Annotated in this window: 49 protein-coding genes (2 of these 49 cut by a window edge); 18 read left to right on the top strand and 31 right to left on the bottom strand. The window is 69.8% G+C overall.

Annotated features, from left to right (window positions below; all coding sequences use genetic code 11):
* The 8 genes from DY023_RS13575 to DY023_RS13610 form a co-directional block, all read right to left on the bottom strand.
* Positions 1–324, bottom strand: the 5' portion of a protein-coding gene (locus DY023_RS13575) for a hemolysin family protein (protein WP_116242876.1). 948 nt of this gene lie to the left of the window's left edge; only the first 324 of its 1,272 coding nucleotides appear in the window; it begins with the start codon at positions 322–324; the stop codon falls past the left edge of the window.
* Positions 321–779, bottom strand: a complete 459-nt coding sequence (gene ybeY / locus DY023_RS13580; protein ID WP_116242877.1) for an rRNA maturation RNase YbeY — start codon at positions 777–779, stop codon at positions 321–323. Before ybeY ends, DY023_RS13575 begins: the two co-directional genes overlap by 4 nt.
* Positions 780–795: 16 nt before the next feature.
* Entirely contained in the window at positions 796–1,821 is a 1,026-nt protein-coding gene (locus DY023_RS13585; RefSeq protein ID WP_116243098.1) for a PhoH family protein, read from the bottom strand.
* Positions 1,822–1,867: 46 nt separating this feature from the next.
* On the bottom strand, positions 1,868–2,215 hold the full coding sequence (locus DY023_RS13590; protein ID WP_116242878.1) for an HIT domain-containing protein: 348 nt from the start codon (positions 2,213–2,215) through the stop codon (positions 1,868–1,870).
* 24 nt (positions 2,216–2,239) lie between these two features.
* Positions 2,240–2,968, bottom strand: a complete 729-nt coding sequence (locus tag DY023_RS13595) for a 16S rRNA (uracil(1498)-N(3))-methyltransferase (protein WP_116242879.1) — start codon at positions 2,966–2,968, stop codon at positions 2,240–2,242.
* 2 nt (positions 2,969–2,970) lie between these two features.
* A complete protein-coding gene (gene dnaJ, locus DY023_RS13600; RefSeq protein WP_116242880.1) occupies positions 2,971–4,080 on the bottom strand; it encodes a molecular chaperone DnaJ in 1,110 nt (369 codons plus the stop codon).
* A 42-nt stretch (positions 4,081–4,122) separates the two neighbouring features.
* Entirely contained in the window at positions 4,123–5,154 is a 1,032-nt protein-coding gene (gene hrcA / locus DY023_RS13605) for a heat-inducible transcriptional repressor HrcA (protein WP_116242881.1), read from the bottom strand.
* Positions 5,155–5,225: 71 nt separating this feature from the next.
* On the bottom strand, positions 5,226–6,410 hold the full coding sequence (locus DY023_RS13610; protein WP_116242882.1) for a PucR family transcriptional regulator: 1,185 nt from the start codon (positions 6,408–6,410) through the stop codon (positions 5,226–5,228).
* Positions 6,411–6,514: 104 nt separating this feature from the next.
* Between DY023_RS13610 and DY023_RS13615 the strand changes: the two genes are divergently transcribed.
* The 3 genes from DY023_RS13615 to DY023_RS13625 are packed head-to-tail and all read left to right on the top strand — an operon-like array spanning position 6,515 to position 11,702.
* The gene (locus DY023_RS13615) at positions 6,515–7,867 is read left to right on the top strand and encodes an MFS transporter (protein WP_181905853.1); all 1,353 of its coding nucleotides are present in this window, start codon (positions 6,515–6,517) and stop codon (positions 7,865–7,867) included.
* Positions 7,864–10,281, top strand: a complete 2,418-nt coding sequence (locus DY023_RS13620) for an alpha-L-rhamnosidase-related protein (protein WP_116242884.1) — start codon at positions 7,864–7,866, stop codon at positions 10,279–10,281. Before DY023_RS13615 ends, DY023_RS13620 begins: the two co-directional genes overlap by 4 nt.
* A gap of 5 nt (positions 10,282–10,286) precedes the next feature.
* Positions 10,287–11,702: a carboxylesterase/lipase family protein gene (locus tag DY023_RS13625; protein ID WP_245958708.1), complete on the top strand. Its 1,416-nt coding sequence runs from the start codon at positions 10,287–10,289 to the stop codon at positions 11,700–11,702.
* A 10-nt stretch (positions 11,703–11,712) separates the two neighbouring features.
* On the opposite strand, the gene hemW is transcribed toward DY023_RS13625, so the two are convergent.
* From hemW to DY023_RS13655, 6 genes are all read right to left on the bottom strand, one after another.
* A complete protein-coding gene (hemW, locus tag DY023_RS13630; RefSeq protein ID WP_116242886.1) occupies positions 11,713–12,933 on the bottom strand; it encodes a radical SAM family heme chaperone HemW in 1,221 nt (406 codons plus the stop codon).
* On the bottom strand, positions 12,933–13,589 hold the full coding sequence (locus tag DY023_RS13635; RefSeq protein WP_116242887.1) for a DUF1990 domain-containing protein: 657 nt from the start codon (positions 13,587–13,589) through the stop codon (positions 12,933–12,935). Before DY023_RS13635 ends, hemW begins: the two co-directional genes overlap by 1 nt.
* Before the next feature lie 105 nt (positions 13,590–13,694).
* Positions 13,695–15,410: an ABC transporter family substrate-binding protein gene (locus tag DY023_RS13640; RefSeq protein WP_116242888.1), complete on the bottom strand. Its 1,716-nt coding sequence runs from the start codon at positions 15,408–15,410 to the stop codon at positions 13,695–13,697.
* Between the two features lie 160 nt (positions 15,411–15,570).
* The gene (locus DY023_RS13645; RefSeq protein WP_116242889.1) at positions 15,571–17,514 is read right to left on the bottom strand and encodes an ABC transporter ATP-binding protein; all 1,944 of its coding nucleotides are present in this window, start codon (positions 17,512–17,514) and stop codon (positions 15,571–15,573) included.
* Positions 17,511–18,443 (bottom strand): ABC transporter permease, encoded by a 933-nt coding sequence (locus DY023_RS13650; RefSeq protein ID WP_245958709.1) that lies wholly within the window; start codon positions 18,441–18,443, stop codon positions 17,511–17,513. Before DY023_RS13650 ends, DY023_RS13645 begins: the two co-directional genes overlap by 4 nt.
* Complete coding sequence (locus DY023_RS13655) at positions 18,443–19,426, bottom strand: ABC transporter permease (RefSeq protein WP_116242890.1); 984 nt, start codon at positions 19,424–19,426, stop codon at positions 18,443–18,445. The genes DY023_RS13650 and DY023_RS13655 overlap by 1 nt, the downstream gene beginning before the upstream one ends.
* A 239-nt stretch (positions 19,427–19,665) precedes the next feature.
* Between DY023_RS13655 and lepA the strand changes: the two genes are divergently transcribed.
* Positions 19,666–21,537 (top strand): translation elongation factor 4, encoded by a 1,872-nt coding sequence (gene lepA / locus DY023_RS13660; protein ID WP_116242891.1) that lies wholly within the window; start codon positions 19,666–19,668, stop codon positions 21,535–21,537.
* Between the two features lie 20 nt (positions 21,538–21,557).
* A complete protein-coding gene (locus DY023_RS13665) occupies positions 21,558–22,292 on the top strand; it encodes an alpha/beta fold hydrolase (RefSeq protein ID WP_116242892.1) in 735 nt (244 codons plus the stop codon).
* Here DY023_RS13665 and DY023_RS13670 read toward each other — a convergent pair.
* Positions 22,231–23,478 carry an MFS transporter gene (locus DY023_RS13670; RefSeq protein ID WP_116242893.1) on the bottom strand — a complete coding sequence of 416 codons (1,248 nt, stop codon included), beginning with the start codon at positions 23,476–23,478 and terminating at the stop codon, positions 22,231–22,233. The two genes, DY023_RS13665 and DY023_RS13670, sit on opposite strands and share 62 nt — an antisense overlap.
* The gene (locus DY023_RS13675; protein ID WP_116242894.1) at positions 23,475–24,827 is read right to left on the bottom strand and encodes a GH1 family beta-glucosidase; all 1,353 of its coding nucleotides are present in this window, start codon (positions 24,825–24,827) and stop codon (positions 23,475–23,477) included. Before DY023_RS13675 ends, DY023_RS13670 begins: the two co-directional genes overlap by 4 nt.
* A 248-nt stretch (positions 24,828–25,075) precedes the next feature.
* Between DY023_RS13675 and rpsT the strand changes: the two genes are divergently transcribed.
* On the top strand, positions 25,076–25,336 hold the full coding sequence (gene rpsT, locus DY023_RS13680; RefSeq protein ID WP_116242895.1) for a 30S ribosomal protein S20: 261 nt from the start codon (positions 25,076–25,078) through the stop codon (positions 25,334–25,336).
* 96 nt (positions 25,337–25,432) lie between these two features.
* Here rpsT and holA read toward each other — a convergent pair whose 3' ends face one another.
* Complete coding sequence (gene holA, locus DY023_RS13685) at positions 25,433–26,476, bottom strand: DNA polymerase III subunit delta (RefSeq protein ID WP_116242896.1); 1,044 nt, start codon at positions 26,474–26,476, stop codon at positions 25,433–25,435.
* A gap of 321 nt (positions 26,477–26,797) precedes the next feature.
* Here holA and DY023_RS13690 point away from each other — a divergent pair, with 321 nt between their 5' ends.
* From DY023_RS13690 to DY023_RS13705, 4 genes are all read left to right on the top strand, one after another.
* Positions 26,798–27,397, top strand: a complete 600-nt coding sequence (locus DY023_RS13690) for a ComEA family DNA-binding protein (RefSeq protein WP_116242897.1) — start codon at positions 26,798–26,800, stop codon at positions 27,395–27,397.
* A gap of 3 nt (positions 27,398–27,400) precedes the next feature.
* The gene (locus DY023_RS13695) at positions 27,401–29,692 is read left to right on the top strand and encodes a ComEC/Rec2 family competence protein (RefSeq protein ID WP_116242898.1); all 2,292 of its coding nucleotides are present in this window, start codon (positions 27,401–27,403) and stop codon (positions 29,690–29,692) included.
* 223 nt (positions 29,693–29,915) lie between these two features.
* On the top strand, positions 29,916–30,509 hold the full coding sequence (sigK, locus tag DY023_RS13700) for an ECF RNA polymerase sigma factor SigK (protein WP_181905854.1): 594 nt from the start codon (positions 29,916–29,918) through the stop codon (positions 30,507–30,509).
* 4 nt (positions 30,510–30,513) lie between these two features.
* Entirely contained in the window at positions 30,514–31,269 is a 756-nt protein-coding gene (locus DY023_RS13705) for an anti-sigma factor (RefSeq protein ID WP_116242899.1), read from the top strand.
* 18 nt (positions 31,270–31,287) lie between these two features.
* On the opposite strand, the gene DY023_RS13710 is transcribed toward DY023_RS13705, so the two are convergent.
* From DY023_RS13710 to DY023_RS13725, 4 genes are all read right to left on the bottom strand, one after another.
* Positions 31,288–31,782, bottom strand: coding sequence for a hypothetical protein (locus DY023_RS13710; protein ID WP_116242900.1), 495 nt, complete (start codon positions 31,780–31,782; stop codon positions 31,288–31,290).
* Positions 31,783–31,785: 3 nt separating this feature from the next.
* Positions 31,786–32,196 carry a DUF4383 domain-containing protein gene (locus DY023_RS13715; RefSeq protein ID WP_116242901.1) on the bottom strand — a complete coding sequence of 137 codons (411 nt, stop codon included), beginning with the start codon at positions 32,194–32,196 and terminating at the stop codon, positions 31,786–31,788.
* A 102-nt stretch (positions 32,197–32,298) separates the two neighbouring features.
* Positions 32,299–34,833, bottom strand: coding sequence for a leucine--tRNA ligase (gene leuS / locus DY023_RS13720; protein WP_116242902.1), 2,535 nt, complete (start codon positions 34,831–34,833; stop codon positions 32,299–32,301).
* A gap of 80 nt (positions 34,834–34,913) precedes the next feature.
* The gene (locus DY023_RS13725; RefSeq protein WP_245958710.1) at positions 34,914–36,224 is read right to left on the bottom strand and encodes an anthranilate synthase component I family protein; all 1,311 of its coding nucleotides are present in this window, start codon (positions 36,222–36,224) and stop codon (positions 34,914–34,916) included.
* A gap of 69 nt (positions 36,225–36,293) precedes the next feature.
* Here DY023_RS13725 and DY023_RS13730 point away from each other — a divergent pair, with 69 nt between their 5' ends.
* Together DY023_RS13730 and DY023_RS13735 are read left to right on the top strand one after the other, a co-directional pair.
* The gene (locus DY023_RS13730) at positions 36,294–36,950 is read left to right on the top strand and encodes a DedA family protein (RefSeq protein ID WP_116242903.1); all 657 of its coding nucleotides are present in this window, start codon (positions 36,294–36,296) and stop codon (positions 36,948–36,950) included.
* Between the two features lie 33 nt (positions 36,951–36,983).
* The gene (locus DY023_RS13735; protein WP_116242904.1) at positions 36,984–38,015 is read left to right on the top strand and encodes an App1 family protein phosphatidate phosphatase; all 1,032 of its coding nucleotides are present in this window, start codon (positions 36,984–36,986) and stop codon (positions 38,013–38,015) included.
* A 15-nt stretch (positions 38,016–38,030) separates the two neighbouring features.
* Here DY023_RS13735 and DY023_RS13740 read toward each other — a convergent pair whose 3' ends face one another.
* Positions 38,031–40,166, bottom strand: a complete 2,136-nt coding sequence (locus DY023_RS13740; protein WP_245958711.1) for a bifunctional polysaccharide deacetylase/glycosyltransferase family 2 protein — start codon at positions 40,164–40,166, stop codon at positions 38,031–38,033.
* Complete coding sequence (locus DY023_RS13745) at positions 40,163–40,633, bottom strand: hypothetical protein (RefSeq protein WP_116242906.1); 471 nt, start codon at positions 40,631–40,633, stop codon at positions 40,163–40,165. The genes DY023_RS13740 and DY023_RS13745 overlap by 4 nt, the downstream gene beginning before the upstream one ends.
* Before the next feature lie 98 nt (positions 40,634–40,731).
* Between DY023_RS13745 and DY023_RS13750 the strand changes: the two genes are divergently transcribed.
* Positions 40,732–41,592 (top strand): 3-methyladenine DNA glycosylase, encoded by an 861-nt coding sequence (locus DY023_RS13750; protein ID WP_116242907.1) that lies wholly within the window; start codon positions 40,732–40,734, stop codon positions 41,590–41,592.
* Here DY023_RS13750 and DY023_RS13755 read toward each other — a convergent pair whose 3' ends face one another.
* Both DY023_RS13755 and DY023_RS13760 read right to left on the bottom strand, forming a co-directional pair.
* Positions 41,593–42,738 carry a glycoside hydrolase family 3 N-terminal domain-containing protein gene (locus tag DY023_RS13755; RefSeq protein WP_245958712.1) on the bottom strand — a complete coding sequence of 382 codons (1,146 nt, stop codon included), beginning with the start codon at positions 42,736–42,738 and terminating at the stop codon, positions 41,593–41,595.
* A 76-nt stretch (positions 42,739–42,814) separates the two neighbouring features.
* The gene (locus tag DY023_RS13760) at positions 42,815–43,912 is read right to left on the bottom strand and encodes an NAD(P)-binding domain-containing protein (protein WP_245958713.1); all 1,098 of its coding nucleotides are present in this window, start codon (positions 43,910–43,912) and stop codon (positions 42,815–42,817) included.
* 115 nt (positions 43,913–44,027) lie between these two features.
* On the opposite strand from DY023_RS13760, the gene DY023_RS13765 reads away from it, so the two are divergent.
* On the top strand, positions 44,028–45,152 hold the full coding sequence (locus tag DY023_RS13765) for a calcium:cation antiporter (protein ID WP_245958714.1): 1,125 nt from the start codon (positions 44,028–44,030) through the stop codon (positions 45,150–45,152).
* A gap of 13 nt (positions 45,153–45,165) precedes the next feature.
* On the opposite strand, the gene cydB is transcribed toward DY023_RS13765, so the two are convergent.
* Positions 45,166–46,212, bottom strand: a complete 1,047-nt coding sequence (gene cydB / locus DY023_RS13770; RefSeq protein WP_116242909.1) for a cytochrome d ubiquinol oxidase subunit II — start codon at positions 46,210–46,212, stop codon at positions 45,166–45,168.
* Between the two features lie 18 nt (positions 46,213–46,230).
* Entirely contained in the window at positions 46,231–47,814 is a 1,584-nt protein-coding gene (locus tag DY023_RS13775; RefSeq protein WP_116242910.1) for a cytochrome ubiquinol oxidase subunit I, read from the bottom strand.
* Positions 47,815–47,951: 137 nt separating this feature from the next.
* Between DY023_RS13775 and DY023_RS13780 the strand changes: the two genes are divergently transcribed.
* Positions 47,952–48,308, top strand: a complete 357-nt coding sequence (locus DY023_RS13780; protein ID WP_116242911.1) for a BlaI/MecI/CopY family transcriptional regulator — start codon at positions 47,952–47,954, stop codon at positions 48,306–48,308.
* An 8-nt stretch (positions 48,309–48,316) separates the two neighbouring features.
* Complete coding sequence (locus DY023_RS13785) at positions 48,317–49,123, top strand: M56 family metallopeptidase (protein WP_116242912.1); 807 nt, start codon at positions 48,317–48,319, stop codon at positions 49,121–49,123.
* Here the strand turns inward: DY023_RS13785 and cydC are convergent.
* A complete protein-coding gene (cydC, locus tag DY023_RS13790; RefSeq protein ID WP_147303307.1) occupies positions 49,076–52,441 on the bottom strand; it encodes a thiol reductant ABC exporter subunit CydC in 3,366 nt (1,121 codons plus the stop codon). The genes DY023_RS13785 and cydC overlap by 48 nt on opposite strands.
* A 79-nt stretch (positions 52,442–52,520) precedes the next feature.
* On the opposite strand from cydC, the gene DY023_RS13795 reads away from it, so the two are divergent.
* The gene (locus DY023_RS13795) at positions 52,521–53,105 is read left to right on the top strand and encodes a GNAT family N-acetyltransferase (protein ID WP_116242914.1); all 585 of its coding nucleotides are present in this window, start codon (positions 52,521–52,523) and stop codon (positions 53,103–53,105) included.
* A 6-nt stretch (positions 53,106–53,111) separates the two neighbouring features.
* Here the strand turns inward: DY023_RS13795 and DY023_RS13800 are convergent, their stop codons facing one another.
* Positions 53,112–54,101, bottom strand: a complete 990-nt coding sequence (locus DY023_RS13800; protein WP_220347321.1) for a GlxA family transcriptional regulator — start codon at positions 54,099–54,101, stop codon at positions 53,112–53,114.
* 115 nt (positions 54,102–54,216) lie between these two features.
* Here DY023_RS13800 and DY023_RS13805 point away from each other — a divergent pair, with 115 nt between their 5' ends.
* Complete coding sequence (locus DY023_RS13805; protein ID WP_116242916.1) at positions 54,217–54,804, top strand: cysteine hydrolase family protein; 588 nt, start codon at positions 54,217–54,219, stop codon at positions 54,802–54,804.
* Positions 54,805–54,819: 15 nt separating this feature from the next.
* Here DY023_RS13805 and DY023_RS13810 read toward each other — a convergent pair whose 3' ends face one another.
* Together DY023_RS13810 and DY023_RS13815 are read right to left on the bottom strand one after the other, a co-directional pair.
* Positions 54,820–56,343 carry a SulP family inorganic anion transporter gene (locus DY023_RS13810; protein WP_116242917.1) on the bottom strand — a complete coding sequence of 508 codons (1,524 nt, stop codon included), beginning with the start codon at positions 56,341–56,343 and terminating at the stop codon, positions 54,820–54,822.
* Positions 56,318–57,671, bottom strand: the 3' end of a protein-coding gene (locus tag DY023_RS13815; protein ID WP_116242918.1) for an ATP-binding protein. The gene runs 2,027 nt beyond the window's last position; 1,354 of the gene's 3,381 nt are visible here — the last part of the coding sequence; its start codon lies beyond the right edge, outside the window; the stop codon is at positions 56,318–56,320. Before DY023_RS13815 ends, DY023_RS13810 begins: the two co-directional genes overlap by 26 nt.

A 57,671-nucleotide genomic window follows, 5' to 3' on the forward strand; every position in this document is an offset into this window, starting at 1 on the left:
CCCGACCAGCACGAACGTGATGCCCGTCATCAGCACCGCGGCGGCGAGCATCGCCCACCAGTCGTTCGGCAGCGTCTGCACGAGGGCGACCGTCACGAGCACGGCGGCCGTGGTCTCGGACAGCACACGCATGAACGCGACGGAGTTCACGTGCGCATCGGGGTCTTCAGCGATCTTCGCCAAGGCCGGTGCGTTGCGCCCCGCCTCGGCCATCTCCTCGAGGTCACTGCGCGAACTCACCGAAAACGCCGCGTCGACCGCCGCCATCAGGCCGCCGAAGGCGACCAGGAGCACGGCCGCGGCGATCAGGATCACTGCGATCATCGTCGTCGTTCGGATGCCGCGAACCCGCGGATCAGCTCCTTCTGCAGCCCGAACATCTCACGCTCCTCGTCGGGCTCGGCGTGATCGAACCCGAGCAGGTGCAGCAGACCGTGCGTGGTGAGCAGGATCAGCTCATCCATCAGCGTGTGGCCCGCTGTCGCCGCCTGCGATTCCGCCACCTGCGGGCAGAGCACGATGTCTCCGAGCAGTCCGGGCGGCGTCGGGTGGTCCTCGCTGCCGGGGCGCAGCTCGTCCATCGGGAAGCTCAGCACATCGGTGGGGCCCGGCTCGTCCATCCACTGCACGTGCAGCGACTCCATCGCGCCCTCGTCCACGAGGACGATGGCGACCTCGGCATCCGGGCTGACGTGCAGCTGCGCGAGGTTGAACTCGGTGAGCCGCTGCAGCACCGTCTCGTCGATGGAGACGGCGGACTCGTTGTTGATCTCGATCATGAAAGGCCCTGTCTCCTCACGAAACGCCGCGCTTCGGCATCCGGTCTCTCGGCCCCGGCCGCATCCCCGAGCGCCGGTCGGCGCGGTTCGCGAACTCGTGCGCCTGCTCGCGCTCCGCCCTGGCGGCGGTGCGCTGCTCGTCGTACTCGCTGTACGCATCGACGATCCGCCCCACCAGCGTGTGCCGCACGACGTCGTCGCTGGTCAGCCGGGAGAAGTGGATGTCGTCGATGTCCTTCAGCACCCGCGTCACCAGACGGAGGCCCGACGCGCCCTGCGGCAGGTCGACCTGAGTGATGTCGCCGGTGACCACCATCTTCGTGCCGAAGCCGAGACGGGTCAGGAACATCTTCATCTGCTCGGGCGTGGTGTTCTGCGCCTCGTCGAGCACGACGAAGGAGTCGTTCAACGTCCTTCCGCGCATATACGCCAGCGGGGCGACCTCGATCGTGCCGCTGGCCATCAGCCGGGGCACGATCTCGGGGTCCATCATCTCGTTCAGGGCGTCGTACAGCGGACGCAGGTACGGATCGATCTTGTCGGTCAACGTGCCCGGCAGGAAGCCCAGCCGCTCCCCCGCCTCGACGGCCGGACGCGTCAGGATGATGCGCTCGACCTCCTTGCGCTGCAGCGCCTGCACGGCCTTCGCCATCGCGAGGTAGGTCTTACCGGTACCCGCGGGCCCGATGCCGAAGACGATCGTGTTCTCCTCGATCGCGTCGACATACTCCTTCTGTCCGAGGGTCTTCGGCCGGATGACGCGGCCACGGGTGGACAGGATCGCCTCGCCGAGCACCTCGCTGGGGCGCGGCCCGTCGTCCTGGCGCAGGATGCGTGCGGAGCTCTCGACATCGCTCGGGGCGAGGTCGTGACCGGCGCGCGTCATCGTGATCAGCTCGTCGGTGAGGGCCTTCGCCGCGCCGACGTCGGCAGCGGAGCCGCTGAGAGTGATCTCGTTGCCGCGCACGAGCACCTGGACCGCCGGATGCTGCTTCTCGAGCATGCGCAGCAGTCGGTCCTGCGGACCGAGCAGCTGCACCATGGCGATGCCGTCCACCGAGATCACCTCGGTGCGTTCGGGGGTGGGGTCAGAAGCCAACGAGCCTGTCCTCCGGGAGATTGCCGAGCACGTGCGCGTGCACGTGGAACACGGACTGCGCGGCGCTCGCGCCGTTGTTGAAGATCAGCCGGTACTCGCCGTTGGCATGCTCGACGGCGAGCTCCTTCGCGACCTGCACGAGTTCCGCCAGCAGACCGGGGTCGCCGGCGGCGAGCTCGGTGACGTCGCGGTACTGCTCGGTCTTGGGGATCACGAGGGCGTGCAGCGGCGCCTGCGGGTTGATGTCGCGGATCGCGAAGACCCGGTCGGTCTCGGCGAGGATCTCGCCGGGGATCTCTCCGCCGAGGATGCGGGTGAAGATCGAGGGTTCCGTCATGGAGTCCAGTCTAGTGAGAGGGTTTCACCAGCGGCCGAGGATGCCCGAGAGCAGCGCGATTGCGGCAGGACCGGCGGTCGAGGTGCGCAGCACGGTGTCGCCGAGGCGCACGCGCTCGGCGCCGGCCTCGGTAAGCCGGTCCAGTTCCTCGGCGGAGATCCCGCCCTCGGGGCCGACGACGAGAAGGAGGTCGCGTTCGTCGGCGCGGATGCTGCTGAGCGCGGTCTGCGCGGTGGGGTCGAGCACCAGCATCCTGGCATCCGCAGCTCGCTTGGCGAGCTGACCGGTGGACTCGACGGAGGACACCTCGGGAACCCATGGCCGGTGCGCCTGCTTGGCGGCCTCGCGGACGATCGTCGCCCATCGCTCCCTGCCCTTCGCGGCCTTCGGCCCCTCCCAGCGGGAGATGCTGCGCGACGCCTGCCAGGGCACGATCTCGTCGACTCCCAGTTCGCAGGCGGCCTGCACGGCGAGCTCGTCCCTGTCGCCCTTCGCGAGGGCCTGCGCGAGCACGATCCGCACCTCGGGCAGCGGGTGCTCCCGACGTGCGGTGATCCGCACGGCGACCTCTGTCGCCGAGACATCCTCGACGACGCCCTCGAGCCACACGCCTGCGCCGTCGCCGATCGTGACGGACTCGCCGACGCGCACCCTGCGCACGACAGCCGCATGCTTGGCCTCGGCGCCGGTGAGCAGCACGCGCTCACCCTCATGGGCGGTGGTGCCCGCCTGCGTGACGAAGTGAAGGGCCATGGTCAGTGCGAGCGGAACCGGTCGCGGAGCTTCGAGAACAGCCCCTGCTGGAACTGCGCGAGCTTCGGCGCGGGCGCCTTGTTCTTCTTCGCGAAGTCCTGGATCAGCTTGCGCTGCGCGGAATCGAGCTTCGTCGGGGTCACGACCTGCACGCCGACACGCAGGTCGCCGCGCTGGCTGCCGCGCAGCGGCGTGATGCCGCGACCTCCGATCGTGAGCACGTCGCCGGACTGCAGTCCCTGCCGGATCTCGAGGTCGACCGTTCCGTCGAGTCCCTCGATCGTCGTCGTGGTGCCGAGGATCGCATCGGTCATCGACACCTCGAGCGTGGCGAGCAGATCGTCACCGTCGCGGCTGAACACCGGATGCGGAGCCACGGTGACCTCGACGTACAGGTCGCCGTTCGGACCGCCGGCGCGTCCGACCTCGCCGGAGCCCGGGAGCTGAAGACGCAAGCCGGTCTCGACGCCGGCCGGGATGTCCAGCGACACCGTGCGACGCGAGCGCACCCGGCCCTGGCCTGCGCAGGCGCCGCAGGGGTACGGGATGGTGGTGCCGTAACCCTCGCAGGTGCCGCAGGGCTGGGTGGTGACGACGTTGCCGAGCAGGCTGCGCACCTGGCGCTGCACGTGGCCGCTGCCGCCGCAGACGTCGCAGGTGACGGGCGAGGTGCCCTCCTGGCAGCACGAGCCGTTGCAGGTCTCGCACAGCACGGCGGTGTCCACCTCGATGTCGCGGTGGGCGCCGAAGACGACGTCGCCGAGGTCGAGGTTCACGCGCACGAGGGCGTCCTGCCCGCGCTCCCGGCGCGAACGCGGCCGTGCCGAGCGGGCGCCGCCCGCCCCGCCGAAGAACGTCTCGAAGATGTCGCCGAACCCGCCGAATCCTCCGCCGAACCCGCCGTTCTCGTCGCCGCCCATGTCGTAGCGGCGACGCGAGTCCTCGTCGCTCAGCACGTCATACGCGTGCGTGACGAGCTTGAACCGCTCCGCGGCATCCTCCCCCGGGTTCACGTCCGGGTGCAGCTGGCGCGCCAGCTTGCGATAGGCCTTCTTGATCTCGTCCTGCGTGGCGTCCCGGGACACCCCGAGAACCTCGTAATGGTCGGCCACAGTCACCTTCCTGAGTGTGTGTGCGTTCGTGGGCGCGCCGCGTCAGCGGCGCGTCTCGTCCTCTTCGAGCATCCGCGACAGGTAACGGGCCACGGCCCGCGCCGCCGCGAGGTTGCTCGGATAGTCCATGCGGGTCGGACCCATCACGCCGAGGCGCGCGGTGCCGCCCTGGGCGATGTAGTCGCTGGCGACGATCGAGGCCTCGCCCAGCCCGAAGGGCGCGTTCTCGGTGCCGATGCTGGCCGCCAGGCCGTGCTCGTCCGGCACCATCTCGCTCATCAGCCGCAGGAGTGTCACCTGCTCCTCGATCGCCTCGAGGAGCGGATGGATACTGCCGCGGAAGTCCTGTTCGCGACGCGCGAGCGTCGCCGCCCCCGCCATCACGAGCTTCTCCTGGCGGAACTCCTCGAGCTCCTCGCCGATCACCACGGCCAGTGCGGTGAGCGCCGGGTCGGGACGTGCCTCGGACGGGACGCGCAGCAGCGCCACGCGCTCCGAGGCATCCGAGACCGCGCGCCCGGTGATGAGCGCGGAGAGCCGGGCACGGAGCACGGCCACATCGGCCTCGTCGACGTCGACCGGCAGCACGGCGATGCGCTGCGAGACGCCGCCCGCATCCGTCACCAGCACGACGAGCAGACGGTTCGGTCCGAGGCCGACCAGCTCGAGGTGCGTGATGCTGGCACGGGCGAAGGACGGGTACTGCGCGAGCGCGACCTGTCCGGTGAGCTGCGTGAGCACGCGCACGGTGCGGGCCATGAGGTCGTCGAGGTCGGCGGGATCGGCCAGGAAGGTCTCGATCGCCGAGCGCTGCGCGGTGCTCAGGGGGCGCACCTGCGCGAGGTGGTTCACGAAGACGCGGTAGCCCTTGTCCGTGGGCACCCGGCCCGACGAGGTGTGCGGGGCCGCGATGAGCTCCTCATCCTCGAGAAGCGCCATGTCGTTGCGGATCGTCGCAGCCGAGACGCCGAACGCGTGCCGCTCGACGATCGACTTGCTGCCGACGGGTTCCTGCGTCTCGACATAGTCCTGCACGATCGCACGGAGCACCTGAAGCCCTCGTTCCGAGACCATGATGCTCCCTCCGCTGTTGGCACTCACACGTACTGAGTGCCAATTCTACCCGTGCCCCGCTCGGAAGATCCTCAGGCGGAGTCTCCGCGTCGTGCGATCAGCGCCGCCTCGATGAGTGCCGCACCGCGCGGGTCTCCGATGTCCATGCCCGACAGGACGGCGAGTCGCCCGAGGCGGTAGTCGACCGTGTTCGGATGCACGTTCATCGCCGCCGCCGTCGCCCGACGGTCACCGCCCGTGCGCAAGTACGCCTCCGCTGTCGCGATCGTCTCCTCCCCTATCCCCGAGAGTCGGGCGCTCAACGCCGCGTGGGCCGGGCCGGCACGGGATGCCTGGTATTCGAAGAGCAGCTCGTCGAGGGTGACGAATGCTCCGGAGCCGCGCTCGCGCAAGGCGATCGACACCAGTTCCTCCCCCAACGTGACTGCCTCGGGCACCTCTTCGACCGGCACGGAAACCCATGCAGCCGTGCATGCTTCGCCGAAGGCCGTACGCAACGACGCGGCGAGCGCGGTGCGGAGCCCCTCGTCACCCCCGGTGAGCGGAATCAGCGCCGTCCCGCCGGCGGGCCCGAGCACGGCCAGGGCGTCCGGATGCCCGTCGCCTTCGATGATGACCCGTGCCCGCCGTGTGATCCGTCGCGCCGCCACATCGATCGGGACGTCGGGATCGGACGCGCTGAGGCGGAGCACCAGGACTCCGTAGCGATCGGCGAGCTCCAGCCCGGATCGGTGCGCCTCGCCCGCGGCGTCGGCACCGCTCACGAGGGCGGTGAAGAGCGCGAATCGAGCGTCGCGCTCGACGGACTGCAGCGCCGAAGCCGAGCGCTGGTAGTCCTCGGCCAGTGCGACGGTGATGTGCTCGAGGTGGCCGAGCATCCGCGTCCCCGCTTCCGAGAGCACATCCGGGTCGACCGTGGCCCGAGCCAGTTCCTCCCACAGCACGGACACGCCACGATGGTAGGCCGACGCCACGGAGGAGAACGAGGATCCCTCGTCGAAGCGCCGGATTGCGGATGCCCGGAGCAGCTCATCATCCACGGTGCCTTCCGCAGTTCCTTCCAGGACCGCCACGACCGCACGCAGATTGCGCTCGACGACCCAGCGGATGTCGGCGGCGAGCGATGCCGCGCCCGTGCCGTGCTGCACCGGGTTCGTGGCGGCGATCGCGGCGATGACACGATTGGCGGTCGCACGGCTTCCCAGCAGGACATCGGCGGCCGATCGATCTCCGAACATCAGCGCACTCTTTGTCATGGATCACAACATAGCGGGGAGAGATTCCGGTCTGTGTCCACTGATTCTCCATGGTCCTGTGATGGAGCATGAGAACACCCGCGTCCCCTCCCGAAAGGTCGACGATGACCACTGCTCCCGCCGTCGAAGCCGTCCGCGTCTCCGAGAAGCTCGGATATCTCGCCGCGAACTTCGGCAACATCATCCTCTCCACGGTGATCGGCTCGTTCCTGCTGATCTACCTGACCGACCAGGTCGGCCTCGGCGCCGCCGCCGTCGGCACGCTCCTGCTCGTGGCACGGATCGTCGACGGCGCGACGGATCCGATCGCCGGGTTCGTGATCGATCATCTCCCCCGCACCCGATGGGGCCGCTTCCGCAGCTATCTCCTCATCGGCGGGGGGATCGGGGCCATCGCCTTCGCCGCTCTCTTCGTCGTGCCTGGCATGGCCGGACCAGCCCTCGTGGCCGCCTGGATCACCTACCTGATCTGGGGCCTGGCGTTCGACCTCATGGACATTCCCCTCAACGCCCTGCTCCCGGCGATGAGCGGATCGCCGCGGACGCGCGGACAGCTCGCTGCGATCAAGGGGGCCACCTACCTCGGCGGCACGGTCGTCGTGATCGCCGTCACCCTCCCCGTGGTCACTCTTCTCGGCGGCGGCGCGCTCGCCTGGCAGGTGTACGCAGTGATCGTCGCTCTCGTCTCGTTCGCCCTCACCGCGACCGGAGCGCTGCTCGTCCGGGAACGAGTCGTCCCGAGCACGCCCGCTCCCTACCACTTCTCCGACATGAGAGCACTGTTCCTCTCCAGCCGCGCCGTCCCCGTGCTGCTCACCTCCAAGGTCGCGACCAGCGCCGCGAACGCCGCACTGATGGCGGGCATCCCGTTCTTCTTCACCTACTACGTCGGAGAGGCAGGTCTGGTCAGTGCCGTCGCCCTGGTGATGGCTGCACCGATGCTCGCGGGGAGCCTCGTCGGTCCGAGCCTCGGACACCGCGTCGGGTTCAAGCCCGTCTATCTCCTCAGCCTCATCGTCGCGGTCCTCGGCATCGGCTCGATCCTGCTGCTCCCTGACCGGGGCGGCGCCGTCTACCTGCTCTGCTTCGCCATCACTGGTCTCGGATTCGGCGGTGCTGTGGCGCTGAATTACGCGCTGCTGGCCGAGCTGACCGACTTCGTCGAGGTGAAGGGCGGCTTCCGCACCGAGGGCACGCTCGCGGCGATCGGTTCGTTCGCCGCGAAGGCGGGAGCGGGCATCGGCGGCGCACTCGTCGCCTATGTGCTCGCCCTCACCGGATACGTGCCGGGGACGGAGCAGACGTCAGCAGCCCGGTCCGGGATCGCCCTGGCGCAGGCCGGCGTTCCCGCCTCCCTCGTCCTGATCGGCGGCCTGGTCTTCCTCTCCTACCCGATCACCAAGCGGGTCGCGGAACAGACCCGCACGGCGCTGGCCGCGAAGGAGGAGCTCCGATGACCGCGCATTGGACATCGCCCTCCCCGGCCCGCGAATGGACGGCGCAGTGGATCTGGTCCGAGCGCACCGGACTCGTACCGCCCGGCCCGGCGAATCCGGTCGGTGCTCACGACCCCTCCGTGTATGACGTCCGGGTGCTCTTCCGGCGCGCCTTCCACCTGGACGCCGTTCCGACGCGTGCACTGCTCGCGGCGACCGCGGACGGGCGATACATCGCCCACGTCAACGGCGAGCGCGTCGGACAGGGACCGGGCAGACACGATGCGAACAGCCTGACGTATGACGAGTGGGATGTCACCGCGCTCCTGCATGTCGGCCGCAACGTGATCGCCGTGATGGGACGCCACTACGGGAACCCTGTTCCGTGGTGGATGCCCTCACGCCCCTCGCACACCATGGGCGGGGGCGCGCTCGCCGTCGAGCTCGAGGCGGACGGTCGTGTCGTCGTCGCCACCGACGATCAGTGGCAGGTACAAGAGGGCGTGGCGTGGACGCCGGCCGAACCACAGGGTCTGCTCGCGTCTCAGCCCGCAGAGCTCTTCGATGCGCGCCGGCATGATCCGGACTGGACGCGCCTCGACGTGGACGACACCGGTTGGTGGCCTGCGACCCCGTTGCGGGAACAGGCCGTCATCGGGCCACGGGGGCGTGTCACGCCAGGCGGGGAGCCGTACGGCGCGGTGCTTCCGTCGGTACTCCCGCGACTCGGCGGAGATCGTGTGGAGATCCGCACCGCGCCGCTCGCACGGAGCCTGACGTCCGCCGCCGTGACCTGCACGAGCGAACTGATCGCCGCGCTGAGCGCCGATGCCTCCGCCGGTGCGCTCACCGTACTGGATACCGGGCGCGTGGTCAGCGGACGCCTGCAGTTGCGCCTTCGCGGGCGTAGCGGCGACGTCGTCCGCGCCGCCCTGGTGGAAGCTGTCGGCCCCGCCGCGTTCGAGAGCGCCGCGCCGTTCCAGATCATCCTCGACGACGGTGAGACCGTGTTCGAGCCGTTCGATCAGGTCGGCGGACGCCTGCTCGTGCTCTCGGCCGCGGCGGAGGGAACGCTGCCCGAACTCGTCGCGGCGGAGGTGCGGGAATGCCATCGCCCGCGCCACGGCGCGTCGTTCCGCTGTTCCGACAGCGACCTGCAGCGCGTCGTGGACGTCTCCCTGCGGACCGTCGACCTGAGCGCAGCGGATGCCTACCTCGACTGTCCCACCCGCGAACGACGGGCGTGGACCGGCGACGCCATCGTGCATCAGAGCGTGGACCTGGTGGCCAATGCGGACTGGTCCCTCGCGATGGCCAATCCCCGGCTGCTCGCACGCCCCCGTCCGGACGGGCTGCTCCCGATGGCCGCCGCGGGCGACTTCGCCTCCCCTGCCATACCGACGATCCCGGACTGGTCTCTGCACTGGGTAGGGAGCGTGCACAACATCTACCGCTACGCGGGAGATCGTGCAGCGGTGCGGGAACTGCTGCCGGTCGTCGAAACGGTGCTCCGATGGTTCCTGCCCTATCTCCGGCAGGGCCGCCTGTGCGACGTCCCCGGATGGGTGCTCATCGACTGGTCCCCGGTCCAGGTCGAGGGTTCGAGCGCTGCACTCACGGCGCTCTGGGCGCGCGCGCTGCGACAGTTCGCAGCGATGTCGGACTGGCTCGGCGACGACTCGCGCAGCGCCTGGGCGGAACGGCTCCATGAACAGACCGTGGCCGGATTCGAGGCGTTCTGGGACGAGGGCAGGCACGCCTACCGCGACAACATCCTCCCAGACGGAACCCGCGGCTCTGGAGTCAGCGAGCACGTGGCCGCCGCCGCGCTGCTCGCAGCGCTCGTGCCCGCACACCGGGTCGGCGCCATCAGAGCTCTCCTGCGCGACCGCGGAAGCATGGTCACGGACAGCCCGCTCGCCGATCACGGCTCAGACCAGGCGGGACCGAGCGCGGGTCGTCCGGTCTGGCGCCGCGATCGCCCCGACTGGGACACCGAGCGGTTCGTCATCGGCGCGCAGCCCTTCTTCCGCAGCGTGGTCCACGACGCTGTGGCGCTCCTGGGCGACGACCTGATCCCCCTCTACCGCGACTGGGACAGGCTGCTGGACACAGGCCCCACTGCACTCCGCGAGTGCTGGGAGGGTGGCTCGTTCTGCCATGGATGGTCGGCGACCGTGGCGAGGGACGTCATCGTCCACACGATGGGCATCGCCCCCGCCGAGCCCGGCTACGAGAAGGCATCTGTGCGTCCCCGGCTGGAGTCGCTCGCATGGGCGGAAGCCGTCGTGCCGACGCCCCACGGAGACATCGAGCTCCATGTCGACGCCGTCTCCCTGCGCCTGCGCACGCCGGTGCCCACCGTCGTGGAGTGGGGCGGCACCGTCGCGGAGGTCGCTGCAGGAGAGCACACGATCCGGAACCGCCTAGCATGACCCGTATGGACGACAGACGGCGGGTGACGATCAGCTCCGGCACGATCGAGGGCGTCGCAACGGACGGGATCAGCCGCTTCCTCGGCATCCCCTACGCCGCGCCGCCGTTCGGATCGAACCGATTCCGGGAACCGCAGCCCGTCCTCCCCTGGGATGGCATCCGTGCGGCCACGTCGTTCGGCCCCACCGCACCACAGCTCCCGTACGGCGGCGCGATCGGCGAGCTCCTCGGACACGTGATCGTCGAGGGCGAGGACATCCTCACCGCGAATGTCTGGGCGCCCGAGGACGCGTCCGGCGCGCCGGTCGTGCTCTGGATCCACGGCGGCGCACTGGAGCGCGGCGCCGCAGCGCTGCCCGGCTACGACGGCACCGCGTTCGCACGCGACGGGATCGTGTTCGTGTCGGTGAACTACCGCCTCGGCGCGGAGGGGTTCTCCGTACTCGAGGGAGCGCCGCGCAACCTCGGCCTGCAGGATGCGGCGGCCGCACTGCGGTGGACGCACGACGAGGTCGAGGCGTTCGGCGGTGATCCGCAGCGCATCACGATCATGGGCGAATCCGCGGGTGGTGCGCTCGTCGCCGCACTGCTGAGCAGGGACGACACGCGCGCCCTGATCTCCCGCGCGATCGTCCAGTCCGGCCCGCTCGACGCGCAGACCCCGGAGAAGGGCGGCCGCGTGTCCGCGCAGATGGCGAAGCTGCTCGGTGCGGCGGCGGATCGCGAATCCTTCGCCGCCCTCGAACCGGGCGCGCTGCTCGACGCGCGATCACGCCAGTCGGCGGGTTCGTCACCGCTCGGCGGTGCACCCGGATACCAGCTCGTCATCGACCCCGAGACGCTTCCCCGCTCCCCGCGCGAGGTGCTCAGCGGCGTCACCACGCCCCTCATCATCGGCACGAACACGGACGAGTACCGGCTCTGGTTCACCCCGCAGGCTCTGGATCGCATCAGCGCAATGAAGCTGCTCGCCGCGCGCCTCGCGCTGCGGATCCCGGGTCGCGCAGTGCGCGCGTTCCGCGCGGACGAACCGGATGCCTCCACCGGTGAGCTCTTCGGACGGATCGCGACCGACCTGCTGCTGCGCGGGCCGGCTTCCCGGGTCGCCGCCGCACGCACTGCGGCGACATACGTCTACGAGTTCGGCTGGCACAGCCCGGTGCGCGACCTGCGCGCGGCGCACGCGGTGGAACTGCCGTTCATGTTCAGTACAGCCGGCGATCGGTCCTGGTCGTCCCTGATCGGCGAGAACCCGCCCGCCTCGCTGGCGGCCGAGATGCACGAGGCCTGGGCCGCCTTCATCCGCGACGGTGACCCCGGCTGGCCGGAGTACGCCTCCGAGCGTCTGACTCGTCTGTTCGACACGGTTTCGCGGACGGTTCCGCAACGGCGCACCGGCGGGATGGATCTGCTGCCCTGACTCGGCGTGCTCAGTCGGTGAGCGCGCGCACCACGGCGTCCGCGAGCAGTCGGCCCTGCAGCGTCAGCCGCAGTCGCTTCTCTCTCAGCGCGGATGCTCCGTCGACGAGCCCGTCGGCGATGAGGCCGGCAACGACGTCCCGGTTGTCGATCGGCAACTCGTCCAGCGGGATGCCCTCGGACAGGCGGCTGCGCAGCAGCACGCGTTCCAGCATCCGGGCATCGTCGTCGGGGCGTTCCCGACCGGCTGCCGGCGACTCCCCCGCCGCGAGGCGCTGCGCGTACGCGGCGGGGTGCTTGACGTTCCACCATCGCAGCCCCGCCACATGGCTGTGCGCGCCGGGCCCGAAGCCCCACCAGTCCGAGCCGAGCCAGTAGGCGAGGTTGTGCCTGGATCGCTGCTCGGCGCGGCGCGCCCAGTTGCTCACCTCGTACCAGCCGAACCCGGCCGCACCGAGGCGGGCGTCGGCCAGCTCGTACATGTCGGCCTGCAGGTCGTCGTCGGGCGCGGGCACCTCGCCCCGTCGGATCTGCCTGGCGAGCTTGGTCCCGTCCTCGATGATCAGCGCATACGCGGAGATGTGGTCGGGCTCGAGTGCGAGTGCGGCGTCGAGAGACGCCTCCCAGTCGCCGAGCGACTCGCCTGGTGCGCCGTAGATGAGGTCGACACTCACGGCGAGCCCGGCCGCTCGCGCGGCCTCGACCGCCGTCCGCACATTCTCCGGCCGGTGTGTGCGGTCCAGCGCGGCGAGCACGTGCGGGACGGCGGACTGCATACCTACGGAAAGGCGCGTCACCCCGGCATCCGCCAGCCGCTTCGCGACCTCGGACGTGACCGTGTCAGGATTCGCCTCGACGGTGACCTCCGCACCGTCCTCGATGCCGAAGGCGGCGATCGTGGTGTCCAGCATCCTGGCCAGGTCTCCGGCCGGAAGCAGCGTCGGCGTGCCGCCGCCGAAGAACACACTGTGCAGCGGGCGGATGCCGCCGGCGTCAGCGAGCACCTCGCGCGCCAGCGCCACCTCGGCGTTCAGGGTGTCGGCGTACTCGTCCTGCCTGGCGCCGCGCAGTTCGGTTGCCGTGTACGTGTTGAAGTCGCAGTAGCCGCAGCGCACACGGCAGAACGGCACGTGCAGGTAGGCCGAGAACGGAGTGGCCGAGTCGACACGGATGTCGTCGGGCAGGTGCCCGTCAGCGGGGGCGGGATCTCCCAGCGGAAGAGGCCCCGCCATCAGATCGGGGTCGCGTACAGGGGCGAGATCGCGCGCAGGTAACGGGCGAACAGCTCGCGACGGCGGCGCTTGACCAGTGCCGGGAGCACCCGGTACATCGGGCGGTTGGGGCTGTCGAACGCGCGCACCGTGAACCAGACCTCGTCGTTGTCCTCGCGCCAGTCCACGTCGAAGGCCTCTTCCCCGCTGACCACGGAGCTGCCGCCCATGGTGCCGAGCACGAAGCCGATGCGGCGCGGTTCCTCGGTGACCGAGATCACGCGCAGCTCGCCATCGGCCTTGAGTCCCTTCACCCGGCCGCGCACCTTCAGAGTCATGCCGGGGCCGGCATACGGCGTGCCCTCGGCGTCGTAGCGCTGCTCCTGCTCGCGACGGCTGGGGGCGATCGCGTTGCCCTCGTGATCGAAGCTCACACCGGCGTAGGTGGGGCCTGCGGCGGGGCGTACATCCTCGAGCGCGAGCCCGGCCGCGCGCTGCGCGGTCCAGGACAGCAAGGCCTCCCCGGCGGTGCGGAAGCGATCCTCACCGCTGCCGATCCGCCACGACTCCTCGGCCGGCAGACTGCGCTCCGGCGGATACTGCATGAGGTCGGGCGCGTGCGACGCCCCGACCGCGGCGTAATCCACCGTGCCTTCTCGGAATGTCCCGCGACGCATGGGATCCAGCCTACGTGACGCGTGGCTGTGCGACTGCTCCATGCGCACGCGAAAGCGGGGCCGGTGGATGAACCACCGGCCCCGCTTCACAGGGAGGAGAAGTGCTTACTTCTCCCAGCCCACGTTCTCGACGGGCTGCACGCCGAACAGGTCGAGACCGCTGTAGGCCTCGGGCGTGAGGTTCGCCAGACCCTTCTTCGCGGTGATGACCGTCGGGCCGTTGTACAGCGGGATGAGGCCCCACTCCTGGAAGATCTCAGCCTCGAGCTCCATCGCAGCAGCGGTCTGCTTCTCCGGGTCGGTGATCGACTCGATGTCCTCGTGGATCTTCTTGTCGGTCTCCTCGTTCTGGACACCCGAGAGGTTCAGACCCTGGTCCATGCAGTACAGCTGGCAGAACCACGCGGCACCGTACGGGTCGGAGGAGGTGAAGCCCAGCGACGAGACATCCCAGTTCTTCGACGTGTAGTCGTCGGAGAACTTGTTGGACGGGCGGACATCGATCTTCAGGTCGAAGCCGATCTCCTTCTGCTGAGCCTGCATGGCCTGCGCACGAGCGGCCTGCGTCGGGTCGTCGGACCACACCGGGAAGACACCCTCTAGGCGGACGCCGTCCTTGGTGCGGATGCCGTCGTCACCCTTCACCCAGCCGGCCTCGTCGAGGATCTTGTTCGCACCCTCGGGGTCGTGCTCCCAGCCGGCCTTCTCGAGCGAGTTCGAGTATCCGGGCTGGAACGAGAACAGCGTGAAGGAGCCGGCCGGCTCCTCCTCGTAGTCCAGGCCCTGCCAGATGATCTGCTTGATCTGGTCGATGTCGACGGCCTTGAAGAACGCCTCGCGGACCTTGACGTCCTCGAACTGCGGCTTGGTCGCGTCAACCTGCAGCAGCGCGTTGTAGGTGCGCTGTGCGCGGTAGGTGACGACGTCCTCCATGTCGGCCACCTGCGCGAGGCGGTCCTTGGTGCCGGTGCCGACCATGTCGACCTGGCCGTTCTTGAAGGCGTTGATCGACGCCTGCGCGTCCATCGCCGTGAAGGTGACCTTGTCGAGCAGCGGCTTGTCGCCCCACCACTCCTTGTTCGGCTTGAAGGAGATGAAGCCGCTCTTGGCGTCGAACTCGTCGACGGTGTACGGACCGGCGCCCCACTCGGGGTGCGGCTCGTTCAGCATCGCGTTGTTGAACTTCTCCGGGTCGGCCAGTGCGGGGTGGATCACACCGCCGCCGAACGGCATCTTCGGCCAGGCGAACTCGCCCTTGAAGGTGACGATCGCGGTCTTGTCGGTGTCACCCTTCTCGACCGACTCGATCTCCTTGTAGCCGTCGGTGGCGTTCGGGTTGAAGCCCTCGTCCTTCGAACGGTTGGCCTTCCAGGTCGCGTCGATGGCGGTCCAGTCCATCTCGGTGCCGTCGTTCCAGTGCGCGTCCTTGGTGAAGGTGAAGGTCAGGACGGTCTTGCCGTCCTTCGTCTCGGTCTTCCACTCGTCCAGGTAGGCGTCGTTCTTGTACCCGGTGCCGTCCGGCTTCATGAGGATGAGCTGCGGCATGTACCACGCCGCGATCGTGGTGGAGTCAGCGCTCGTGTCAGCGTTGAACGCGTTCATCTGCTCAGGGATCTCACCGATCGGGAAGTTGACGGTGCCACCTTCCTTCAGGTTCTCGCGGGGCTGCGGGTTGTAGTCCGCGGCCTTGGTCGCGGCTGCATCGCCGTCGCCCTTGTCGCCGCTGTCGCCACCGCCGTTGTTTCCGGCGGCGCACCCGCTGAGCGCGAGTGCGAAAGCGCCGGTGAGTGCCAGCGCTCCCATCAGCTTGTACTGCTTCATGGTGCTCCTTTCGCCTTTCGGCGTGTCATAAGGGGAGGATAGTTGCCCGCACTGCGCATTCTTCGCCTGGACGGTGAATCGCCGCTAACTGTTATCGGACGGTGACCGACCGTTATCGGACGGTGACCGCAGAGCGCAGACGGGTGGCCGTCGACCGGCGTCAGACCGCCAGCGGACGAGTCGTCATCGTGACCGGATCGAACTCGATCCGGGTGCGCGTCCGCTCGATGTCCGGGTCGGGAACGGGGATCGCCGACAGCAGCGCCTGGGTGTACGGGTGCTGCGGGTTGTCGAACACGTCGTCGACGTCGCCGTGCTCCACGAACTCGCCCAGGTACATCACGGCCACGCGGTCGGCGATGTGCCTGACCACGGAGAGGTCGTGCGCCACGAACAGGTACGACAGGCCGAGCTTGACCTTCAGTTCGTCGAGCAGGTTGATGACACCCGCCTGGATCGACACATCCAGCGCCGAGACGGGCTCATCGAGCACGATGATCTTCGGGTTGGTCGACAGCGCACGGGCGATGCCGATGCGCTGACGCTGACCTCCCGAGAACGCACCGGGGAAACGGTCGCGGTGAGCGGGGTTCAGGCCGACCAGGTCCATCAGCTCCTCCACGCGATGCATCGCATCCGTCTTGGAGGTGCCGATCGCGTAGAGCGGTTCGGCGATGATGTCGGTCACGGTCATGCGCGGGTCGAGGGCGCCCATCGGGTCCTGGAACACGATCTGGATGTCCCGACGCAGCTTGCGCTCCTGCGAGGCGTGCTTGATGTCGTTGACGTTCACGCCGCCGATGATCAGGTCGCCGTCCTCCTGCTTGGCGAAGTCCATGATCTGCAGCAGAGTCGTCGTCTTGCCGCTGCCGGACTCGCCGACGATCGCCATGGTCTCGCCCTCGCGGACGTCGAAGCTGATCCCCTTGACCGCGTGCACCTCGCCGACCTTGCGCTTGAACAGCGCACCCTTCAGCAGCGGGAAGGTCTTGGTCATGTTGCGCACTTCGAGCGTCACGGGACGCTCCTCGCGCGGGGTGCGGGTGAGCTCGCTCTCGGGCACCTCGGGCACCGGGTACACCGGGAGGCCGCCGATCTCGCCACTGTCGCTGATCTCCTCGGCCCGAATGCAGGCGACCTCGTGGAACTCGCCGGCGCCGGTGTCGATCGAGACCAGGTCGGGCTCGCGCGTACGGCACGCAGCCACGGCGATCGGGCAGCGGTTCGCGAACGGGCAGGCATCCGGCAGATCGATCAGCAGCGGCGGGTTGCCCTTGATCGGGACCAGCGGCTCCTTCTCGGCCTTGTCGACACGCGGGATCGCGCCCAGCAGGCCGATCGAGTACGGCATGCGGGTGCGGTGGAAGAGCTCACGCGCCTCGGCGTGCTCGACGGGCTTGCCGGCGTACATGACGATGACGTCGTCAGCGGTGCGCGCCACCACGCCCATGTCGTGGGTGATCATGATCACCGCGGCACCGGTCTCGTCCTGGGCCTTCTCGATGAGCTCGAGGATCTGCGCCTGGATCGTGACGTCGAGAGCCGTGGTGGGCTCGTCGCAGATGATCAGCTTGGGGTTGTTCGCCATCGCGATCGCGATCACGATGCGCTGGCGCATGCCGCCCGAGAACTCGTGCGGGAACGCCTTCATGCGCTTCTCGGGGTTCGTGATCCCGACCAGCGTCATCAGCTCGATCGCACGCTTCTCGGCGTCCTCGCGAGAGAGGCTGCGGTGCACGGTGAGCGCCTCGATGAGCTGGTCGCCGATCGTGAACACCGGGGTCAGCGAGGTCAGCGGGTCCTGGAAGACCATGGCCATGCCGTTGCCGCGGATCACGGACATCTGCTTGTCGGACTTGCCGAGCAGCTCCTGACCGTCGAAGACGACGGATCCGGAGACCTTCGCGTTCTCGTCGAGCAGTCCCATAATCGCCAGCGACGTGACCGACTTGCCCGAGCCGGACTCACCGACGATGCCGAGCGTCTTGCCTGCTTCGAGGTCGAAGGAGACGCCGCGGACGGCGTCCACGCGGCCGGCCTCGGAGGCGAAGCTGACCTTGAGGTCGCGGACGGAGAGGACGGTGTTGGATGCGGGGGCGCTCATGCGCGGCCTCCTGCCGACGAGGTGGGATCGAAGGCGTCACGCAGACCGTCGGCGACCAGTGCCATCGACACGGTCAGCAGGGTCAGGGCGAGCGCCGGGAAGTAGAACAGCCAGGGTGCGCTGGTGATCGTGCCGCTGCCGCTGCCGATCAGCGAGCCGAGCGACACGTCCGGGATCTTCACACCGAAGCCGATGAAGGAGAGACCGGACTCCAGGGTGACGGCGCCGACGATGCCGAGCGTGAAGTTGATCACGAGCAGCGAGCCGATGTTGGGCACCAGGTGGCGGAGGACGACCTTCATGCCGCCCACACCCATGTACCGGGCGGCCTGGACGTACTCACGCTCGCGCAGCGAGAGCGCCATGGTCCAGATGATGCGCGCCGGGAAGAACCAGCCGATGAAGATCATCACGATCGAGATGACCCACCAGACGCCACCCGAGTCGTTCGAGACGATCGAGAGGAGCAGGAAGGTCGGCACGACCATCATGAAGTGGATGATGAGCAGGATGATCCGCTCGGTCCAGCCGCCGAAGTAGGCGGCAGCGGTTCCGACCACCGCCGAGATCACCGTCGTGCCGATCGACACCGTGACCGCGATCATGAGCGAGCGCTGCAGGCCCACCATGGTCTGGGTGAAGTTGTCGTTGCCCGAGCCGTTGGTGCCGAACCAGTGATCGGCCGAGGGCGGCGAGGTGAGGTTCAGGAAGTCCATGTCGGTCACGCTGTACGGCGACAGCAGCGGCCCGACGATCGACATGATCACGAGCAGGACGAAGATGATGATGCCGGCGACAGCGGGCTTGTTGCGCATGAAGCGACGCGTGTAGAGCGTCCACTTGGAGAGGGACTTGCCCGGGGTGCGCTCGGCCGTGGTGTCGGGGCCGACGGGCGGCTGGACAGCGGGGTCGATCATTTCAGTGCTCATCAGCTCATCCTCACTCGCGGGTCGAGCACGACGACGGCGATGTCTGCGAGCAGCGCGCCGATCGCGGTGAGCAGAGCGCCGAAGGCGGCGACCGCGACCACACCGTTGATGTCGTTTCCGTTGATCGTCGTCAGGAAGTACCGGCCCATGCCGTTCCACGCGAAGATCGTCTCCGTCAGCACAGCGCCGGTGAAGATCGTGGGGATCGTGAACGCCACCTGCGCGGCTACGGGGATGAGCGAGGTGCGCAGCGCGTGCTTGCGGATCGCCTGCTGCTTCGTGAGTCCCTTGGCGCGGGCGGTGCGCACGTAGTCGGCGCTGATGTTGTCGAGCAGCAGGGAGCGCTGCAGGAAGTGGTACTGCGCGTAGCCGATCACGACGAGCGCGATGGTCGGCAGAGTGACGTGCTGCAGCGTGTCGATCAGGGTCGGGAAGAATCCGGTGACCCCCTGCGACGAGGAGCCGGTCACGTAGAACACCCGCACGCCGAGCCACTCGTTGAAGTTGATCGCGAGGAGCACGACGGCGAGACCGGCGACGATGATGTTGATGTTCATCGTGATGATCGAGGTGGCCTGGCCGATGCGGTCGGCGAGCTTGTACTGCCGCGACGCGGTGTAGACGCCGAGCCAGATGCCGAGCGCCGCCATGATGATCGTCGCGCCGAGGACCAGCTCCGCGCTGATCCACATCCGATAGGCGACCTCTTCGTTCACCGACCCGCCAGTCGGGCTCATGCCCCAGTCCCAGTGGAAGATGATCCCGCTGAACCAGTTCCACCACCGCTCCATCAGCGGAACGGTGTCGTCCAGGTTGCGAGGACGCAGCAGATTCGTGATCTGCTCTTCGGACAGAGGCGGACGCCGACCCACGTAGTTGCTGCGGGGATCGAGGAATCCCCAGGCCAGGAAGAACGTGACATTGGTTGCGACCGCGATCATGAGCAGCCAGCCGAGGGCCCGGCGCACGAGATACTTGATCAAGGTTGGTGATTCTTTCTCTTTACAGGCGCGCACGGGATCGCCGACGCTGCGCTGAGTCGGATAGCTACAAGCATCACCCGACGAACGCCCGCCACGCAAACGCGGCGTACGTGACTGTTACGGAGTCGTGCCCCGGATGAGACCCGGTGTCACCGGATCGGGGTGGGCAACTTCGCGAGACTATCACCGACTCACCCGAATCGAGCATCCGAGCCCTCGCCACGTAGAATCGAGCGGACATGTCACCACGCGCCCTCACCCCGCATCAGCCGGCCTCGACGCCGCCTGCGCAGATCCGCAACTTCTGCATCATCGCCCACATCGACCACGGCAAGTCGACCCTTGCCGACCGGATGCTGCAGATCACCGGCGTGGTCGCCGAGCGCGACATGCGCGCTCAGTACCTCGACCGCATGGACATCGAGCGCGAGCGCGGCATCACGATCAAGAGCCAGGCGGTGCGGATGCCGTGGGCACACGGCCCTTCGACGGGTTCAGGGCCCCAGACGTACGCCCTGAACATGATCGACACCCCCGGCCACGTGGACTTCACCTACGAGGTCTCCCGGTCTCTCGCCGCCTGCGAGGGGGCGATCCTGCTGGTCGATGCCGCACAGGGCATCGAGGCCCAGACGCTGGCGAACCTCTACCTGGCGCTGGAGAACGATCTCACGATCATCCCCGTGCTGAACAAGATCGACCTCCCCGCAGCGGAGCCGGAGAAGTACGCCAAGGAGCTCGCCGACCTCATCGGCGGCCGCCCCGAGGACGTGCTGCGGGTCTCGGGCAAGACCGGCGCCGGCGTCGAGGACCTGCTCGACCGCATCGTGGAGCAGATCCCCGCCCCGGTCGGCCAGGCCGACGCTCCCGCCCGCGCCATGATCTTCGACTCGGTCTACGACGCCTATCGGGGCGTGGTGACCTACGTGCGCATGGTCGACGGCTCGCTGCAGCCGCGCGAGCGCATCCAGATGATGTCCACAGGCGCCAATCACGAGCTGCTCGAGATCGGCGTGTCCAGCCCCGAGCCGATCCCCTCGAAGGGTCTCGGCGTCGGCGAGGTGGGCTACCTGATCACCGGCGTGAAGGACGTGCGCCAGTCGAAGGTCGGCGACACCGTGACCACGGCTCGCAAGCCGGCGACCGATGCACTCGCCGGATACACGGACCCGAAGCCGATGGTGTTCTCGGGCATCTACCCGATCGACGGCAGCGACTACGCCGAGCTCCGAGAGGCGCTGGACAAGCTGAAGCTCTCCGACGCCTCGCTGCAGTACGAGCCCGAGACCTCGGTCGCCCTCGGCTTCGGCTTCCGCTGCGGCTTCCTCGGCCTGCTGCACCTCGAGATCATCACCGAGCGGCTCTCCCGCGAGTTCGGCCTGGACCTCATCACCACGGCCCCCAGCGTCATCTACGAGGTGCTCACCAGCGACACTGGCGAGACCGTCACCGTCACCAATCCGAGCGAGTACCCGGACGGGCGCATCGGCGCGGTCACCGAGCCGATGGTGAAGGCGGCGATCCTGCTGCCGAAGGACTACGTCGGCACGGTGATGGAACTGTGCCAGTCCCGTCGCGGGTCGCTGCTGGGCATGGAGTACTTCTCCGAGGAGCGCGTCGAGCTGCGCTACAACATGCCTCTCGGCGAGATCGTCTTCGACTTCTTCGACCAGCTGAAGTCGCGCACCCAGGGCTACGCATCCCTGGACTACGAACCCAACGGCTCGCAGGAGGCCGACCTCGTGAAGGTCGACATCCTGCTGCAGGGCGAGAAGGTCGACGCGTTCAGCTCGATCGTGCACCGTGACAAGGCCTACGCCTACGGCACGATGATGACCGAGCGGCTGCGGAAGCTCATCCCCCGCCAGCAGTTCGAGGTGCCGATCCAGGCCGCCATCGGCGCGCGCATCATCGCCCGAGAGAACATCCGCGCGATCCGCAAGGACGTGCTCGCCAAGTGCTACGGCGGTGACATCACCCGCAAGCGCAAGCTGCTCGAGAAGCAGAAGGAGGGCAAGAAGCGCATGAAGATGGTCGGCCGCGTCGAGGTCCCTCAGGAGGCGTTCATCGCCGCGCTGTCGGGCGATGTCGAAGGCAAGGACAAGAAGTAGCCCAGCCCTATGCTGGGGCTATGCAGCCCCAGGTCGTTCTCGTGCACGGCATCCGCACGTCGGCAACCATGTGGCGGGCGCAGCTGGAGTACCTGGCAGGCCGCGGCGTCCCCGCCGTGGCCGTCGATCTGCCCGGTCACGGCACGCGCATGGACGAGGACTTCACGCTGCACGAGGCGCTGTCCACGATCGACCGGGCGGTGCGGGATGCCGCATCCCGTGGTCCGGTGCTGCTGGTGGGCCATTCGATGGGCGGGCTGCTCTCGCTGGCCTACACGGGTGGCGAAGAGCCGCCGCCCGTCACGGCACTCATCGCGGCATCCTGCTCGGCCCTGCCGCGAGGCGCAGCGCTCCAGGCGTACCGCTTCCTCGCCGGGGCCATGGACAGCCTGCCCGATCGCGGCCTGTGGCTCTCGGAGCGGGTGCTGGATGCGACCATCCCCGCCGAGACCCGGGCCGACTTCGGCGCCGGCGGCTACGCCCTCGACGCCCAGGACGTGGCGCTGAAGAGCCTGGCAAGCCTCGACCTCGCGGCCGCGGTGGCCCGCATCCGCATTCCGCTGTGGCTGGTGAACGGCCAGTTCGACCAGCTGCGCATGCACGAGGGGCTGTTCCGTCGGCTGGCGCCCCAGGCCGAACTGATCGTCGTCCCGATGACCACACATCTGGTCACGGCGATGCGTCCGCAGGTGTTCAACGCGGTGCTGGGAGTGGCGCTGGCGACGGTCGGACGCGACGCACCATCAGCGTCATGACCGCCCCCGCGAGCGACAGCACCGCCGCCGCAGCGAACAGCAGCCAGAACCCGCCGACCAGGGCGACCAGCCCTGCGCCGATCAACGGGCCGAGCAGCTGACCGAGGTTCGCCGAGACGTTGACGATGCCGAGGTCACGGGCGTGGTCCTCGGGGTCACGCAGCAGGTCGGTGCTGAAGGCCAGGCTCACCGCCATGTATGCGCCGTAGCCCGCACCCATGATCGCCGCGGCGACCGCGGTCATCGTGAACGTCGGGCTGAACAGGATCACCAGGCCCGACACCGCCTGCACGGTCGCGGCGATGACGCTCAGGCCACGCCGCTTCCCGGTCCGGTCGGAGATCATTCCTGCGACGATCGAGGCGATCACGACGAAGACCGTGTAGATCACGATGAGGATCAGCAGGTCATCCTCCGCCTCCGCGGACGGCACGCGGACACCGTAGAGCAGGAAGAACAGCAGCAGAGAGGTGCCCAGCGCGTTCCCGACGTTCACCACGAGCCGGCTGCTGAGCAGCCACAGGAAGTCCGGGTCGCGCAGCGACGAGGGGCGCACCTGAGTACTGACGGGCAGCACGTGCGTCGGACCGGGATCAGGCAGCAGCACCGCCGTGCCCACGCCGATCACCGCGATGAACCCCGCCAGCACGAAGTAGGACTCGGTGATGCCCAGGCCCAGCAGCACGACGGCCCCGACTCCGACCACGATGCCCACCGCCTGGGCGGAGCTCGCCGCGGCGGATGCCGAACCGCGCTGCTCCGTGAGCTGGTCGGCGATCATCGCCGTGAAGGCTGCGGATGCCGTGGCGAGACCGATCGACACGACGACCCAGCCTGCGCCGACAGCCCAGGGGCCGCGCGCGTAGCCGGTGACGACGAGCCCGATCGCGGCGAGCAGCGACCCGCCCACCGCCCAGGGCCGTCGCCGGCCCCAGCGCGAGCGGGTGCGATCCGAGAGTCGTCCCGCCGCGGGCGCGGCGATGATGCCGGCGAAACCACCGACGGACAACACGATGCCGGACCACACGACGCCGGTCACCCAGTCGCCGTCGGCGTTGCTGGCATCGAGCTGCAGAGGCAGCAGCAGCTGCAGGGGTGTCAGCTGGACGGTCCAGATCGCGAGCCAGGCGAGGGTGAACAGCGAGAGCCAGCCGGCTTCCACCCTGCTCGTCGCGGTCGTGCTCACTGCCCTGCCCCCGTCCTCACCTGCGCGATGAGGTCCCTGTACCAGCCGTAGGACGCCTTCGGCGTGCGCGCCGACGTCACCTGGTCCACGTGCACCAGGCCGAATCTCTGGGTGAAGCCTTCGGCCCACTCGAAGTTGTCCAGCAGGCTCCACACCGTGTACTCCTGGACCGGCACCCCCTGCGCGATCGCGTCGGCGACGGCGCGGATGTGCCCGTCGAGATACGCGATGCGGTCGGTGTCGTCGATCCGTCCGTCCGGATGGTCCGGCTCGGGGAAGGATGCTCCGTTCTCACCGACGATCACGGGCGGCAGGGCGTCGCCGTAGCGCTGCTTCGCGTCGACGAGGAACTCGGTCAGCGCGCCGGGGACGATCGGCCAGAGCGCGCCGAAGCCGGTGTGGGCCGCGCCGGGCGTCGGCACCTGCTCGAACGGGATCGGAGACTCCTGCGGCGCCGAGCGGATGGTCGTCGGGTTGTAGAAGTTCACGCCGTAGAACTCGCACGGCGTCCGTATGGTCTCGAGGTCGCCGTCTCGGATGGGCAGGTCCACCCCGAGCGCCGCGAGATCGGGATAGCTGCCCAGCAGCACCGGCTCTGCGAAGACACGGTTGTGCAGGACGTCGTAGAGGTACGCGGCCGTGCCGTCCTCCTCCCGGGCCGGGAGCACCTGGGTGTGATTGTTGACGATGCCCACCTGCTCCGCACCGTGATCGTGCAGGATGCCGGCGGCCGTGCCGTGCGCGAGCAGCTGATGGTGCACGGAGGGCAGCGATTCGAAGAGCAGCTGCCGACCCGGGGCGAGCTCCCCGATCGCATAGCCCTGCAGCGAGGTGGAGACGGGTTCGTTGATCGTGTACCAGTTCTTCACACGGTCGCCCAGCGCGTCCGCCACCGAGCGGGCGTAGTCGGCGAATCCGGAGACCGTGTCGCGGTTCAGCCAGCCGCCCTCGGCCTCGAGCTCCGCGGGCAGATCCCAGTGATAGAGGGTGGGGAACGGCGTGACGCCGGCTTCGAGCAGCGCATCCACGAGGCGGTCGTAGTAGTCGAGTCCGGCCGGGTTCACCGCCCCGCCGCCGGGGCGCACCCGTGTCCACGAGATCGAGAAGCGATATCGGTCCACGCCGAGCTCGGAGAGCAGGGCGACGTCATCCGCTGCACGATGGTAGCTGTCCGGCCCGGGTTCCGCGGTCGATCCGTCCCGCACCAGGCCCGGCGTCTCGACGAAGTCGTCCCAGATCGAGCGCCCCCGGCCGTCCGCACCACGCGCACCCTCGATCTGGAAGGCGGCGGTCGCGGCGGACCAGCGGAAGCCCGTAGGGAACGCAGGCGGTACGGGATCGGGTCGCATGATTCTCCTCGACGTCGATGTCGGCGGTCTTCCCGTATTCTGCACCCAGTGCCGAGGTCATTGCGACTGAGTTCCGTTTCAGCATGGCGGAACGCCTCGCCGCAGCTCCCGCGTTTCGCGCAGGAGGGGGCAGTGCTGGTAAGCTTGGTTCTTGGCTTGCGTGTGGGTTCTTCCCTCACGACCGCTGTTCGGAACCCCTCTCCTTCCGGCAGCACTTCCAACACTCCTTCGAAAGAAAGCACCCGCACGTGGCAAACATCAAGTCGCAGATCAAGCGCAACAAGACCAACCTGAAGGCGCAGGAGCGCAACAAGGCCGTCAAGAGCGAGCTGAAGACCTGGGTCCGCAAGACCCGCGAGGCCGTCGTCGCCGGCGACAAGGAGGCCGCTGAGGCCGCCCTCGCCACCGCATCCGTCAAGCTCGACAAGGCCGTCAGCAAGGGCGTCGTGCACAAGAACCAGGCGAAGAACCGCAAGTCGGCCATCGCCAAGCAGGTCGCCGCTCTCTGAGCAGACTTCTGAAGAAGGCCCGCCTCCCCTCGGGGATGGCGGGCCTTCTTCATGCGCGGGCTCAGCAACCCGTGGGTTCCTGAGCCGGTCGAAGGGTCAGCCGCCGAAGGGGTCCCTGGTCGCCACGACGGCGACCATGCGCTCGAGCGCGAAGACGGGGTCGCGTGAGGCGCCCTTGACCTCGGCATCGGCGCGCGCGGTGGCCTGGATGGCCAGGCCCAGCGAGCGTTCGTTCCAGCCGGACAGGTCGCGGCGGGCACGATCGATCTGCCAGTCCTTCATGCCCAGCTGCGAGGCGAGCTCGCGACCCGAGCCGCGCAGACCCGCGACCTTCGCCATGGTGCGGAGCTTCATCGCGAAGGCCGCGACCATGGGCACCGGGTCGGCTCCGGACGCGAGCGCGTGCCGCAGCGCGATGAGCGCCTCGCCGTAGCGCCCCGCGATCGCTGTATCGGCGACGACGAAGGCCGAGACCTCGACCCGTCCGCCGTAGTAGCGCGTGACGACCTCGTCGGTGACATCGCCCTCGACATCACCGATCAGCTGCTGGCAGGCCGCGGCGAGTTCGGTGAGGTCGTCGGCGAAGGCCGAGACCAGAGCACGCAGTGCCGTCGGGGCGATGCGCTTGCGCGCCGCGCGGAACTCCCCCGCGGCGAAGTCGACCCGGTCGCTGTCGCGCTTCACGGCGGGGCAGGCGATCTCGATGCCCTCACCCGTTCCGGCGCGCACCGCGTCGAGCAGCTTCTTGCCCCGAACCGTCGCACCGGTGTGCCGCAGCAGCACGGTCGCGCCCTCCTGGGGGTTCTCGAGGTACGAGACGGCCTCCTGGATGAACGCGTCGGACGCCTTCTCGACGCCGGCGACGCGCACCATGCGGGGCTCACCGAAGAGGGAGGGCGACGTCAGTGAGAGCAGTGTGCCCGGTGCATAGTCGTCGGCACGGACGTCGCTGACCTCGAGTGCCGGGTCTTCCGCACGCAGGTAGTCGCGCACCCCGGCGATCGCGCGTTCGGCGCAGATCTCCTCGGGACCGGACACCAGCACGATCGGGGCGGGGCGGGGCTCCCGCCAGGAGACCTGGGGGATCTTCGATGCCTTCGCCGCTCCCCCGCGCGCGGATGATCGAGGAGCTGCTGCCATGCCGTCCAGCCTACCGGCGTCCGGCGACATCACCCCTCCCGCGGTGCTCGCCGCTCCCGTCGCGATCGAGCACAGTCCGCGCGGCGCGCACTGTGCTGAATCGCGATTCGAACGAGATCGGCACGCACGCGCCTCGTTCCCGTCGCGATCGAGCACAGTCCGCGCGGCGCGCACTGTGCTGAATCGCGATTCGAAGGAGGGAAAGGTGGGGCCACGTGGGTCGCGCGACTCCCGCTCCACAGCGGGGGCGATCCGACGGGCCTTCCCGAGGTGCGGGGATCCGGCCCCGCGCGACATCCACCGGCGTCCTAGCGTTGCGGAGTGCCCACCCCGGATGCTCCAGATCCCGCCCTGGCACGCAGGCGACTGCGGCTGAGCATCGGGGCTGCGGTCGTCCTGGGGCTGATCGTGCTGTCCGCGGCCGTGGGCTGGGGCATCCTGCGCGGGCAGGCCTCCCCCGCCGCCGTGGTGCCGCTCGAGGAAGAGGCGCGCTCCGGCGCTCCCGCCGAACTCTACGTGCACGTCCTCGGCGAGGTCGCGAAACCCGGGCTGTACGTGCTGGAGACGGATGCCCGGCTCGTCGACGCCCTCGCCGCGGCCGGCGGCACCACGGATGCGGCAGATCTCGCCGCGGTCAACCTGGCCCGGCCGCTCAGCGACGGTGAGCAGGTGATCGTTCCGCCGAAGGGAACGCCCGCGGCCGACGGTGCGGCGCAGCAGCCCGGCGACGGCCTGGTCGATCTCAACAGCGCCGACCAGGCTGCGCTCGAGGGTCTCCCGCGGATCGGGCCGGCGCTGGCGGAGCGCATCATCGCCTGGCGCGACGACAACGGCCGGTTCCGCTCCGTCGACGATCTGCTGGCGGTGCCCGGTATCGGGGAGAAGCTGCTGGACGGCCTGCGCGATCTGGTCAGGGTGTGAGCGATGAAGGACCTGCGCAGTGCCGTGCTGGCGGCATCCGTCTGGGTGTTCGCGCTGCTGGCCGTGCTGCTGCCCGGCGCGGCGCTCGCACTGGCCGTCGGCGCGACACTCGCGGCACTCGTCTGGGCGCTCGGCGCACGCCGACGCGGCTCCGGCCTGGTGGCGCTCAGCCTGCTCTGCGGCGCCGCAGTGGCGGTGTCCGCGATGGCCGCGCACCCCGCACGGGACCATGCGGCCGAGTTCGCCGGACGGTTCGTCGAGGTCACCGCCGTGGTCTCCTCCTCAGCCTCGGTCGGCGCGGACGGACGCCTGTGGCTCGACGCTCGCACGGTGACCATCGGCCCACCGGGTCACACAGAGACGCTCGCCGTTCCGGTGCGGATCGGCATCGCTCCTCTGGACGGTGTCGATCTCGGCGCCGAGGTCGCCGTCACCGGTCAGGCCGAAGCGACGGAAGCCGGTGAGCGCGCGGCTCTGGTCGTGTTCACGACGACCGGCGAGGTCCATCGGCCGGCGTCGGGCGTCTTCGCGATCGCGGCGCAGACCCGCGCCGACTTCATCGACCGGGCCACGATGCTGCCGGAACCCGGCGCTGGCCTGCTGCCGGGGCTCGCGGTCGGCGACACGCGCGCAGTCAGCGAGGAGTTGAGCGCGGCCATGCTCGCCTCCGGGCTCTCGCACCTGACCGCCGTGAGCGGGGCGAACTGCGCGATAGTCGTCGCCGCGGTGTTCTGGATCGTCGCACTGTGCGGCGGCGGCCGCCGCACGCGCGTGATCGTCTCGCTCGCGGCGCTGGGCTCCTTCGTCGTGCTCGTGACGCCCGAGCCCAGCGTCATCAGGGCGGCGGTCATGGCGGCGCTGGCCATGCTCACCGTCCTGCTCGGCAGACCCAGCGCCGGCCTGGCGATGTTGTCGGTGGCGGTCGCCGGCATCCTTCTCGGCGATCCCTGGCTGGCGACGTCACCGGGTTTCGCGCTGTCGGCCGCGGCGACTGCGGCGCTCCTGCTGCTGGCGCGGCCGCTCAGTCGCGGGTTGTCGAGGTGGATGCCGGAGCCGGTCGCCCTCGCCCTCGCCGTCCCGCTCGCGGCGCAGCTGGTCTGCGGGCCGATCGTCGCCCTGTTCTCCGAGCAGCAGTCGATCGTCGGCGTCGCCGCCAATCTCATCGCGGAGCCCGCCGCACCGCTCGCCACGGTGATCGGCCTCCTCGCCTGCCTGACCGCGGCCGTCCCCGCCGTGGCGGATCTTCTCGCGGCCACCGCGTGGCTGCCGTCGAGCTGGATCGCGACGACCGCGACCGTGAGTGCCGGGTTGCCCGGCGCCGTGATCCCCGTCATCGCGGGCCCCGTCACTGCGGCGGTGACCGCCCTGATCAGTGCGGCCATCGCCGTGCTGATCGCCCGATCCGGCTCGGCGCGACTGCGCGGGACTGCCGGGCTGGTGCTCGCCGTCGCCGTCGCGCTCGGCGGTGCCCGCATCCTGCTCACCGGACCGCTGGCCACCCTGACCGCGCCGGACGACTGGTCGATCGCCGCTTGCGATGTGGGCCAGGGAGACGGGCTGCTGGTGCGCTCGGAGGGACGTGTCGCCCTGATCGACACCGGCCCAGACCCCGGCGCGCTGTCGGACTGCCTCACCCAGCTCGGCGTGCCCCGCATCGATGTGCTCGTCCTCACCCACTACGACCAGGACCACGCCGGCGGGCTCGACGCCGTGCGCGGCCGGACCACCGCGCTGCTGCACGGTCCGCCGGCCGAGGCGAAGGACGAGCGGATGCTGCGCGATGCGGCATCCGCCGGCGCCCGACTAGTGCCCGCTGCCGCCGGCCGGCACGGTGTGCTCGGCGGCTCCCGGTGGCAGGTGCTCTGGCCACCACCCGCGTCTGCAGCGTTCACCTCCGGCAACGACGCGAGCGTCGTCGTCGAGTTCAGCGGCGGCGGGGTCCCTCGGTCGCTCTTCCTCGGCGACCTGTCTGCCGTGCCGCAGCGGATGCTGGTCGCGAGCGGCCGGATGCGCGGACCCTACGCGGTCGTGAAGGTCGCCCACCACGGCAGCAAGGACCAGGACCCGGGCCTGTACGCGCAGCTGCAGCCGCGCATCGCGCTGATCAGCGTCGGTGAGGGCAACGACTACGGGCATCCGCGCGCTGAGACACTCGGGTTCCTCACCGCGCTGAACGCCCGCATCCTCCGCACCGATCAGAGCGGTCGCGTCCTGCTCGGCCTGCGGGACGGAGGCGTCGCGGTGTGGACGGAACGCCTCCCCCGTCCGGGGCCCACTGAGAGCAACGATCCGTGACGTTCGTCCGGAGCGGCGACGAGGGGGCGAGAGCGTGCCGGATCCGGGTCGGAGCAGAACCGGGACAAACCGCTCAGCGCGCCGCACCGAAGAGACTGTGACGAAGGAGAGCGCATGGAACCGATCATCATCGGCTCGCCCCGGAAGGCGTACCGCTCCCCTCTCGTCGAGGTCTGCGCCTTCACATTCGGCTGATCGGCGATCGCGGCGAAGGGAGTAGGGCATGCTTGTGGACATGGTGATCGACGGAATCGACGTGCCCGAGGGCGAGCCGGTTCCCGTCGACACCGCCGGCGACCTCATCCTTCGCGTCGCGCGCGGCGACCGGAACGCCTTCGCGGAGCTGTACGGGATGCTCTCCCCCCGCGCGTTCGGCCTCATCCTCCGGATCCTCGTGGACCGCGCGCAGAGCGAGGAAGTGCTGCAGGAGGTGTTCCTCGAAGTCTGGCAATCCGCCTCGCGCTTCACTCCGAAGAGAGGTCAGGGACGCTCCTGGCTGCTGACGATCGCGCACCGCCGGGCGATCGACAGGGTGCGGTCGGCGCAGGCCGGTTCCGACAGGGATCGAAGGGCGGGCCTGAGAGATCTCGCCTCCGCACCGGCATCGGTCGACGAACAGGTCGAGCTCAAGGTGGAATCGGAGCGGATCGGCGGTGCACTCCGAAGGCTCCCCGATGCGCAGCGCGAGGTGATCACCCTGGCCTATTACGGCGGATACTCGCAGAGTGAGATCGCCGTGCTCACGGGCAGTCCGCTGGGAACGGTGAAGACGAGGATGCGGGACGGCTTGACACGACTGCGGAAGGAGATGAGGTGACACGATGGACAAGCAGGAGTTCGACATGCTCTCGGCCGGCGAGGCCCTCGGCGCGCTGAGCGACGACGACCGGCAGGCGTACCGTCGTGCGCTTGCAGATCATCCGGAATGGGCTGCGGATACGCAGGAGGACGCCGGGACAGCCGCGGCGCTCGCCGACCTCGTCGAGGAGGTCGTGCCGCCGGCGCATGTGCTGGAGAGCGTTCTGGCCCGTATCGACGCGCCGTCCGCTGCGACGGACGTGAAGGAGCCCGCGCACCCGGACAGGTCGGAATCCGCGGTGGTGACGAAGCCCAGCCGTCCGTCGCCTCGGCGGCGCTGGTTCGCACTCGCCGCCTCCGTCGTGCTGGTGGCGGGCATCGGCATCGGGGCGTCGATCATCGTGCAGCAGGCCACCAGGCCGGCGTACGTGACGGCGCTCGACCGCATCGAATCCGCATCGGACGCTCAGCAGGCCACCGCCGAGGTGGCGGGCGGCGGCAGCGCGACCCTGCACTGGTCCGCCTCCGAGGGCGAGGCCGTGCTCGTCGCGGATGAGCTCCCGTCTCTGAGCGACGATCAGACCTACGAGCTCTGGTACGTGCGCGGTGAGACACCGATCTCCGCCGGCGTCTTCGACGCGACGGGATCGACGACGACAGCCCTGTTGGAGCCGGGCATGCAGCCGGGCGATGTGGTCGCCGTCACCGTCGAGCCCCAGGGAGGAGCGCCGGACGGGAAGCCGACGAGCGAGCCGATCGTGGTGATCCCGACGGCCTGAGTCTGCCGGGCCCGCAGATCAATGCCCGGAGTGGACACCTTGCCCGCCCGAAGGCAGATCTCCGATGTGGGACGGCGTGTCGGTCGTGGCCAGCGCCGGCGTCACCACAGCGGCCGCGATCGCTGCCGCGGCGATCAGAGCGCCCGGCGCCCTGCGCGGTGTCGAAGCGGTCGATCCCGCCTTCCCCCGGGAGGCGAGACCGACCGCGGACAGCGCCAGGAGCAGAGCGGCGGCGACGGCCACGGCCGAGCATCCTGTCGCGAGGGCTGCCGGCGCGACAGCAACCCCCGCCAGCGCCCCGAGCACCGCCGTGCGGGGCGCCCGTGGGCGCCCCGCACGGAGACTCGCCATCCCCCAGGCGAGCTCCCCCAGCCCCAGCACGAGGAGCGCGGCCATCGCCAGGACGCCGGCCGCGCCGGTGGCCTCGGCGCGGAGGGACGCGCCGAGGCCGAGGTGCAGGAGCCCGCAGCCCCACGCGAACACGGCGGGCCACGTCCGCACCAGAGCGCTCATCGGTCAGCTCACGTCCAGGCGCTGCGCCGTCCGATCAGTCGCGACACCGACGGCCAGAAGCAGCAGGGCGCTGGCGAGGTGCAGGAAGTGATCGAAGGTGTTGAGGGCCAGGATGTTCGCCGCGGTGCCGACCAGGAAGAATCCGGCGATGCCGAGCAGCAGATACGCCGCGCCGACGACGATGTTCGTCGCCTTGGCCGCCCTCACCGAGATCAGACCGCTGATCAGCAGGGCCGCACCGATGAGCAGATGCGCCACGTTGTGCAGCGGATTCACCATGAAGATGCCCAGCAGCAGCCCTCCCTCGGTCGCGAGGAAGGACACGCCGCCGGTCACGGCGAAGCCGAGCAGTCCGACCAGGACGTAGACGGCGCCGAAGATGACGGCGATGAGACGATTCGGGGACGTACGCATGACACTCTCCTTCTCCTGCGACGGTTGCCGCTCAGAGAGTGTTCGGAGCCGTCGCAGGATCGGATGCCGCCGATCCTGCGACGCGGAGAATGCCGGGGTCGGTCAGCCCTTGACGGCGAAGTTGACGATCTTCGGAGCGCGCACGATCACGCGCACGATCTCCTTGCCCTCCAGCGCGCGCTGCACCTTCTCGTCGGCACGGGCGGCGGCCTCGAGATCGGCGTCCGAGATGTCGGCCGGCACGTCGAGCGTCGCGCGCACCTTGCCGTTCACCTGCACGGCGGTCGTGACGGTGTCGTCCACCAGCAGTGCGGGGTCGGCGTCCGGCCACGGCACGGCGCTGACAGACGGCTCGTGACCGAGCCGTGCCCACAGCTCCTCGCCCGTGTGCGGCGCGATGGTCTCGATCATCATCGCCACGGTCTCGGCCGCCTCGCGCACGGCGGGGTCGCCGGCGCCGGCACCGGTGTCGATCGTCTTGCGGATGCCGTTGACCAGCTCCATCAGACGGGCGACGAGCACGTTGAACTTCGTCTGCTCGACGAGGCCCGGCGCATCGGCGAGCAGACGGTGGGTGATCCGACGGAGCGTCACATCGCCGGTCGCCGCGTCCGCGCCGACCGGGCTGGAGGTCTCGTCGCCGACGCGCAGGACGCGGGCCAGGAACTTGTGCGCGCCCGAGAGCGAGACGCCGTTCCACTCCTTGTCGTCCTCCACCGGGCCGGCGAAGGCCAGCGCCAGGCGCAGCGAGTCGGCGCCGTACTGCGCCAGCAGGTCGGAGAGCTCGACGAGGTTGCCCTTGCTCTTCGACATCTTCGAGCCGTCCATCAGCACCATGCCCTGGTTGACCAGGTTCGAGAACGGCTCCTGGAAGTCGATCAGCCCCATGTCGAAGAACACCTTCGTGATGAAGCGCGAGTACAGCAGATGCAGGATAGCGTGCTCGATGCCGCCGAAGTAGCCGTCCACCGGCGCCCAGCGCTTCGCCTCAGCCGGGTCGAACGCGAACTGGTCGCTGTTCGGCGACAGGAAGCGCAGGAAGTACCACGAGCTGTCCACGAAGGTGTCCATGGTGTCGGGATCGCGCAGTGCGGGCTCGCCGGTTGCGGGGTCGATCGTGCGCACCCACTCGGCTGCGGCCCCCAGGGGCGAGCTGCCCTTGGGCTTGAGGTCCAGTCCCTCCACGCTCGGCAGCTTCACCGGCAGTCGGTCCTCGGGCACGGGCACGACGGTCTCGTCCTGCAGGTGCAGCATCGGGATCGGCGTGCCCCAGAAGCGCTGGCGCGAGATCAGCCAGTCGCGCAGGCGGTAGTTCTTCGCGGCGCGACCGGTGCCGGCCTGCTCCATCCGCTCGATCGTCCGGGCGATCGCGTCGGCCTTCTCGAGGCCGTCCAGGTCTCCCGAGCCCGTCATCACGCCGTTGCCGACCAGGGCGGTGCCGGTGGTCGCGGGGTCGAGCTCGGCCAGGTCGCCGCCCTCGTTCGCGCCGCCGGCGACCGTGGTGTCGACGACGATCTTCACCGGCAGGTCGAATGCCCGGGCGAAATCGAGGTCGCGCTGATCGTGGGCGGGCACGGCCATGACCGCGCCGTGGCCGTAGTCGGCCAGCACGTAGTCGGCGGCCCAGATCGGCAGCCGCTCGCCGTTGACCGGATTGATCGCGTAGCGCTCCAGGAAGACACCGGTCTTCGGGCGGTCGGTGGACTGCCGCTCGATGTCGGATTCCTTCTGCGTCTTCTCCAGGTAGTCCTGGAAGCGCATCCGCACCTCCGCCGACGAACCTGCGGCCAGCTCGGCCGCCAGGTCGGCGTCGGGTGCGACGACGAAGAACGTCGCGCCGTGCAGCGTGTCAGGACGCGTCGAGAACACCGTGACGGGCTCGTCGCGGCCCTCGATGCGGAAGTCGACGTCGGCGCCGTGCGAGCGGCCGATCCAGTTGCGCTGCATCTGCAGCACCTTGTGCGGCCAGTGACCCTCGAGCGCGTCCAGGTCGTCGAGCAGCCGGTCGGCGTAGTCGGTGATCTTGAAGTACCACTGGGTGAGCTTCTTCTTCACGACCTCGGCGCCGCACCGCTCGCAGCGGCCTTCGACGACCTGCTCGTTGGCGAGCACGGTCTGGTCGTTCGGGCACCAGTTCACCGCGCTCTTCTTGCGGTACGCCAGGCCCCGCTCGTACAGCTTCAGGAACAGCCACTGGTTCCAGCGGTAGTACTCGGGGTCGGAGGTGTGCAGCACGCGCGTCCAGTCGTACGACATGCCGTAGCCGCGGAAGCCGGCCTTGTGCTGCTCGATGTTCTTGTAGGTCCACTCGCGCGGGTCGGCGCCGCGCTTGATCGCCGCGTTCTCGGCGGGCAGGCCGAACGAGTCCCAGCCGATCGGGTTCAGCACGTTCTGACCGCGGTGCCGCCAGTAGCGCGCCACGATGTCGGGGTACAGATAGTTGATCGCGTGTCCCATGTGCAGGTCGCCCGACGGGTACGGGAACATCCCGAGGATGTACTTCCGCGGCCGCTCGTCCTCGTCGCCGCCGGCGCGGAACGTGTCGTTCTGGGCCCAGTACTGCTGCCACTTGTCCTGGATGGCGTGCGCGGACAGCGGCTCCGCGGTTTCGGTGGTGTCGGTCGGGTGCTCAGACAAGGGACGGCCAATCTGACGGGATGCGGACTCTGCCAGCTGCAGAGGATGCTGATGAAGACGGAAGTTCCAGGATATCGCGTCTAGAATGCCCACTCCTCCGGCAGCCGCGCGCCGAGCGCCGCCAGCGGCGCCCGCGCCTTGGTCGCGACCTCGGCAGCCTCCTCCGCGGCATCCGACAGCCACGTGATCCCGCCGCCGGCGCCGACGTAAGCGGTGCCTGCGTCGATGAGGATGCTGCGGATCACCATCCCCAGATCCGCGCAGCCGTCGAGGCCCACGTAGCCGAAGCATCCGGAGTAGACGCCGCGGGGCGCACGCTCCAGCCCGTGCAGGATCGTCATCGCGGAGAGCTTGGGGGCGCCGGTCATGCTGCCGGCCGGAAAGGCCGCCTCGCCGAGGTCGTCGACGGTGATCCCGGTGCGCAGCTGCGCGCTCACCGTGCTCACGAGCTGATGCACGGCGGGGTACGACTCGACCTGCCAGAGCCGCTCCACCTCGATGGTGCCCGGCACGCCGACGTGCGAGAGATCGTTGCGCATCAGGTCGACGATCATGACGTTCTCGGCGCGCTCCTTCTCGCTCGCGCGGAGCTCCTCCGCGAGGGCCGCGTCCCGCTCCGCCGTCGCGCCGCGCGGTCTGGTCCCCTTGATCGGGCTGGTGCGCACGACGCCGTCGCGCACCTCGAGGAACTGCTCCGGGCTCGCACTGAGCAGGTGCGTGCCGCCGGCGCGCAGGTACCCGCCGTGGTGCGCCGGCGTCGCGGCGCGCAGACGGCGGTAGACCGCGAAAGGGTCGGGCGGGGCGTCCGTCGTGAAGCGGGTGGTGAGGCAGAGCAGGTACGCGTCTCCGGCGCGGATCGCGTCGCGACAGCGCTCCACGAGCGCGATGTACTCCCCCACGCCGTGCCGGGCGACCGCGACCGACGCCGGCGGCTGCGACGGCGCGTCCAGCGGCGTCGGCGACAGCAGGCCGGCGGCGGTGCGCCGCCAGTCGTCCAGCTCGTCGGCGGACGCCAGCGCCCAGAAACGGCCGGTGGCATGGTCGACGGCGATCGCGCGTTCGACCGCGATCCAGACTGAGCCGTCTCCGTCGTCCGCGGCAGGCGCCGCCATCCGGCGGGCACCGTCCTCGTAGGACATCCATCCCACCCAGCCGCCGCGGAACGGCACCGGGCTCTCCGCGACACCCACGCCGCCGATCACGGTGCCGGAGATGCGCGCGGCATCCGTCTCGGGGTGGCCGACGCCGAGGATGCTCCATCCCTCCGAGATGTCCGGACCGGCGTCCAGCCAGAACGCCGCCTGCGCGCCGTCATCGAGTCGCGAGAAGAGGCTCTCCAGGTCGCCGCGGCCGTCGAGGGCACGGGCGAGCAGGGCGGACGGGAGAGGCACGAAGCAAGCGTACGGCCCTCGGCGGACCGCTCCCAGCGAACGATGCCGTCCAGGCCGTACGCTCGTTCCGTGGACCAGTTGCTGACGTGGGTCATCGACGCCGTGCAGTCGATGGACCCCGTGCTGCGGACGCTCATCGCCGGCGTCGCGATCATGCTCGAGACGAGCATCCTGATCGGTCTCATCGTGCCGGGCGACACCGTCGTGCTCGTCGCCGCCGTCGGCGTGACGGACGTGTGGCAGGGCGTCTTCCTCGTGATCGCCGTCGTGATCGGATCCCTCCTCGGCGAATCGATCGGGTTCTGGCTGGGGCACTGGATCGGCCCCCACATCCGGCACTCCCGGATCGGACGCTGGATCGGCGAGGACCACTGGGTCCGCTCGGAGCGCTACCTGCAGCGCCGCGGCGGCATCGCGATCTTCCTGTCCCGGTTCCTGCCGGTGCTGCACTCCCTCGTACCGCTCACCGTGGGCATGAGCGAGTACGCCTACCGGCGGTTCATCGCCTGGACCCTCCCTGCCTGCGTGCTGTGGGCGACGGTGTACGTCAGTGTGGGATCGCTCGTGGCCGGCAGCTACAAGGAACTCGCCGACCGCGTGCACTACGCCGGCTACCTGTTCGTCGGCGCGATCCTGCTGTTCCTCGTGATCGTGTTCGCCGTGAAGAAGGTCATCTCCCGACGCGAGGAACATCACATGTCGGATGCGGATGGGCCCAGCGCGTGAGACGCGTGCGGCATCCGTGAAAGACTGAGGGTGATGTCACCCGCCGCCGCGGCCAAGATCCATTGGTTCGCCCGCCTCGAGCACCGCTTCCACGTCTCACGCGAACGTCGCGCACGCAGACGAGGGCGTTCAGCGACCGTCGTGCCGTTCCCCGGCTACGGCGGCAAAGGCTGGGTGAGAGTCGTCGGACGCGTGCTCATCGTGCCCCCGCCCCCGCGGAAGGCGAGCGGCGACGGCGCCGGCGTGCGCGGCTGGCGCTCCTTCGTCGGCATCCCGGTGAGCTTCGCCTCGGTGCGCATCGAGATCGGCGGGCGCACCCACACCGTCGTCGCCGACCGCGGAGGTGTCGTCGACACCGTCGTCGAGGCCGACCTCCAGCCCGGCTGGCAGACCTTCACGATGGCCGCCGACCGGCAGGAGCCGGTCGAGGCGACCGTGTTCGTCGTCGACGAGGACATCCGCTTCGGAGTGGTGTGCGATGTGGACGACACCGTCATGGTCACGGCGCTCCCCCGCCCGTTCGTCGCGGCCTGGAACTCGTTCGTGGTGGACGAGCACGCGCGCACCCCCGTTCCCGGCATGGCGGTGCTGCTCGAGCAGATCATGCGCGATCACCCCGGGTCGCCGATGATCTACCTGTCCACCGGCGCATGGAACGTGGCGCCGACGCTGCGCAGATTCCTCTCCCGCCATCTCTTCCCGCAGGGCTCGATGCTGCTCACGGACTGGGGCCCCACCCACGACCGCTGGTTCCGCAGCGGCCGCGAGCACAAGCTGGCCAATCTGCGCAGACTCGCAGAGGAGTTCCCCGACATCCGCTGGCTGCTCATCGGCGATGACGGCCAGCACGACGAGTCGACCTACGGACAGTTCCTCGTCGAGCATCCGTCTTCTGTCGCGGGCGTCGCGATCCGCCGCCTGCTGCCGGCCGAGGCCGTGCTGGCCGGTGGTCGCACCGTCGCCGGCGATCACTCCGGCGATGATGTGCCGTGGGTCAGTGCGGTGGACGGCGCCGGGCTGCGCGAACTGCTTGGCGAGGCCGGCATCGTCGATCCGCGGGACTGACCTCCGCCGTCACCCTCAGCCGGCGTTCGCCGTCGCGGGCGGCACGCGCAGCGAGCCGTAGCGCTTCATCCGGTGCCAGCGCAGCCTGTTGCCGGCGATCGCCGTGAAGACCGACTGGATCACCACCAGATACATCAGCTGCCGGTAAACCACCTGCTGCAGGGGCAGCGTCCACAGGGGCTTCAGCGACTCTCCGTCCATGCGGAACGCGTACACCGCCATGCCGAGCTGGATGGCGAGGAATCCGAGCCACACGGCCAGAACGCGCATCGGGTCGAGGAAGAACAGCCCGTAGATCGCGAAGACGTCGACCAGCGGAGCGAACAGCGGCAGCAGCACCTGCAGCACCAGCAGGTAGGTGAGCCCGCGCCTGCCGAGCTTGCCGGCCTGCCCCTTCTGCCTCATCGCGCCACGATGCTTCCACATCGCCTGCAGCGTGCCGTAGCACCACCGGTAGCGCTGCTTCCAGAGCGCACCGAGGGTGGCGGGCGCCTCCGTCCAGGCGCGCGCATCCTCCTGGTAGACCACGCGCCAGCCGTCGCGGCACAGCGCCATCGTCAGGTCGGTGTCCTCGGCGAGCGTCTCGTCGCTGACGCCGCCGACGCGCTTCAGAGCGCTCCGCCGGAACGCGCCGATGGCACCGGGAACCGTCGGCATGCACTCCGCGACGTCGAACAGCCGGCGGTCGAGGTTGAAACCGACCACGTACTCGATGTGCTGCCAGGCGCCGAGCACGCCGCCGCGGTTGGCGACCTTCGTGTTTCCGGAGACCGCCCCGACGGCGGAGTCCTCGAAGGGCTGGATGAGCCGCGCGACCGTGTCCTCCTCGAACACGGTGTCCCCGTCGACCATGACGATCAGCTCGCCGTGCGCGGCGGCGATGCCGGTGTTCAGCGCGGAAGGCTTCCCGCCGTTGGCCTGCCGGATCAGCGTCACCTGCGGCAGCCGGAGAGCCTCGACGATGGCCGCCGTGTCGTCGGCGGATCCGTCGTCGACGACGATGATCTCGACCGGATGCCGCGACGCGGCGATCGATCTGACCGCGGCCTCGATCCCCGCGGCCTCGTTGTGCGCCGGGACGATCACGGAAACCAGTCCGTCGTAGATCCAGGGCCGCCGCTTCGCCCGCTGCTTGGCCAGGCGGCGATGGTGCGCGGCCAGCACGACGACGAGGATCGCCCGCACCACCATGACGATGCCCGCGATCACCAGGCCGATCCCGATCAGGGCGACCACCGCGGCGCTCACCCAGAGCGTGGAGACGAAGACGGTGCCGCGGAACTGCTCGACGGGAGTGGTGGCGCGAACCGTGCCCGCGAGGTCCGCGGAGGCACCGACCGTCGTCACCGTGATCCCCCGCTGCTGCAGCTCAGGCAGCAGGCGCTCGAGAGCGGCCACGGTCTCGGAGCGGTTCCCGCCGCCGTCGTGCATGAGCAGGATCTGCCCCTGCTCGTCCGGCGGAGTGGAGTTCGCCACGATCTCGTCGACGCCAGGGCGCTCCCAGTCTCGACTGTCGAGGGTCGAGAGCACCGACAGGTAGCCTCGGGCCCCCGCATCCTCGACGACGTCCCAGGTGCCCTTGTCGAGCGCGCCGGGCGTGGAGCTGTACGGCGGGCGGAACAGCGACGTGGTGATGCCGCCCGCACCGGCGACGGCGCTCTGCGCACCGTCGAACTCGATGTCGGTTCGCCAGTCGGGGGCGCCCGCGAGATCGGCGTGGGTGAGTGTGTGGGTGCCGATCTCGTGCCCCTCGGCGATGATCCGCCTAACGATGTCGGGGTGCTCGGCGGCGGCAGTGCCGACGAGGAAGAAGGTGGCGTGCACGCCGTGCGCCTCGAGCACATCGAGGATGCGCGGCGTCCAGACCGGGTCGGGACCGTCGTCGAAGGTCAGCGCGAGTGATCCGTCCTTCGGCGCGGCAGTGTCGACGCCGTCCCTGGTGTCGAGGATCGGCTCGCCTGTGGGATCCTCCGCCACCGCAGATGCACGGTCACCTGCGGGACGCGAGTCCTCATCCGTGGATGTCAGCTGATGCGTGTACCCCTGGATGGCGAGGGCGGCGGTGAGGGCGAGCAGCACGGCGATCAGCGAGATCCAGTGCACCTTCACGCGCGCGGCACGGGCATCGCGCCGCATCTGGGCGCGACTCACGACGCGCGGGGCTTCGGCGTCGGATCGGCCTTGCGGGTGTCGCCCGGTGTCTCACGGGAACGGTTCTGCCCCGGTGCGGTGCCGCTGCTGCCTGGGGCGGTCTCGGTCGGCTCAGGTGCCGGCGCCGGCGCCGTGGACGGCGCGGGCGGAGCGGACGGGACGGAGGCCGGTGCCGGGTCGGCGGTATCCGCCTGTTCGCCGGGGACATCGACAGGGTCGGCACTCGGCTCGACGGGCACGGCATCCGCCGTCTTCGGCACCGTGGTGGGTGCGGGCGGTGCGACGGCGGCGCGCGGCTGGGGCAGCAGCGGTGCGTCGATCGAGGGACCGCCGAGGAACGCGCTGATCGCCAGCGCCACGTACGCGACGGCGAGAACGACGAGCGCCCACAGCGTGCGGCGGATCCAGCGCATCCGGCGCCCCGCGGGGTCGACGAAGACGGGTTCGGGGGTCACCGCTTCGGGCATGGTGAAGCTCCTCGGGGGATCGGGCGTTCGCGATTCTACGCGGGTGCCTGCCACGAACGCTGAGGATTCCGGCAGAGAGCGCGCCGTATCCTCGTGAGGTGACCCTCACGACCTCGCTCCTCGACGCCACGACGTGGACCGCTCGCGCGGCGGCGCACGAGGCGCGCGCGGACGCGCTGACCGCAGCGCACCGCGCGCGTGCGGCACGCGGTGAGAAGCATCCCGTCGAGGACTTCCTGTTCACCTACTACTCGTACAAGCCGGCGCAGCTGCGCCGCTGGCATCCCGGCGCAGGCGTCGTACTGGCGGAGGCCGCGGAGCGACAGACCTGGCGGTGGTACTCCCCTGGTCCGGTCGCCGACTCTGCGATGCCGGATGCCGGCGTGTTCGCGACGGAGAAGCCGGAGCTCGCGGCACTCGTCGAGCGAATGCTGCGCAGCACCGCCGCGCGACCCGGCAGGTTCGGATGCTTCGGACTGCACGAATGGGCCATGGTGTATCGCGAGGAGGAACACCGGCATCCGGCGCCGCTGCGCCTCGGACAGGCGGGTACCGATGCCGTCGTCGAGGCGAACGATCTGCGCTGCACGCACTTCGACGCGTTCCGCTTCTTCACGCGGGATGCGGTGCCGCGCAACGCCCTGCCGCTGTCGCGGGCGCTGCAGCCCGAGATCGAGCAGCCGGGATGCCTGCACGCCGGCATGGACCTCTACAAGTGGGCGATGAAGCTCGGTCCGCTGCTGCCCGGCGAGCTGCTGCTGGACGCATTCGAGCTCGCGCGCGACATCCGGCAGCTCGACATGGAGGCGGCGCCCTACGACCTCTCCGCGTGGGGCGTCGAGCCGGTGCGGATCGAGACCGCCGAGGGCAAGGCGGAGTACGTCAGGCAGCAGCGCGGATTCGCCGAGCGCGGCACGGTGCTGCGGCGGCGGATGCTGGAGGCATGGCTGGGCGCCTGATCAGCGCTCGCGCGCGGCGATCTCGAGCCGCAGCGACGCGACGTGCTCGGCAGCATCCTGCAGCCTCCGGGCGGGAAGCACTCCGTCTTCGACGGCGGTGACGATGCCGGCGGCGACCTGCGACGCGGTCTGCGCGTCGCTGCCTGCGACCAGCATCACCATGTCGTTGCCTGCGGCCAGCGCAGCCACGGAGTTCTGCACCGGGTCGCGGTATGCCGGGATGCCGGAAGACTGCAGCATGCCCAGGTCGTCGGTGATCATCACGCCATCGAAGCCCAGGTCGTCACGCGCGATCTCGTGCCAGCGCGCGGAGAGCGACGCGGGAGCGGCGTCCACTGCGGTGTAGGCGAGGTGCCCGAACATCAGCAGCTCGGCTCCGGAGTCGATGCCGGCCTCGAAGGGCTTCGCATCGGATGCGCGCCATTGATCGAGGGTCTCCGTCGTGGACGGGATGACGTGATGCGAGTCGCCCGGTGCCGCGCCGTGCCCCGGAAAGTGCTTGAGCGTCGACATCGCGGTGCCCTGCTCTCCCTGCACCGCCGCGGTCACTCGCTGGGCCGCGGCATCCGGATCGGTGCCGAGCGCGCGGGAGTGGATGAACGACGCGGAGTCGCGCGGCACGTCGGCGACGATGCCGAAGTTCACGGCGACGCCCGCATCGGCGAGCAGTCTCGCGCGGGCGGCGAATGCATCCCGGGTCTCGACCGGTGGCCTGGTCTTGAGGACCTTCGCGCTGGGCAGGTCGTCCCACGGCAGTCGCCTGACCACCCCGCCCTCCTCGTCGGTCGCGATCAGAGGCGGGAATGCGGGATCGACGGTCAGTGCGGTCGTCAGCTCCTTCAGCTGCGCGGGCGTCGCGGGGACGTTCCCGCTCATCAGGATGAAGCCGCCGAACCCGCCGGCCATGTACCCGCGTGCCGCCACCGGATCCGCGCCGGGGATCGTGCCCATGATGACGCTCCGGGCCTGCTGGGCGACGCTCATGCGCTCCACCAGCGCCGTCGCGGGATCGACGGGTGTCGGCGTCGGGGTCGGAGTCCGGGCCTGCTGCGTCCGGCTGGGGACGGCGCTCGGTGCACTCGGCGTGCAACCCGCTACGGCGAGCATCGCCACGACGGCGAGGACTCCGAGCATGGTTCGGCGCATCATTCCAGCGTACTCAGCCGTGCTGAGATACGGCCGCGAGGCGGGCCCATGACGAGTGACCGGTCGGGAGCAGAGCTCAGGAACCGACTGCGGAAGCAGCCACGGATTCCGCGGCGAGCGCGGCCTGCACCCCGAGCGCAGCTCTCCGCCCGGCGCGGTTCGCGCCGATCGTGCTCGCCGACGGCCCGTAGCCGACCAGCTGGATGCGCGGATCCGCGACTGCCGTCGTGCCTCGTCCCGCACGGTCGAGCTGGATGCCTCCGGCGGCGCTTCGCAGATGCAGCGGAGCGAGGTGCGAGATCGCGGGCCGGAAGCCCGTCGCCCAGAGGATCGCATCCACGCGTTCGAAACGGCCGTCCGCCCAGCGCACGCCGTCGGGCTCGATACGCTCGAACATCGGCAGACGCCGGTCGTACACACCCATGCGCGCCGCCTCCTGCTCCTGCTCGCGCAGCATCAGGCCCGTCACGCTCACCACGCTCTGCGGAGCGAGTCCCTGGGCGACGCGCTTCTCCACGAGCGCCACCGCGGCGGCTCCCGCCTCGGGATTGAACTCCTCCGTGCGCCAGACGGGTTGGCGTCGCGTCACCCACAGCACGTCGGTGAGGGGTGCGAGGGCGCCGAGGAACTGCACGGCGGATGCCCCGCCGCCGACGACGAGCACGCGCTTGCCCGCGAAGTGCTCCGGCCCCGGGTAGTCGACCGTGTGCAGCTGCTCTCCGAGGAACGTCTCCATACCGGGGTAGTGCGGCAGGAACGGATGCGACCAGGTACCGGTCGCGTTGACGAGAGTGCGGGTGCGCCAGCGTCGTTCTCCCGCGTGCACCGCCAGGAGGCCGTCGTCGTCGTCGACGCGGTCGACCCGCACGGGACGGATCACCGGCAGGTCGTGAGTGCGCTCATAGGCGGCGAAGGTGGCCGGCACCACCCGGTTCGCCCGTTCTGCGGTGTGCGGCGGCGGAGTGTCGCCGGGGAGTTCTGCGACGTTGTGCACATCGAGCATGGTCAGCGCATCCCACCGGTGCTGCCAGGCCCCGCCCGGCGCGTCATCGGCGTCGAGGACGACATGCTCGATGCCGAGACGGCGCAGATGGTACGAGGCCGAGAGTCCCGCCTGGCCGGCGCCGATCACGATGCTGTCGAGAGGTTCCACATCGAGGAGAACCCCATTCATGCACATGATGTTCCCACGGTGCTCGGGTAGAGTCGCAGACGGATGGAACCCCCGCGGGACGACCCGCAGGTGGCACTCACAGGCAGGGACGGCCCCGCAGAATCAGAGATTCCTCGTGACCACCCTCAGGAGCATCCTCACCCGGAACGTCGTCGTCCGTGTCGCCCTCGGCTGGGGAGCGTTCGCCGCTGTGCTGCTCGCCGGACCGCTGCTGTCCGAGCCGCTGCCCGGCCCCGTGCTGGTCGTCGTGCTCTCCGCCATCGTCGCGGTGATCGTCGTGTGCGCCTTCGGCGTGGTCACCGAGGCGGAGCACCTGGCGCACCGGCTCGGTGACCCGTACGGCACCCTCGTACTGACCCTCTCGATCGTGCTGATCGAGGTGATCCTCATCTCCGCGGTCATGCTCGGCCCCGGAGAGCACACCACCATCGCACGCGACTCGGTGATGGCGGTGTCGATGATCATCCTGAATCTCGTCGTCGGCGTCGCACTCCTCGTCGGAGGCATCCGGCATCGCTCGCTGCGGGCCAACAGCACCGGTGTCTCCGCCTACCTCTCCCTCCTCGTCGTGCTCCTCGTCACGGCGTTCTTCCTGCCCGGCCTGATCGGAGAGGGGGGCGCGTACACGCCGGCGCAGGCGATCCCGATCATCGTGCTCACCCTGCTGCTCTACGGCTTCTTCCTGCTCCGGCAGACCGGCGCGCAGGCGGCGGACTTCACCGAGCCCGGTCACGCGGAGGATGCGGCGGCACCGCGAACGCCGATCCGCGAGGTGCTCGCACAGCATCGCACGGAGATCCTCGCCCGCACAGCGGTGCTGGTCGCTACCGTTCTGCCCATCGTGCTGCTCTCGCACGACATGGCGACGCTGCTCGACGACGGCCTCGACCGGCTCGGTGCCCCGGTCGCACTGTCCGGCATCCTGATCGCGATGATCGTCTTCCTGCCCGAGACGATCACGACCGTGCGCGCGGCGTTCGGCGGCGAGATGCAGCGTGTCAGCAACCTCTGTCACGGCGCTCTGGTCTCCACCGTCGGGCTGACGATCCCCGCGGTGCTGACGATCGGGCTGCTCACCGGTCAGACGGTGCTGCTGGCCGAGACACCGACCGACCTGGTGCTGCTCGGCGCGACGATGCTGCTCACCGTCGCGACCTTCGCCGGTCGCCGGGTCTCGGCGATCGGCGGGTCCGCGCACCTGATGCTGTTCGTCGTCTACGGCCTCACCGTATTCGCGTGACCGCGCTTCCCGCTCAGCGGGCCGCGTCCGCCCGCAGCACAGCGGGAAGCACGACGTGCGCCTCGGGGATCATCCCGGGGCGCACCCGCGCCCGGAAGATCCAGTAGCTCCAGCCCTGGTAGAGCAGGATCACAGGGAGGGCGACAGCGGCGACCACAGTCATCACACCCAGCGTGTACGGGCTGTTCGCCGCGTTCCATACGGTCAGATCGAACGCGGCGTCCACCGTCGACGGCAGCACGACCGGGAACATCCCCGCGAACACCGCGCCGGCGCCGAACAGGCCGAAGGCGGCATAGCCGGTGAAGGCGAGCCCCTCACGACGCGCACGCGCCGAGACCCAGCCGAACACCGCACCGGCGACCGCGAGCACGATGAAGGTCCAGGCCAGCACGCTGCCGCCGTGCTCGAACTGCACCCACAGCGCCCAGACCGCAGCCGGCACCAGGCAGAGCGGCGCCCACCGCGCCGCGAAGCGTCCCGCTCGCTCGCGCACCGGGCCGTCGGCCTTGAGCCCGAGGAAGGTCGCCGAGTGCGCGAGGGCGAATCCCACCACGGCGAGACCGCCCAGCACCGCGGGGAGCGTCAGCCACGCGAACGGGCCGCCCACGCGATCGCCGTTGGCGTCGATCGGCAGCCCGGTGGAGGTCAGCGCCAGAGCCGCCCCGATGCAGAACGCCACGATCAGCGAGCCGAGGCCGATCAGCCAGGTCCAGACGTCGCGCCAGCGCTGCGTCGCCACCTTGCCGCGGTACTCGATGCCCACCGCGCGCACGATCAGTCCGACGAGCGTGATGGTCAGAGGTATGTAGAGGGTCGAGAACAGGGATGCGTACCAGGCCGGGAACGCCGCGAACAGCGCAGCCCCTGCCGTGATCAGCCACACCTCGTTGCCGTCCCACACCGGGCCGATGGTGTTCAGCATCACGCGCCGGTCGCGCTCGCTGCGCGTGGAGAAGATCATGTGCATCCCCACGCCGAGGTCGAAACCCTCGAGCAGCAGGTAACCGATCCAGAGCACCGCGATCGCGATGAACCAGACGACGGGCAGCGGTTCCATGGTCATTCCTTCCAGATCTCAGTACGCGAAGGACAGGACGTCGTCGGATGTCCGGTCGTCGGAGTCGTCGTCACCGTCATGGGTCCGCGCGGCGAGCTCCGGCATCGAGGCGGCCACGCCTCCACGGATGTACTTCACCATCAGGAACAGCTCGATCACGAGCATCACTCCGTACACCGCGGTGAGCGTGATGACCGAGAACAGCAGCTCTCCCGCGGTGACGCCCGGCGACACTGCGGCGGCGGTGAACATGAACACCCCGTCGATGCCCGTGGCGTCAGGGTTCGGGGCGACCACGAACGGCTGACGGCCCAGCTCGGTGAAGATCCAGCCGGCGATGTTCGCGGCGAACGGCGCGACGATGCCGAGCAGTGCGAGGCGCATGATCCACTTCGACCGCAGCACGGTGCCCTTCCGAGTCAGCCAGAGCGCGATCACGGCGCCGGCCGCGACGATGCCGCCCAGCCCGATCATGAGCCGGAAGCCCCAGTAGGTCACCCACATCACCGGCACGTACTGCACCTCGGTGCCCGCGCGATCGCCGTAGAGAGCCTCATCCGGGATCGTCGCGCCGTACTGGTCGACGTACTGCGGCTCGAGGTCGCGGATGCCGGGCATGTCCGCGCCCCACTCGCCGGTGCCGAGGAATCCGAGCACGCCGGGCACCTCGATGAGCGTGATCACGTCGGAGCAGTCGCTCGAGCCCGGGTCGCCGAGCGAGAGCACGGAGAACGAGGACCCGGTGTGGCAGGCGGCCTCGGCGGCCGCCATCTTCATCGGCTGCTGTTCGTACATGAGCTTGCCCTGCACGTCGCCGGAGACCACAGTGCCGAGGAACCCGACGATCGCGATCACCGCGCCGAGGCGCAGCGACCAGAGCCACACGCCGTGGTCGACCTTGTCGCGGCCGGGCACCGCATTCGTCTCACCGACGATGACGTGGCCGGTCTCGTCGACGGTGTCGATCCCGTCGTGACGGCGACGCCACAGGTGATACCAGGAGATGCCGAGCAGGAACATGCCCGCGACCACCAGGGCGCCGAGAATCGTGTGCGTGTACGCCGCCAGCGCGGTGTTGTTGGTGAGCACCGCCCAGACGTCGGTCATGACGGGGCGGCCGTCCTCGCCGAGCTCCACGCCGACGGGGTGCTGCATCCAGGAGTTCGCGACGATGATGAAGAACGCCGAGATCCACGACCCGATCACGGCGCACCACAGCGCGGCGAGGTGAAGCCCCTTGCGCAGGCGTCCCCACCCGAAGATCCAGATCCCGAGGAACGTCGACTCGACGAAGAACGCCAGCAGGCCCTCCATCGCCAGGGGCGCGCCGAACACGTCGCCGACGAACCGCGAGTACTCGCTCCAGGCCATGCCGAACTGGAACTCCTGCACCAGGCCGGTGGCGACCCCGACGATGAAGTTGATCAGATAGACCTTGCCCCAGAACTTCGTCATGCGCAGGAACTTCTCGTCGCCGGTTCGCACCCAGCGGGTCTGCATGATCGCGACCATCATTCCCAGGCCGAGGGTCAGCGGGACCATCAGGAAGTGGTACACGGTCGTGATGCCGAACTGCCATCGGGCGATGTCGAGCACGTCCACGCGGATCTCCTTCGCAGAGCAGGTTGTGGCGGGGGCCGCCAACAGAATTCTACGCTTCGTAGAACTTCTTCGACAGAGCATAGAACAAATTCGATTCGAGGTAGAATGGAGGTCGCCGGAAATACTTGGAGGACGGAATGGGAACGCTCGGAGAACTCGAACGTGCCGTCATGGACGCGATCTGGGATTCCTCCGGCACCGTGACCGCCTACGACGTGCAGGACGTCCTGCAGAGCCAGGGACGCACCCTGGCCGCGACCACGGTGCTGACGGTACTGGCGCGGCTCGAAAAGAAGGGCTTCGTGGTCTCGGACCGCTCGGCCCGCCCCCATCGGTACAGCGCGCTGGCCTCGCGTGCGGACCACACCGCCGAACTCATGCACGAAGTGCTCGGCGGCGCCGGCGACCGCACTGCGGTCCTGGCACGCTTCGTCGGCGGCGTCTCCGCCGAGGATGCGGCGGTGCTGCGCCGCCTGCTCGACAGCGCGGCCTGAGTGCGCGGATGCCGCTGATCGCCGACCCTTCGCTCGCGGGAGCCGTCGTGATCCCGCACGCGGCGATCATCGGCGCGGCGATCGCGTTGAGTCTCGTCGCTCTGGCCCTCGCCTGGCCCGTACCCGTCGCCCTGTCCCGCGCCTCCTGGCCCACACGGATGCCGGTCATTGCCCTCCTACTGTGGCAGGCGATCGGCCTCGCCGGAGGCCTCTCGATGATCGGGGCGCTCGCGCTGGCCGGACTCGCCGTCGCACCGCAGCATCCCTGGTACGCGCTCGTCCCCGCCGTCGCGTTCACGATCTACCTGCTCTCGCATCTCGCAGTCACGATCGTGCAGGTCACGCGCCAGCGACGCCGTCACCTGGCACTTCTCGAGCTGCTCGCCTCGCCGCATCCGACCAGGGCGCGCACCCAGGTCATCGACGAAGCGGTACCGGTCGCCTACTGCCTGCCGCGCGGCGCAGGCTCGGTGACAGTGCTGTCGCAGGGCCTGCTCGACCGGCTCGACCCCGATGAGCTCGTCGCCGTCATCGCGCATGAGCGTGCGCACGTCGAGCAGCGGCACGACCTGCTGCTGCTCGCCTTCCGCGCGTGGCGCGCTGCCCTTCCGTGGTTCCCCATCGCCGCACGCGCAGAGGCCGACGTCGCCGCGCTGGTGGAGATGCTCGCCGACGATCACGCCCGGCGCGAGGTGCGCGACGAGGTGCTCGCCCGCGCGATCCTCGCGGTGGGAGCCGACGGGGTGCCCGGCGCTGAGCGCGCGGTGTCAGGCTCGTCCCGCGTGAGCGACCGCTTCCGCAGGCTCGCCGCCTGAGCCACCCGCCCCGAGCTGCAGAACCACGTCAGCTGCGCGTCGATCGTCAGGACGATGCGAGACCAGCACCACGATGCGGTCTTCCGTGGCGCCGCGGACGTCGGCCATCATCGCCTCCGCTGCGGGCGCGTCCAGATGCGCGGTGGGCTCGTCGAGCAGGACGACGTCCGCCCGCGTGAGCAGGGCGCGCGCCACAGCGAGACGCTGACGCTCTCCGCCGGAGAGCGCCGAGCCGCCGGCACCGACCCTGGCGTCCAGGCCGAGACGCTGCTCCAGCGACCCCAGACCTGCCATCCGCAGCACGGCCCGCATCTCCGCATCACCCGCCGCGTCCTCTCGCGAACGTGCGAGCAGCAGATTCCCGCGGATGGTCGAGTCGAACACGTATGCGTCCTGGGGGCACCAGGCCACCCTCCCCCGCCAATCCCGCTCGGACAGCCGGGTGATGGCGACGTCGTCGGCCAGTATCGCCCCGCGCTGCACCGGCAGGGCACCCATGATCGCAGACAGCAGCGTGGACTTGCCCGAGCCCGATGCCCCATCCAGCACCAGCCACCGCCCGCGCGTTGCGAGCCCGCTGACTCCGGCGACGGCGGGTGCAGGGGTACCGGGGTACCGGATGCTCACGTCGTCGAGTTCCAGCTCGCGAACAGGAGCGTCCAGCCGGGAGGTGCCCCAGGCGACGGCGGGCGCAGGCTCCAGCACCGGCGAGAGCCGGGAGATCAGCGCGCGCAGCGCAGGCATCCGCCCGACCGCATCGACGAGTGCCACGAGGGGCTCGGCCATCGCCAGCGCGACCAGCGCGACGACCGACGCGCGTTCCGCGGGCAGATCCGGCGCGAGCAGCGGGACCAGGATGCCGAGCAGCGTGACGCCTGCGGTGACCACGGCGGCGCCGAGCCCTGCCGACCACGCGGCCCGGCGCTCTGCCGTGGCGAGCTGGTCCGCACTGCTGTCGAGAACGACCAGAGCCGCCGGCGCCGCTCCGTTGGTGCGCAGGTCGTCGGCCGCCGCGCCCAGCGCGGATGTGCCGCGCACGATCTCTGACCTCGCTGCGACACGGGCGGATCCGGCACGGCGCTCCGAGAAGAGAGCGAGCAGCGCGGCGAGGACGACGGCGAGCAGGAGCACCACGGCGACGGTGACGGTGAGCGCGGGGGCCACGAGACCCGTCGTCACGACGGCGGCCAGCAGCACGAGCACGCCTGCGCCGAGCGGCGGCAGCACCCGCGGCAGCTGGTCGCGCAGATCACCGGCGAGCGTGACGAGATAGTCCAGCGGTGCACCTCCGGCGAGCAGCCTTCTCGAGCCGGCTCCCCGTGCCGCGATCGCGCCCCACAGCCTCAGCCGCAGCGCATCGACCACGCGCAGTGTCGCACGGTGCGTGACGAGGCGCTCCGCGTAGCGGCTCACCGCACGACCGATGCCGAAGGCGCGCACGCCGACGATCGCGACCAGGAGGTACATGATGTACTCCTCGATGCTGGCACGGACGATCAGCCAGCCCGACAGTGCGGTCAAGGTGATCCCGAAGCCTGCCGTCAGCGCCGCCAGCAGGATGGAACCCGCCCACACCCAGCGGTGCGGTCGCAGCAGCGAGCGCAGCGTGAGCCCGGCCCCGACCTGCGCTGCTTCCTGCACCTGTGCAGTCTCCGGCTCGCGTGAACCGGATGCCGCGGGCGCGGCGACTGCGCCGCCGGCCCCCTGCGTGCGAGCCGGTGTCGCAACCGCCCCGTCGAGTGCGATCCGCCATTCGGCCAGTGCCAGCGTCTCCGGCTCGTGCGTGGCGAGCACCACCACGCAGCGACGGGAGCGGCGCAGCACGGCCGCCCGCACGAGGTCGGCCGACTGCCGATCCAGGTGCGCGGTCGGCTCGTCGAGCAGGAGCAGACGCGCCCCCTGGTCGACGCGGGCCAGCGCACGCGCCACGGCCAGGCGCCGCTGCTCCCCCGGGCTGAGCTCGGCGGTGGCGGCATCCCCGAGCGGATCGAGCCCGAGCTCCGCAAGCGCCTCGGGGCCCGCCCCGAACAGGGCCAGCTCGGCGCGGGGCGTGACGGCGAAGAACTGCGGCGCCTGCGGCGCCCATGCCACATCTCCGGCACTCACCCCGGTGATGGCTCCGCCGGCTGACGCGTCCGGCGGCAGCGTGCCGGCGAGGGCGGCCAGCAGTGTCGACTTGCCCGCTCCGCTGGGCCCCGTGAGCGCCGTGATGCCGGCGAGCGTGGCCGAGACGCCATCGATCACGGCGCTCGCGCTTCCTGCGTAGCGGACTGTGACGCCGCTGAGCCGCACCGGCCCGGATCCGTCGCGCCGAAGGTCGTGGCGCTGCGGCCGCTGGAGCAGTTCCTGCGCTCTGCCGAGCGCGGACAGGCCGTCCTGCGAGGCGTGGAATGCGGCACCGAGCTCGCGCAGAGCGAGGAAGCACTCCGGCGCGAGAATGAGGGCCACCAGCGCCGGCTCGAGCTCCATCGTTCCGTTCAGCAGGCGGAGGCCGAGCAGCACGGCGACGACGGCCACCGAGAGCGTCGCGATCAGTTCCAGCGCGAGGGCGGACAGGAACGCCCAGCGCAGGGTCTCCTCGGTGCGCTCCCGATACCTCCGCTGCACGGCGTCGAGGGCGCGGGTCTGCTCGCGCACCCGGCCGAGCCCGACGATCACGGGGAGGCCGCGAGCGAGCTCGGCGAGATGGTCGGCGAGCCGGGTGAGCGCGGTGAGCGCGGCATCCGTCCGCTCCTGAGTGTGCTTGCCGATCAGCACCATGAACAATGGGACCAGGGGCAGCGTCAGGACGACGACGAGGGCGCTCAACCAGTCCGCTCCGAGGATGCGCAGCCCCACGATGATCGGCACGACGGCGGCCGAGATCGTGGCAGGAACGGACTGCACGTAGTAGTCGTCGATCGCGTCCAGCCCGTCGGCGGCGAGGACGGCGGTGCCGCCTCCGGATTCTCCGCCGTCGGCGAGCCGCCGCCACAGGCGTCCGCGCAGCTCGCGCTTGACGCCGGTGGCGATGCGGCGGGCGAGCACCGCGGTGCCCCATTCGCCGCCGACGCGCAGGACGACGCCCAGTGCTCCGAGAATGACGATGGCCCGGGTCGTGCGCTCGTCGAGACCCGTGCCGGCGAGGGCCGCGATTCCGCGCGCCACGGACTCGGCGATCAGCACCAGGCCGAGGGCTCGCAGCGCCGCGAGGACGCCCAGTCCGTACAGGGCGCTGCGAGGGGCGGGGCCCATGCCGGGTCGGGCCGCTGGCGCGGTCGCCGCCGCGCGACGCGCCTCACTCACCCAGGGATCATTCATGACCGGCTGACGACTCACCCAGCAATTCTACGTGGCGTAGAAGTATGGGCGGCACAATGCCGTAGCCGAGTCCGCTGCCGCGTGCGAGGATCAGGACATGGCTGCCGAAGGCACCACCGCGTATCGGGCCCGTCTGCTGAGCACCGACACCTGGGACGACTTCGCCGCACTCGTCAAGGAGAACAACGGCGTGTGGGGCGGTTGCTGGTGCATGGGATTCCACACCGAGGGCCTCGACGAGCACAGCGCCGAGGCCAACCGCGCGAACAAGCTCGAGCACGTGCGGCGCGGAACGGTGCACCAGGTGCTCGTCTACGACGGCGACCGATGCGCCGGGTGGTGCCAGTTCGGCAGACCCGACGAAGTCGCCCGCATCCTGAACCAGAAGAAGTACGAGAGCGGACTCATCGACCTGCCGGACTGGCGGATCGGCTGCATCTTCACGGGCAAGGGCCACCGGCGCGCCGGCGTGGCCCGCGCAGCCGTCGCCGGCGCCCTCGCCGCGATCGAGGAGGCCGGCGGGGGCACCGTGGAGGCGTACCCCGAGCAGGATGCGGAACGCGCCCCGCAGCGCGGCGCCTACTTCCACACCGGGCCGGAGAGCCTGTTCGAGGGCTTCGGGTTCGTGCGCGACCGACGGATCGCGAAGTGGCGCTGGGTGATGCGCGCGGACGTGCCGTAGCCGTCCTCAGCGCGCCACGGGCGTGACCTGGAAGCGCGCCCGATAGTCGGTCGGCGTGACTCCGAGCCTGCGGCGGAAAGCCCGGGTCAGGGTGTCGACGGTGCCGAAGCCGCAGTCGGCCGCCACGCGCTGCAGCGTGTCCTCCCCCGTCTCCAGGCGGCTGCGCGCGACCTCGACCCGCACGGATTCGACGTAGGCGGCCGGCGTCATCCCGAGCTCCGCCTTGAAGATCCGCGTGAGCTGGCGATCGCTCACGTGCACCCTGGCGGCGAGCTCGGGAACGTTCAGCGGTCTCGTGAGATGTGCGGCGATGTGGTGCCGGAGCTCCTCGATCCGCGGCGTCGTCGAGACGTTGCTCAGAGCCACGCTGAACTGGCTCTGCCCGCTGGGCCGTTTCGCGTACATGACGAGCTGCCGCGCCACACGCACGGCGTGCTCCTGTCCGAAGTCCTCGGCGACGAGGGCGAGGCTGAGATCAAGGCACGCGGTCAGCCCCGCGCCGGTCCAGACGCCACCCTCCCGGATGAAGATCGGGTCCGGGTCGACGGTCACCGCCGGATGCTCCGCAGCCAGCTGCGCGGCGGTCGACCAGTGCGTCGTCGCGCGTAGACCGTCCAGCAGGCCGGCAGCGGCGAGGACGTGCGCCCCCACGCAGACGGATACCACTCGCCGAGAGCCCGGCGCCAGCGCCTGCACCCGCCGCACGATCACGGGATCGACGACGGCACGCACGCCACCACCGTCACGCTCGACCGCGCCGGGCACGATGAGCGTGTCGATGCGGCGGCCGGCGAGCTGGTCGAACGTCGCGTCCGGCAGCACGCGCACTCCGGCGGATGTCGTCACCGGCGCCATGTCCTCGGCGACGAGCAGCACCTCGTAGCCGGAGGGCTCGTTCATCTCGCGTTCCAGCAGCGAGAACACCTCGGCCGGTCCGGTGACGTCGAGCAGGTCGACACCGGTGAACACGGTGACGACGATCAGCCGGCGGATCATGGGCACTCCTCAGCGATGTCGGTTTCTGCGGCTTGAATGACATTGCCGACATCAGCGGCGGCTTCTAGCGTAGACGGTGCCCCTCACCGGGGGCACTTCCCCGAAAGGACCCAGAATGGCCACTCCCCTGCGCGAACTCGACGGTCACCCGCAGACGCCTGCGACGCTCGCCGAATCGACGCTCATCCTCGTCGACTACCAGAACACCTACACGCAGGGCGTTATGGAGCTCGAGGGCTGGTCCGAGGCACTGGATGCCGCGGAGGGCCTGCTCACCCGCGCCCGTCGCGAGGGCGCGAAGGTCATCCACGTGCAGCACGACGGCGGCGAGGGCAGCCCCTACGACATCCGCGCCGACATCGGGCGCATCCATCCCCGCGTCGCCCCGATCGAGGGCGAGCCCGTGGTGGTGAAGTCGGCGCCGAACGGTTTCGTGGGCACCGACCTCGGAGATCGCGTGGACGCGGCGGGCAACCAGGACGTGATCGTCGTGGGGTTCATGACCCACATGTGCGTGACGTTCACGTCGGAGGGCGCCTTCCTGCGCGGCAACCGGGTCACGGTCGTGGCGGACGCCTGCGCGACGAGGGCGCTGCCGTCGGCTGCCGGAGAGGTCAGCGCGGCCGACCTGCATCGCGGAGCGCTGGCGACCATCGGCGATGTGTACGCCCAGGTCGTGCGGAACGCCGACGCGCTGCGCTGACCCAGGGGCCGAGGGTCAGGCGCTCCCGTCCAGCGACCCGCTCAGCCGCCCGTGGAAGGCGCGGCTGTGCGGGTTCAGCCCCACGAGTTCCACCGTCGCCCCGTGCGCGGCGTACTTCGTCTCAATCGCGTCCAGTGCGGCGACGCTGCTCGCGTCCCACACGTGCGAGCGGCTGAGATCGATGACGACGCGATCGGGATCGTCCACGTAGGAGAATCTGTCCACCAGATCGTTGCTCGATGCGAAGAACAGCGGGCCGAGCACGCGGTAGCGCGCCACCGCACCCCCCTCGACGATCTCCCGTTCGACGGAGGTCACGTGTGCGATCCGGCGGGCGAACAGCACAAGGGCCAGGAGCACGCCGACGCCCACGCCGGTGGCGAGGTTCCCGGTCGCGACGACCACCGCGACGGTGACGAGCATGACGGCGGTCTCCGAGAGGGGCATCCGCTTCAGCGTCGAAGGTCGCACGCTGTGCCAGTCGATCGTCCGGAGCGCGACGACCATCATGACGGCGGCCAGGGCGGCCATCGGGATCGCTGCCATCACCGGCGAGAGCACGGCCACGAGCAGCAGCAGGAACAGTCCGGCGATCACGGTCGAGACGCGGCTGCGCGCCCTGCCGAGCTGCACGTTCACGACGGTCTGGCCGATCATCGCGCAGCCGGCGACCCCGCCCCAGAACCCGGCGAGGATGTTCGCGACACCGAGACCCCAGGACTCGCGGGACTTCGAGGAGTGGCTGTCGGTGAGATCGTCGACGAGCTTCGCCGTGAGCAGGCTCTCCAGCAGGCCGACCAGCGCGGCGCCGATCGCGGTGGGCAGGATGATCTGCAGCGTGGTCAGGTCGAGGGGCACGGTCCACGGGGTGAGACCGGGAAGTCCGCCGCTGACCGTGCCCTCATCGCCGACGGTGGGCACGTTCAACCCGAAGATCATCGCCGCAGCCGTGACGACGACGATGGCGACCAGCGGCGCGGGCACCGCGGTGGTGATCTTCGGGAGCAGCACGACGATGAGGATCGTCGCGGCGAACAGGGGGTACACCATCCACGGCACATCGATGACGTGCGACACCTGCGCCACGAAGATGAGCACGCCGAGAGCGTTGACGAAACCGATCATGACCGAGCGCGGGATGTACCGGACCAGCCGCGCCAGCCCGAAGACTCCGAAGAGCACCTGCAGGACGCCGACGAGCAGAACCGTCGGCAGGACGTACTCGGTGCCGTGCACGGCCACCATCGGGGCGATCACGAGTGCGACGGATCCGGCCGCGGCCGAGACCATCGCCGGCCGGCCGCCGAGGAACGACATCGCGATGGCGAGCGTCACCGACGAGATCAGCGCGACATCAGGGCCCACACCCGAGATCAGCGAGAACGAGATGACCTCGGGGATGAGCGCGAGCGTGGTGACCATGCCCGCGAGCACCTCGGTGCTCAGCAGGCGCGGATGCCGAAGGACTGCGAGCGCCGGTACCTGCCCGTTGGGCAGCCGGTACGCGGTCGACTCAGGCGCGGACGGTGAGAGCGGCATTCTGTTCCTCCGGCAGCGCGACCTTGAGCCTCGCCCAGGAGCGGCCCTGGGTGTCCTTGAGGATGTCGTACTCGACATCGACGTGCGGCTCGATGGCGCTGTACTTGTCGTTCGGGGCGCCGATGACGAGCTGGAAGCCGAGGCCGCGCCAGGCGCCGATCGCACGCTTCGTGAAGTGCGCGTCGGCCTTGATCAGGGCCTCGTCCATGAACACCGGCGCGTACCGCGGACGTTCGGCGCCGGCGTCCCCGAGCTGGTAGCGCAGAGCTGCGCCGACGATGAACGCGATGAGCTCCTGCGACTCGCCGCCGGACTTCTCGCCGATGTGGTCGTAGAGGGCCACATGCTGCTTCGTGTCGACCGTCACCCGCTCGGCGCTCACCCGCACGTGGTTGCGCACGTCGATGAGATCGGCGAAGTCCGGCGCGGAGCGCCGCAGGTGCGTGATGAGGCGCGACATCCGCCGGTAGGCGTGCTCGCGGTCCTGGTCCGTCGATGCGGTCTCGATGAGTCCGCGCACCTCGCGCAGATCGCGACGGAACCGCTTGCGCGCCTCGGACTGGCTCTCGCGCGTGGTGATCTGCAAGCGGTGGTCGTCGTCGTAGAACGGCAGGTCCTGCATGATCCGGTTGATCGGCTCGATGCGCTCGCGGATCTCCCGCAGCGCCCGGCCCAGAGTCGAGTCGAGGTTCGTGAGGTCGTTGCCGGAGAGATGCACCAGGCTGTCCCGCCACTCGCTCTCGAGACGGTGCAGTCCGCTGGTCTCGAGCGCGGTGAGGATGTTCTCGAAGTCGTCGACGTAGAGGTCGGGGTCGGCGAGCAGGTTCGGGTTCTCCCAGCGCTCCAGGAAGCCGCTCATCAGTCGGCGCATCGCTTCGCGTTGCTCGTGGTGCGCGTCGAAAGCCGCTGCGCGGTCCTCGGTGAGCCGGTTGCCGGCAGTGCCGAGCGCCCCGTCGAAGCGCTCCAGCAGCACCGAAGGAACGGCCTTGGCGGATGCCGGGGTCGCGAAGCGCTCGTCGAGGTAGTGCGCCTGATCGGCATCGACCGCACGGCCCGATTCGGCGGCCTCGTCGATCAGTGCCTGTCCGGCGTCGACCTCATCGGTGATCCGGCTCCAGCGTTCCTCGACCTGCTGGCGCTCCGCCGTCGCGGCCCCGATCTCCTCGCGCAGCCGCACGAGCAGGCGCTTGGACTTCTCGATCTGCGCGGCGATGCCGGCGATGTCGGGGTTCTCGTCTGAGACCTCGGCCTCGACACGGCGCCAGCGCTCCTGCTCGGCGGCCAGTGCATCGACGTCGACGTTCTCCCAGACGACGTCCACGATCCTG

It is taken from the genome of Microbacterium bovistercoris, from assembly GCF_003387575.1.
GTDB classification, from domain to species: domain Bacteria; phylum Actinomycetota; class Actinomycetes; order Actinomycetales; family Microbacteriaceae; genus Microbacterium; species Microbacterium bovistercoris.

Coding starts and splice junctions, on each gene's coding strand:
- DY023_RS13595 (WP_116242879.1), bottom strand. CDS start 2,968: ATGGCCCTTCACTTCGTCACGCAGGCGGGCACCACCGCCCATGAGGGT.
- holA (WP_116242896.1), bottom strand. CDS start 26,476: ATGGCAGCAGCTCCTCGATCATCCGCGCGCGGGGGAGCGGCGAAGGCA.
- DY023_RS13805 (WP_116242916.1), top strand. CDS start 54,217: ATGGCCACTCCCCTGCGCGAACTCGACGGTCACCCGCAGACGCCTGCG.
- hemW (WP_116242886.1), bottom strand. CDS start 12,933: ATGGCGGGGCCTCTTCCGCTGGGAGATCCCGCCCCCGCTGACGGGCAC.
- DY023_RS13615 (WP_181905853.1), top strand. CDS start 6,515: ATGACCACTGCTCCCGCCGTCGAAGCCGTCCGCGTCTCCGAGAAGCTC.
- sigK (WP_181905854.1), top strand. CDS start 29,916: ATGCTTGTGGACATGGTGATCGACGGAATCGACGTGCCCGAGGGCGAG.
- DY023_RS13710 (WP_116242900.1), bottom strand. CDS start 31,782: ATGAGCGCTCTGGTGCGGACGTGGCCCGCCGTGTTCGCGTGGGGCTGC.
- hrcA (WP_116242881.1), bottom strand. CDS start 5,154: ATGGTCTCGGAACGAGGGCTTCAGGTGCTCCGTGCGATCGTGCAGGAC.
- DY023_RS13610 (WP_116242882.1), bottom strand. CDS start 6,410: ATGACAAAGAGTGCGCTGATGTTCGGAGATCGATCGGCCGCCGATGTC.
- DY023_RS13675 (WP_116242894.1), bottom strand. CDS start 24,827: ATGCGACCCGATCCCGTACCGCCTGCGTTCCCTACGGGCTTCCGCTGG.
- DY023_RS13800 (WP_220347321.1), bottom strand. CDS start 54,101: ATGATCCGCCGGCTGATCGTCGTCACCGTGTTCACCGGTGTCGACCTG.
- DY023_RS13810 (WP_116242917.1), bottom strand. CDS start 56,343: ATGCCGCTCTCACCGTCCGCGCCTGAGTCGACCGCGTACCGGCTGCCC.
- DY023_RS13645 (WP_116242889.1), bottom strand. CDS start 17,514: ATGAGCGCCCCCGCATCCAACACCGTCCTCTCCGTCCGCGACCTCAAG.
- DY023_RS13635 (WP_116242887.1), bottom strand. CDS start 13,589: ATGCGTCGCGGGACATTCCGAGAAGGCACGGTGGATTACGCCGCGGTC.
- DY023_RS13650 (WP_245958709.1), bottom strand. CDS start 18,443: ATGAGCACTGAAATGATCGACCCCGCTGTCCAGCCGCCCGTCGGCCCC.
- DY023_RS13780 (WP_116242911.1), top strand. CDS start 47,952: ATGGGAACGCTCGGAGAACTCGAACGTGCCGTCATGGACGCGATCTGG.
- DY023_RS13715 (WP_116242901.1), bottom strand. CDS start 32,196: ATGCGTACGTCCCCGAATCGTCTCATCGCCGTCATCTTCGGCGCCGTC.
- DY023_RS13665 (WP_116242892.1), top strand. CDS start 21,558: ATGCAGCCCCAGGTCGTTCTCGTGCACGGCATCCGCACGTCGGCAACC.
- DY023_RS13795 (WP_116242914.1), top strand. CDS start 52,521: ATGGCTGCCGAAGGCACCACCGCGTATCGGGCCCGTCTGCTGAGCACC.
- DY023_RS13585 (WP_116243098.1), bottom strand. CDS start 1,821: ATGGTGCAGCTGCTCGGTCCGCAGGACCGACTGCTGCGCATGCTCGAG.
- DY023_RS13760 (WP_245958713.1), bottom strand. CDS start 43,912: ATGAATGGGGTTCTCCTCGATGTGGAACCTCTCGACAGCATCGTGATC.
- DY023_RS13745 (WP_116242906.1), bottom strand. CDS start 40,633: ATGCCCGAAGCGGTGACCCCCGAACCCGTCTTCGTCGACCCCGCGGGG.
- DY023_RS13625 (WP_245958708.1), top strand. CDS start 10,287: ATGGACGACAGACGGCGGGTGACGATCAGCTCCGGCACGATCGAGGGC.
- DY023_RS13590 (WP_116242878.1), bottom strand. CDS start 2,215: ATGACGGAACCCTCGATCTTCACCCGCATCCTCGGCGGAGAGATCCCC.
- DY023_RS13785 (WP_116242912.1), top strand. CDS start 48,317: ATGCCGCTGATCGCCGACCCTTCGCTCGCGGGAGCCGTCGTGATCCCG.
- DY023_RS13755 (WP_245958712.1), bottom strand. CDS start 42,738: ATGCGCCGAACCATGCTCGGAGTCCTCGCCGTCGTGGCGATGCTCGCC.
- cydB (WP_116242909.1), bottom strand. CDS start 46,212: ATGGAACCGCTGCCCGTCGTCTGGTTCATCGCGATCGCGGTGCTCTGG.
- ybeY (WP_116242877.1), bottom strand. CDS start 779: ATGATCGAGATCAACAACGAGTCCGCCGTCTCCATCGACGAGACGGTG.
- DY023_RS13695 (WP_116242898.1), top strand. CDS start 27,401: ATGAAGGACCTGCGCAGTGCCGTGCTGGCGGCATCCGTCTGGGTGTTC.
- DY023_RS13620 (WP_116242884.1), top strand. CDS start 7,864: ATGACCGCGCATTGGACATCGCCCTCCCCGGCCCGCGAATGGACGGCG.
- lepA (WP_116242891.1), top strand. CDS start 19,666: ATGTCACCACGCGCCCTCACCCCGCATCAGCCGGCCTCGACGCCGCCT.
- DY023_RS13640 (WP_116242888.1), bottom strand. CDS start 15,410: ATGAAGCAGTACAAGCTGATGGGAGCGCTGGCACTCACCGGCGCTTTC.
- DY023_RS13705 (WP_116242899.1), top strand. CDS start 30,514: ATGGACAAGCAGGAGTTCGACATGCTCTCGGCCGGCGAGGCCCTCGGC.
- DY023_RS13735 (WP_116242904.1), top strand. CDS start 36,984: ATGTCACCCGCCGCCGCGGCCAAGATCCATTGGTTCGCCCGCCTCGAG.